Below are 57,671 nucleotides of genomic sequence, written 5' to 3'. Positions count from 1 at the left end.
TCCGCTTTGACGGATCACGATCCGGAGATATTGTCCACTTGAGGTTTCCCTTGAACATGGAATGGAAAAGCAAAATCACACAGGATCACGAGGAGAATGAACATGCCTTTTTTGTTGACGAAGGCGTAATTCTTCCTCTTGGGTTGAAGAATTGGCATCACGAACATCATGTTTTCAAGGATGGTGATGGAGCCCGCATAGAAGACCGCATCACTTTTAGCATGGGTAACACAGTGTTAACAATGCTTACATATCCCTTTTTATACCTCGCCTTTCTTCCAAGGGTATGGCAATACAAAAAGTATTTTAAGAATTTTTAGGTAATCAGTGCTTCAGAGGGTTTTTAATGGTCCCGCCTTTGCCCTCACTCGGGTTGTAGTATATCCGCTGTGTAGGATAGGCAAAGTCAATGTCCTCTTCCTTGGCAAACTCCTCCAGGATGTTCTCCCAGATCCGATGTTCAGTGATCCGTCTCGTTTTGGGCAATGTGAGATACCTGATGGTGAGCAGCACTCCGCTGTCCTCAGCCTTGATATAAACGAATGGGGTAAGATTGCTGTAAAAGATCATGAACTTCTTGGAAGCTTCCAGTAACCGCTGTTCAGCTGTTTCAGAAAGCTGGTCGGCATGACGGTTAATGATCTCCTCGAGTATTTTCCTGGCTTTTTTCCAATTACTCTCAAAGGTTACCAGTACGGTTATTTCATTCCAGATATGTGAGAAACCCTGGTTGTAATTCGCCTGGCTAATGTTAAATACCTGGCCGTTGGGAATATGAATGATCCGTCCGGTACTTTGATCAGCACCAACCCAATTACCAATCTCATTAATTGTAAACTGAAAAAACCGGATGTCAATTACATCTCCGGCGTGATTGCCCACCTGCACGCGATCTCCAACTTCAAATGGTTTGCGAATGATAATGAAAAGCCAGCCGGCAAGGTTTACAATCGGTGATTGGAGTGCAATCGCAAGACCGGCACTCACAAGACCCAGGAATGTAGCCAATGATTCAATACCCTCCAGCCAGATCGTCATAATGATGATAAGCAGGAGGAAATAGATCGTATTTTTCACCCAGCTTTTCCACATATACCTTACCTTCACATCAGTGAAAGTCCGGTATATCAGCTTATTGGCAAGAAATCGAAAAAGAGATAGTATGAAGATTGCCAACAGGCTGTAAAAAATCTTTTCCTGCAGACTCCCTGGAATATTCCAGTGTTCTTCGATCCAATTGATGACGGGTGCTGTCATTAATAGCTTCTTTTAATTCCCAACGGTTAAAGTAATAAAAATATATCGTTCATTTCATGCAACCATACGAATTGCTATTTTTGAAATCTATGAAATTCAATGTGATCGTGTTGTTGGCGCTATTTGCGATCCTTACGGGGTGTGAGAAAGAAACGAAAATGGAAATATTACAAAAGAGTATCGATCAGCGCCTGGACGGAGTGGTTGGCAATTTTGCGGTTGCCTATCTTGATTTGAATTCAGGTGACACGCTTCTGATGAATTCACGCAGGATATTTCATGCAGCGAGTACCATGAAAACCCCGGTGCTTATTGAGGTTTACAAGCAGGCTTCTGAAGGCAAGTTTAATCTTACAGATTCGATTGAGATCAAAACCACTTTTATCAGCCTGGCGGATGGCAGTGAATACACGCTTCCTGCATCTTCCGACAGCGAAAAATCACTGTATGAGATGGTTGGTAAGAAAAAAACTATCGCATCCCTTACCTATGATATGGTAATTAAGAGCAGCAACCTGGCAACCAATCTGATCGTCGAACTTGTGGGTGCAGATAATGCAACAAATTCGATGCGCGAACTTGGAGCACATGATATTCAGGTGCTGCGGGGCGTTGAAGATCTCAAAGCCTACGAAGAAGGCATGAACAATATCACAACCGCGTATGATCTCATGCTGATCTTCTCTGAACTTGCCCGCGGGAACCTTGTGAGTGAAGGAGCATCAGCAGAGATGGTTGATATTCTGATGGACCAGCAATTCAATCATATCATTCCTGCCAAACTTCCTGCTAATGTAAAGGTAGCGCACAAGACAGGTGCCATTACAGGTGTTCAGCATGATTCGGGAATTGTGTTTCTGCCTGATGGAGGATCATACGTTTTAATACTACTCTCGAGTGATCATGGCGATCGTGAAGCTGCAGAAGAGGCCCTGGCAGATATTTCAAAAATTATTTACGATTTCAAGGTTTCCAGGTAATGTCCGGCGAACGGGAGGTCTACCGCATCGATAAAGCAGGAAACCTGAAAAGGCTCCTTCGAAAAAAGGAAGGGATCAACCCACCGGAACCTGATGAGGTCCAGGTAAAGGTGAAATCGATCGGGTTGAACTTTGCAGATATATTTGCCATTCTTGGGTTGTACAGCGCTACCCCAAAAGAAAGCTTTATCCCTGGACTGGAATATTCAGGAATTGTTGAAACAGTAGGAGCCCGTGTAACAGGGTTCAAACCCGGTGATAAGGTAATGGGAGTTACTCGTTTCGGCGGTTATGCCACAATGATCAATATAGATCAGGATTACCTGGTTCCCCTTCCGGATTCATGGAGTTATGAAGAAGGTGCTGCCTTTTTGGTTCAGGCCTTAACTGCATACTATGGTCTGTACTCGCTGGGGGATCTCAAACCCGGAAAAACCGTTCTCATTCATAGCGCCGCAGGAGGTGTGGGACTACTTGCGAACCGAATGGCGCAGAAGTCAGGGGCATATACAATCGGCACTGTGGGTTCAGCATCCAAGGTCGAATTATTGAAAAAGGAAGGATATCAGGGGTGGATCGTCAGAGATCAAAACTTTAGAGAAAACCTCATGAAGTCCCTAAGCGGCAGATCACTTGATATAGTCATGGAGTGTATAGGAGGAGATATTCTGAAGGCCGGTTATGAGGCACTGGCTCCGCAAGGCAGGATGATCGTGTATGGATCTGCCCGCTACGGAGATACATCCAATACGCCGAACTGGATACGTTTGGCCCGTTTATACCTGGCAAGACCTAAAATTGACCCGCAAAAAATGATTGAATCAAATAAGGGTATTCTGGGATTCAACCTGATCTGGCTTTATGATCAGAAAGCCCTGATGCATCAGATTATCCCTGAACTTCATGCCATGGAACTGGAGGCACCCTATGTGGGGCATACTTTTGAATTCGATCAGCTTCCCGAAGCGCTGAAGTTGTTTCAGTCCGGAAAAACCATGGGTAAGGTAGTCATAAGAACACCTGCCTGATATTCAATCATTTTTTCTCTTCCAGACCAGGTCTGCTGTATCGCCACTATCGGCAATGATGCCAGCCTGAAGAAGGGTGTAAAGAACGCTTTTGAGCATTTTATTACTTACCCATGAATTGGTGTACCATTCTGTCGCATGGAACCAATGACGCGCATCCATGGGTTGTATGCCATATTCACGGGATATCAGATCCGGCGCATCGCTGCGTGACATAAAATCATCACATTCCTGATGAATGATGCGCAGGATGGAATCCAGGATTTCCGGATGCGAATCAATGATGCGATTGGTCGCCATGATCATGAAGCAGGGCCAGGGAGTGACAAATTCATCAATCCGATTTAGTTGCTTTCTCTCTACATAGGGTTTCGTTGTATATTTCTCCCAATAGAAAATGTCACTTTCATCATTCTGAAGGGATGAAATAGCACCATCGATGTCATTCACTATAATAAAGTGATCCTGTTTGATTTTCTTACCCTCGATCAGTCCGTGAACGATCGGCATCAGGTGTGACCCTGATCCAAACCGACTGATGGCGAAGCGTTTTCCGAAGAGATCTGATCGTGGTATGGCTTGTTTTTCGGGTGCGGTATGTATTCCCCAGATAAGCGGTGATTGAACATAACCCGAAATAATCCGGGAAGGATTCCCCTTTACAATATCAGCGATCGCACCTTCTGTGAGGACCATACAGATATCACATTCGTCGTTACGCAGTGACTGCGTCATTTGCCCGGTTCCGCCCGGATAGGAGATCCATTGAACATCAATTCCCATATTTCGGAATTTACCCGAATTAATGGCGTGATGCCATGGATAATTGAAGTGTTCCGGAACACCCCCGATACGAACTCTTGTAAGTGTCATTCCGCTTGATTTAAGACCAAATTACAAAATGCTGGAAAATAACCGGATAATTTAAGGATGAGAAAAAATTTGACGCAACCATTTGGGTGAAAGACGCGGTATAGATAAAAAAGCACTCGATGAATAACCCATCGATTTCCCGGATCCCGGCTTGCACAGGCCGGGATTCTTCTTTTTAGGGACCACAAACAGCCTCCATTCCATTTAAAGCCTTATTCCCTTACAATTATTTGAATTTCAATAGTAATAACGCTGCATCTCCGTACCTTTGTAGCTCATTTAACACCTATTTATTGAATAAATTTAAAAAATTAGGACTCTCGAAAAACGTTCTGGACGTCCTTGAAGATCTTGGGTTTGACACCCCAACCCCCGTACAAGAACAAGCAATTCCAATTTTATTACAGAATGATCCTACGAATTTTATTGGACTCGCACAAACGGGTACCGGTAAAACAGCTGCATTTGGTTTGCCCCTGATAGATCTGATCGACAACGAAAATAAAGCAACACAGGCCCTGATCATGGCTCCCACAAGGGAACTGGGGCAGCAAACAGCAAAACAACTTTCCGATTTCTCTGCCAATAACAGACTATTGAATATCGAAGTGGTTTATGGCGGCGCCGCCATCACCAACCAGATAAAGGCTTTGCGTAAACCCACACAAATTCTGGTTGCCACACCAGGACGTCTCCTGGACCTCATAAAGCGCCGGGCCGTTAATCTCGAGCACGTTCGGTACGTAGTGCTCGATGAAGCCGATGAAATGCTTAATATGGGTTTCAAGGAAGATATCGACGAGATCCTTTCACATACGCGGGAAGAACGTGTCACATGGCTTTTCTCTGCCACTATGCCACGGGAAATACGTCGTATTGTGAAAAAATATATGGTGAACCCCAAAGAGGTTTCCATTAATGCTGAGGAAAAGAGCAACAAAGATATCGCCCACAAATATGTGGTAACAAAAACTTCGAACAAGATACCGGCATTACGCCGCTTTCTTGATATGCAGCCTGACATGCGCGGTATAATGTTCTGCAGAACCAAGCGTGAAACACAACAGATCGCTGATGACCTGGGCAATATGGGATATGGGGTGGAAGCACTTCACGGAGACCTTTCCCAGGCCCAGCGGGATGCGGTTATGAAACGCTTTAAGACCCGGTCAATGCAATTACTTATAGCCACCGACGTTGCGGCGAGGGGTATCGATGTGAATGATCTCACACATGTGATCCATCATACATTGCCGGATCAGCTGGAGAGCTACACACACCGAAGCGGTCGTACCGGCCGTGCTGGGAAGAAAGGGATTTCACTGGCATTCATCAATGCCCGTGAAGGACGCAAGATCAAGGAACTTGAAAAAACGATTAACATAACCTTCGAGAAGATAGAGGTTCCGGCACTGGACGAAATGAAAATCAGCCGCATCAATCACTGGGCTGATCTGATCATCAATACAAAAGTAGATGACCAGGCAGAAATTATTCTGGCTAAATTACACGGACAATTTGCACATTTAAGCAAAGAGGATATATTAAAGAGACTGATTACCACACAGCTTGATCATCTGATCACGCAGGAGGGGGAGACTTCAGACCTGAACGAGCAATTCGGGGAGAAAAAGGAAACCCGGTCATCAAATGGATTCCATCGATATTTTATCAATGTGGGCTCTATAGATGGCATCACAAAGGGTGACCTTCTTCATTTTCTTTCGGATATTTCAGATATACCCCGAAAGCACTTTGGGGAATTATCGTTGCAAAAGAACTGCGCGTTTTTTGATATTGAAGAATCAAAGTCACAGGGCTTGAGCGAAAAATTCGAAGGGATTGAAGTGGAAGGCCGAAACATACGGGTTAACCGTGATGAACAGGGTGGACGAAAGCCTGAGGGCGGTAGGAGCCGCGGCAAGAAAGAAGGTAACAGCAACCGGAGAGTAAAGAAGGGCAGCCGCCGTTTAGCCCGGGGAAGACGCTAACGGGCACATCCCGCAGAGACGGGATGTTCTTCAATTTTTAATTTAAACTAAAACTATTTTGGGTAGAAAAAATTTCAATTCATTCCTTAAGAAGCAAAAAGCTGAACAGAAGCGAAAAAAGAAAGCTGAAAAGATGCAAAAGAAGGAGGACCGCAAGGACCAGGCGCCGGCGGATCTCGATGATATGATCGCATACGTAGACGAATTTGGAAATATTACTTCAGAGCCGCCGGAAGATGCTGATGAAGTGAGTAAAGAAGATTTCAGGGAAGAAGATCAGGACGATAAGGACTGATCTTCCGGTTGGTAAGCTATAGAAGTCTTACCAACTTAATTTTTTAAAATAGCTCCGTTATTGAATAACTTCCTGAAGTTTCAGGCATAGCCATATTCCTTGATGCCATTAAACCGGAGTGCAGGCACCAGGCTAATCTGTATTTTTCAAAACCTGCAAGAACCGCATAGCCCCATTCCAGGTAAGAATAGGTTATGTCTGTATAATCCGCATAAAACTTAACCTGAAGTGAGGGGGTCTCTCATCCCTCAAATTAGCCATAAATTTCATAAAACATTGATTATTAGCCTTTAATGATTACTATTTAAATTATTTGTTTGGCTGAAAAAATTAATCGATTTTAGGATTCCTTTAAGCTCTGAACTTATGACAAGGAAGTCCGTATCCAGTGCATATCTCTTCCCCTTTATTCTTGTTACTTCCATGTTTTTTGCGTGGGGTGTGGCGAATAACATGACGGATACATTGTTGTCTGCCTTCAAGCGGATCATGAGTATGACCGATTTTCAGACCTCCTGGATTCAGCTGGCGTTTTATGGTTCCTATTTCTGCCTGGCACTTCCGGCAGCAATTCTTATTCGGCGCTTCAGCTTCAAAACCGGAATTCTCGTAGGCCTCGGACTTTTTATCCTGGGCTCGCTGTTATTCTATCCGGCTAGTCAGACCATGGTTTACGGACATTTTCTGGCAGCGCTGTTTGTGCTGGCGGGCGGACTATCATTTCTTGAGACCACTGCCAATCCCTATATCCTGGCAATGGGGGATGAGGCTACAAGTATACAGCGCCTTAATCTTGCCCAGTCGTTCAACCCCATTGGTTCAATCACCGGAGTATTACTGAGTAAATTTTTTATACTCGATCAATTAAATGTAGCCGATTCCGGGACCCGTTCCACATTGAGTGCAGATGAACTCGCAAGCATTCAACAAGCTGAATTAGGAGCGGTTATGGGACCGTATGTTGGCGTAGCAGGGGTTCTGTTCCTGCTCTGGTTGCTCATCTATTTTACCAATATGCCGAAGGCGTCAGAATCAGACGGAAATGTAAATGTAAGCGCTACACTGGCACGTCTTTTCCGGAAGCGGAATTACCGAAATGGCGTAATGGCTCAGTTTTTCTACATGGGTGCACAGATCGGCATATGGTCTTTTACCATACGCTATGCCATGCAGGAATTGAATATTGATGAGTCCGACGCATCCTCATACTACCTTTCTGCACTCGTGTTATTCACCGTTTCCAGATTTGTGTTCACAGGTTTACTGAAACGTTATTCAGCCGGATCACTGCTGGCCACGGCTGCTTTCGGAGGAGCTGTCTTTTTGTTGGTATCGATTATTGGAGGCGGATTAACGGGGGTTATCGCACTGGTAGCGATTTCGGCGAGTTTGTCACTCATGTTTCCTACGATATTCGGACTGGCATTGCTTGGTGTTGGCAATGATCAGAAAATGGCAGGGTCGGGTTTGATCATGGCTATGCTCGGAGGGGCGCTATTGCCCGCGGTTCAGGGTTTCCTTTCCGATGAATTATCCTCTATCCAGATCTCATTCATGGTGCCTCTCATCTGTCTGCTTGCAGTGGGTATATACGGCCTTTCCAACAGATCAGTTAACAGGCCGGCCTGATACACTATTTTAACAGCATGGGGGTCTTTAGTTGTGCAGATTTTTAGCCTGTGGATTGTTCATTGTGTATATTCACGAAAATTGATCTGAAGCTAATATGGAAAATCTCATAACCGTTGAAGACGCACTAAATCTTGTACTTCAGCATACCAGGGACTTTGGCACTGAATCTGTCGAACTGGAAAATGCCCTCGGCCGTATCCTCAGAGACGAAATCGTGGCTGACCGTGATTTTCCTCCTTATAACCGCGTAACGATGGATGGTATAGCCATTTCACATGCGGCCTTTAAAAAAGGGCAGCGCACTTTTCTGATTGAAGGAGTAGCAGCAGCGGGTGATAAGCAGCATGAATTGCGGGACTCAAGCGCGTGCCTGGAGGTAATGACCGGGGCGGTGATGCCCAGAAATGCAGATGCAGTTATTCGCTATGAAGATGTATTCATCGACGGGCGTCAGGCAACCATCGAGGTGCCGGCAGTTACGAAACATCAGAATATACATATGAAAGGGGAGGACCGTACAGCCGGATCCTGCATCATTACCCCCGGAGTAAAGATATCTTCTCCCGAAATTGGTGTCTGTGCCACAGTTGGGAAGTCAACGGTACGCGTGAGCCGGTTTCCTAAAACGATCATCATATCTACGGGAGATGAACTGGTAGATATCCATGAAGTGCCGGAACCTCATCAAATTCGAAGAAGCAATGTATACCGACTGAAAACGGTGCTTTCCTATTTCGGGGTACCCGTTGAAACCGCTCACCTGAAAGATGATGAAAGTGAAATTTCTGAAGCACTTGATCAATATCTCAAGTCATATGACCTGATTCTGATCAGTGGGGGAGTCTCAAGAGGCAAATTTGATTTTCTCCCCGCAGCACTGGAAGTGGCTGGTGTAAAAAAACTTTTCCATAAGATTAAACAGCGCCCGGGAAAACCGTTCTGGTTTGGTGTACATGACCGCGCCACCGTATTTGCCTTTCCCGGCAATCCGGTTTCTTCTTTTATGTGTATGCAGCAGTATTTTAAGCCCTGGCTTCAAAAGTGTCTGCATCAGCAGATTCCGCCGCAGCCCAGGGCGATGCTTACTGAAGATGTCCATTTCAAACCTGATCTTACCTATTTTCTGGAAGTGAAAATTTCCTATTCAGAAAATGCCGAACTGTTGGCTACGCCGGTAAAAGGTAACGGCTCGGGAGACCTGGCCAACCTCGTGGATGCAGAGGCATTTATCGTATTGCCTTCAGGAAAAGACCTGTTCCAGCAGGGTGAAGTGTATCCCCTGATCTTTTACCGGGAGTAATTACAGGTATTTGTTTTTCTCTGAGATGATCTGCCCCATAACCGAGAGCGCAATCTCACGTGCAGATTTTGCATGAATGGGCAATCCGATCGGCGCATGTATTTTTTCTATTAATTCGTCGCTCATCCCTTTATCCTTTAAGCGGCGAATACGCTTTTCATGTGTTTTCCGGCTTCCGAGTGCACCAATATAGGCGGTTTCGGAAGGCAGGAGAACCTGCAATGCGTCATCATCGATTTTAGGGTCATGCGATAGAATTGCGGCAAACGTATATGCGTCCAGGGTAAAATCTTTGAGCACTTCCGATGGATAGGCTTTGATAAGATGCCCGGGTGCATCATTGAATGTTGTGTGATCGGCAAAGAAACCACGCGGGTCAATAACTACCGTATCAAAATCATACATATTGCCCAGTGTGATCAGATCAACGGTGATATGGGCAGCTCCAATGATAAGAAGCTGGCTCTTTCGCGGAAACAACTGTATAAAGTAGTGCGTATCCCCATGGGTAAAGGTCTTGTGGATACGTTTTGAATAAGCATCACGGGCTTCATTGAGAATTTCATCAGTAAGGAATTCACCTAGAACCTGACCGTCTTCAAGGATCAGGGTATTGGATGATTCACCTTCGTCGAGGGATGTGACCAGGATGGCCGACTTATTGGCTTCGACACTTTTAATAAGCTCAGGCCAAATACCATCAGAAAAATCAACGGTCTGCAAATACACCTGTATACTTCCTCCACAGGATAAACCTACCGACCAAGCATCTTCGTCTGAAACTCCATACTTCAGCGGAACATCGGTTTTGGTAGGAATCACTTCCAGGGCTTTCTTTACCACGGCACCTTCGACACAACCCCCGCTCACCGAGCCGGAGATGTTACCCTCCGGATCTATAAACATCAGTGAACCAGCGGGTCTGGGTGAAGACCCCCATGTTTGAACTACCCGGGCCATCGCTACAATTTTATGAGCGGCGCTCCATTCTTTAATTTTTTCAATATATTCCCTCATATAATTCAAAACTATCTATAATTTATTTTGTTATAGTATCGTTTTTAAAAATATTCCATGGATAGCAAGTGTACAACATGCAAAACCAAAACAAACAGAAAGGCAAATTTCCTTTCAGGCTCTTCTGTTTTGAGTACGCTTCTTGTTATCATAATTCCTAAATGTCCCATCTGCATCATGGCATATGCCAGTGCGGTCACCATGTGCGGCGGCTCGGATATGTATTTTACTGAGAACAACTGGGTGTCCTACATTCCCATCGTACTCGGGATTGCCATCGTGGCAATGCTTTTCATGAACTTTAAAGGACGGCAGACCTGGGCTGCATTTATTGTAGCCTTTACCGGTTTTGTACTGATTACACTTACCCATCAGTTAATTATTCCCTCAGAGTATTATACTGCCGGAAGTATACTCTTTATTCTGGCGATCTGGATAAATGGCAGCTTTTCATCTTTTACGGCAACGGTTAAAGGATTTTTTCAAAAGACATTTGCATCGTGGCAACAGTAAAATTCACTTCCGCATTGAATCGCTTTTTTCCCGATCTGAAGGAACTTCAGGTAGAGGCCGGCAATGTAAGCGATGTGATTACCAAAGCAGAAGAGATCTATCCCGGCATCAGAGCCTACTTGCTGGAAGAAGACGGAAGCCTCCGCAAGCATGTGAATATCTTTATTGATGAAGATCTTATTCATGACCGTAATAAGCTCTCCGATCCGGTCAGACCAGCCAATGAAGTATTAATATTTCAAGCGCTGTCGGGCGGATGAGTTATGCGCTCATAGGAACTGCAAAGGGCCTGGTAGTCCTGGATCTGGACGGCCCGAAACTCGAAGCAATTTACTTCAAGGGATTTTCCATCACCATGCTGCATATTGATTCACGTGATCAGCGATGGTGGGTGGGCATTTCACACAAACATTGGGGGCAAAAGCTTCATTATTCTGAAGATTTTGGAAATACGTGGCATGAAACACCTACACCGGTTTTTGAGGATGCCACGATGCCCGATGGCAGCCGCGCCAGGGTTCGTCAGTTATGGTGTATGGCAAATGCAAATACCGACAAGCCAGGAAATATCTGGGTGGGAACAGATCCCGGTGCTTTATTTGAGAGCGACGATAATGGAAAGTCTTTCCAGCTTGTGACAGGCTTGTGGAATCATCCCAGCCGAAATAATCCCGGGCAGTGGTTCGGTGCCGGCAGTGATCACCCCTTTATTCATTCCATTGTAGTTGACCCGTTGAACAGCGACCATGTGTATATCGCCATCAGCTGTGCGGGTGTTTTCGAAACTACGGATGGCGGAAAGTCATGGGAAGCACGCAATTCCGGTCTGGTGGCAGCATACCTTCCAAATCCGCATGTGGAGATTGGCCATGATCCGCATCTTCTGCTGCAGCATCCTGTAGACCGGAATGTGCTCTGGCAACAGAATCATTGCGGCATTTATGTGAGCAGGGATTCCGGTGCAAGCTGGAATGATGTTTCAGGCAAAGACGGAATGCCCTATTACGGATTCGCCATTGCGATAGACGATGAAGATCCGGCCCGGGCCTGGGTGATTCCTGTGGAAAGCGATGAGCAACGTGTCGCTCCTGAATTGCAGTTAAAAGTGTACCAGACTTCTGACTATGGCAGCAGCTGGCAGGAGATGAATGACGGTCTTCCTGAACCGCCGGTATTTGATATTGTACTTCGGCATGCCTTCGCTAAAAATGGCCGGAATATGCTCTTCGGAACAACCAATGGCAATTTATATTTCAGCGATTCAGGAAGTCCCGAATGGAAGCTGATTATGGCAAATCTTACAAAGGTAAATACTGTAAAAATTGGAATAAAATGAGTAAATTCTGTCAGAATGAAAATAAACCACAGAAACAGGAATTATTTTTAAAAAAATCAAAACAATACACGGATTTATCAGTTTAAACTTATATTAATGTGTAGAATGAACACGATAACGCATTATAAAATTCTAACCACAATTAAATTATGATCCCAGCATCCTTTGATTATTCAGCGCCTTCAACACTGGATGAAGCACTGAAGCTTCTCAACGAGTTAGGTGATGAAGCAAAAATCCTGGCGGGTGGGCACAGCCTGATCCCCATGATGAAGTTACGGTTCGCGGAACCGGAACATTTAGTAGACCTGAATAATATTCCAGGTCTATCGTATGTACGCATTGAAGATGATTATCTGAAAATTGGTGCGATGACGCGTGAAGTTGAATTGGAGGAGTCACACCATGTGATAGATCATTTTCAAATCTTTAAAGACGCAACCAAGCTGATTGCCGATCCCCAGGTCCGTAACTTCGGAACCATAGGAGGTAATCTAGCCCATGGTGATGCGGCAAATGACCATCCCGCACTTATGATCGCATTAAATGCAGAAGTTGAAATCACCGGGTTAGAAGGGAAAAGAACAGTGGGGATCGATGATTTTTTCTATGGCTTCTATGCGACAGCAGTTCAGGACGGAGAGATTTTGACAGAGATTCGCATTCCGTTGCCTGAAGGCAAATATGGAAATGCCTATCATAAGACGGAACGAAAGGTTGGTGATTACGCGACAGGAGGTGTGGCAGTACAGATCGTTCTTGATGACAATGGTGTTTGCACAAGTGCTGGCATCGGACTTACCAATGTAAACCCGACACCACTGCGTGCAAAGCGTTCCGAAGAAGCACTGGTAGGAACCACCGTTGATGCGGATGCCATTGAAAAAGCCGCACAATATGCTTCTGAAGACTGTAATCCATCTACCGACCTTCGGGGTGATGAAGATTACAAGAGACGGATCATCAAAGTCTTAACGAAACGAATGATAACCAAAGCGCTGGAAAGGGCGCAGAGCTAAACCAAGTTACCATGAAGAAAGAAATCACTTTAAAAATCAATGGAGCTGAATATACCTCCGAAATTGAGCCCAGAACACTGCTTGTTCATTTTATCCGGGAAAATGCCAGCCTTACCGGTACGCATATCGGATGTGACACCTCAAGCTGCGGCGCCTGTACAATCCTGATAGACGGCAAATCCGCCAAGTCCTGTACGATACTGGCAATCCAGGCAGTAGGTAAGGAGATCATGACAGTTGAAGGAATGGCAACAGCCGACGGTCCGCATCCCTTGCAGGAAGGATTCAAGGAAAATCACGGTCTGCACTGCGGATTCTGTACGCCGGGAATGATGCTGCGCGCCAAAGAGCTGCTCGAAAAAAATCCTAACCCGACGGAAGAAGAAATCCGATGGGGTATTTCCGGAAATCTATGCAGATGCACCGGTTATAATAATATTGTGAAGGCCATTATATATGCGGGAGCCAAGATGAGAGGAGAGGAATTGCCTTCTACAGAACCTGAATTTATTGATTAACGAACTCAAACCAACGCATAGATGATACAATGTAAAACATCGAAGGAAATCAGTGGCATGGGCCACTCGATGAAGCGAAAGGAAGACGACCGGTTCGTGCACGGAAAAGGACATTATGTTGATGATGTCAAACTACCCGGCACACTGTACATGGATATTGTACGCAGTCCGTACGCTTACGCAAAGATCAAAAATATCGACACCACGGAGGCCATGAAGGTACCGGGCGTTCTTGCCGTAGTTACGGGCAGGGACCTGGAAAAATATAACCTGCACTGGATGCCAACCCTGATGTCGGATACACAAATGGTACTTCCTACGGATACCGTTATGTACCAGGCACAGGAAGTGGCAGCGGTTATCGCTACTACCAAATACGGCGCTCGTGACGGACGTGAAGCAGTTCGCGTGGAATATGAGCCCATGAAAGCCGTTGTAGATCCATATAAGGCACTTGAGCCTGATGCCCCTGTATTGCGGACAGATAAAGAAGGAAAAAAAGACAATCATATCTGGCATTGGGAAGTAGGGCAGAAAGAAGAAACAGAAAAGATCTTCAATGAGGCAGAGGTTGTAGTAAAAGAGCAGATGCACATTCCCCGAATTCATGTTTCGTCGATCGAGACGTGCGGATGTGTTGCAGACTATGACAAGATCAACAATCACCTGACCATGTACATGACCACCCAGGCACCGCACGCAATCCGTACGGTAATTGCACTGGTGGCAGGACATGTTGGTTTAACTGAGGAAAAGATCCGCGTGATATCACCTGATATCGGAGGTGGATTTGGAGGTAAGGTTCCTGTGTATCCTGGTTACGTGATTGCTATTGCTGCTTCATTCCTGATTGGAAAACCGGTTAAATGGATTGAAGACCGCAGTGAAAACCTGCAGGCAGATTCATTTGCCCGTGATTACCATATTACAGCAGAGATGGCCGGAACCAAGGACGGTAAGATCCTCGCGACCCGCATGAAAGTACTGGCAGATCATGGATACACAGATGCCTCGGCAAATCCTTCGAAATTCCCTACCGGAATGTTCTCGATCGGAACCGGGTCATATGATTATCCGCATGCATTTATGGAAGCTGATGCAGTCTACACCAACAAACCCCCGGGGGGAGTTGCTTACCGTTGTTCATTCCGTGTAACGGAAGCGGTGCACGCCATCGAACGTATTACCGACAGGTATGCGCTTGAAATTGGTAAGGACCCCGCGGCTGTACGTTTCCAGAATTTCATTCAGAAAGATCAGTTCCCATACCATTCGCCAACCGGCTGGGAATATGATAGCGGAGATTACGTGCAGGGACTTGAGAAAGCCATGAAAGCGGTCGACTATGACGGTCTTCGAAAAGAGCAGGCTGAGAAGCGTAAGAAAGGTGAGCTAATGGGAATCGGACTGTCAACCTTTACTGAAATTGTAGGTGCCGGTCCATCGAAGGATTTCGATATCCTGGGTATCAAGATGTTCGATAGCGCAGAGATCAGGGTACACCCAACTGGTAAAGCGATCGCACGCTTCGGAACAAAGTCACAGGGACAGGGTCATGAAACCACCTACGCCCAGATCATTGCCGAGGAACTGGGAATTCCTGCAAGCAATATCCAGGTTGAAGAAGGTGATACAGATACTGCACCGTACGGACTTGGAACCTATGCGAGCCGCAGTACGCCAACGGCAGGAGCTGCCGCAGCGATTGCTGCCCGAAAGCTTCGCGACAAAGCGCGAAAGATCGCAGCATATCTGTTGGAGGTAAGCGAGGATGACCTTGAATGGGAAACCGGAAAATTCTATGTGAAAGGCATGAAGGATGTGCCTGAGAAATCCAAGACCATTCAGGAGATTGTTTTCGCAGCATATACGAATCACCCTCAGGGGATGGAAGCAGGATTTGAAGCAACTCACTACTATGATCCTCCGAATCTTACTTTCCCGTCTGGTGCATATATCTGCGTTGTGGATATTGACCCTGAAACCTTCGAGATCAAGGTGAGACGCTTTGTGGCGATCGATGACGCCGGAAACATCATTAATCCGATGGTAGCCCAGGGACAGGTTCATGGCGGACTCACCCAGGGACTCGCTCCGGCGATGTACGAAGAGCTCATTTATGACGAGGATGGAAACATTCTGAATGGTACCTTCATGGATTACCTGGTTCCTACTGCTGTGGAATCTCCCAGCTGGGAAACAGGCCATACGGTAACTCCGTCTCCTCATCATCCGATAGGAGCTAAGGGTATTGGTGAATCACCAACTGTAGGTGCACCTCCGGCGATTGCAAATGCGATTGTGGATGCACTTAAGCCATATGGAATTACTCATCTTGATATTCCGATTACCCCTTACAAGATCTTTAAGGCCTTGAAGGAAAAAGGAGTGCTTGATAAGAAAATTTCAGAATAGTAAACAAGTATGAGGTGCCGGTATTCAACCGGCACCTTTCAAACAAAATAATTATGGAAGCTACAATCACAAAGAATTTCAAACTCGAAGAACCTATTGAAAAAGTATGGGCAGGTTTGAGCAACCCAATGGCTATTTCAGGATGTGTTCCGGGGGCCTCAATCACTGAACAAATAGATGATAACAACTACAAGGGAGAAGTTAGTCTCAAGTTCGGTCCGGTGAAATCAAAGTATGACGGACAAATCACCATCGAGAAAATGGATAACGCCAATCATACTATGGTTCTGAAAGGCAAAGGCCTGGATTCCAAAGGAAAAGGCAGTGCTGATATGACAATGAATGGAGGTGCCAAGGAAGTTGAAGGTGGTACTGAAGTGGATTTTGAAATGATTGTTAACATTCAGGGAACGCTTGCCCAGTTTGGTTCCAGACTTATCAATGACGTTTCTGCGCAGCTGATGAACCAGTTTGTAGATAACTTCAAACATATGCTGGCAGGCGAAGAATTCAATAACGAGCTTAAAGCAGGTTCCATGATGGGATCTGTAATTAAAGGGTTTTTCAAGAAAGGCGATAGCTGAGCAAGATGATAGCAGACATTCAGGCATTCATTGATCGGTTTAACCAGCTTGGATACATTGTAGAAGAAGAACTGGCAACGGTTCTTCTTTTGATGTTGAAGCTGGAGAAACCATTATTACTGGAAGGACCTCCGGGAGTTGGGAAGACCGAGGCGGCCCATATCATCGCCTCATACCTGGAAACAGACCTTATACGTTTACAGTGTTATGAGGGACTCGATGTGAATACTGCCATTTACGAATGGAACTACCAGAAGCAGTTGCTTTCCATAAAGATCAATGAAAATTCCGCTTTGTCGGCTACCGAAAAGGAAGCTCATATATTCGGCGAGGATTTCCTGTTAAAAAGACCTCTTCTGCAGGCCATAACACGAACTGATAAGGCACCCGTGCTTTTGATTGATGAGATTGACCGGGCAGATGAGGAGTTCGAAGCATTCCTGCTTGAATTGTTATCTGATTTTCAGATTTCTATCCCGGAAATGGGAACCATCAAAGCAACCCACAAGCCCATTGTCCTGTTAACCTCCAACAGGACGCGGGAACTCAGCGATGCCCTGAAGAGGCGTTGTTTGTATCACTGGATTGAATATCCGGAGTTTGAGAAGGAGATCAATATTTTGCGCAAAAAATATCCGTCCATTAGCAGTGATATCGCTGAAATGCTCGTGAAATACGTTCACGCACTTCGCGAATTGAAATTGCAAAAAACACCCGGAATTGCAGAAACACTCGACTGGGCTCACAGCTTAATTGCGCTGCATTCAGATACATTCACCGCTGAATATATTGAAAAGACTATCGGTTGCGTATTAAAGTCTGAATCAGATATTCAATTACTCAAATCAAGAGGAATAGAAAATTTACTGGAAGATGTAAACACCTGAGTGATGGCTGTAAATCACTATTCTAATTTTGACACGATCGATCAGGCCGTTGTCGGTTTCTGCAAGCTTTGCAGGGAAAGTGGTTTACATGTAGGCCTTAACCATGGTCATGAAGCATTGGAGGCTGCTCACAACGGGTTCATCGCAGATACTGATACGCTTTATTACAGTCTCAAGGCATTATTTTGCTCAAAGCAGGAAGATTACCCCATATTCGACAGGTGCTTTAAAATCTTCTGGCGAAAGGGCAAGCATGAATACGCCCACAAGGTCACAAATAAAAGTCAGTCCAATGTTGTAAAAAAAACCAACGCCTCCCTTGTCATGGCAGGATTCAATCCGAATGGCTCGGATAAGAAAAAAGAGGATGAGGAAGATGCCAAAAGTGTTAGTGGCGCCAGTAAAATAGACACCATTAAGCAGACTGATTTTCGTCTCATTTCATCTGTAGACGCACCCATTCTGGACGAAATCATATCACAGCTCATGCGCCAGCTGAACCATCGGCTTAAACGAAAGATGGAAGCGCGCAAAAAGGGAAAAATAGACATGCGCCGGACCATCCGTGAAAACATGTCGAACGGCGATGTTTTATTGCGCCTTGCAAGAAGAAACAGAAAGGAAGAAAAGTTCCGCATCATCCTTTTGATGGATGTAAGTGGAAGTATGGATAAATATTCGTTTTTTCTGCTCCGTTTCATCTGGTCTTTAAAATCCAGGCTAAAGCATATCGAGGCATTTGTTTTCAGCACACGCTTAGTGCGGATTACTGATTATCTGCATGAGCATGAATTGGAAGAAACGCTGTGGGAGATGAGTCAGCACGCGAATAACTGGTCTGGCGGCACAAAAATCGGGGCGTGCCTTGAAGCATTCAACGAACGATATAGTAAGCGTATATTGAATGGAAAAAGCGTTACAATTGTTTTAAGTGACGGGCTGGATGACGGGAATCCGGAACTATTGAAAGGTGAACTACGGAAAATTAAAATGCGTACAACAAAACTGGTCTGGCTGAATCCCCTTAAAGGGCACGAGGGATATGAACCCCTGGCAGGCGGAATGAATGCCGCGCTGTCGGAGCTGGATGTGTTTTCATCTGCCCACAATCTGGAAAGTCTACAGGAACTCGAAAATATACTGTCAAATGTTTAAGCAAACGTTATTAAAGGAAATTGAGCTGGCCCAAAAGCAGCAGAAAGCTGCAGCCATTGCTCAGGTTGTGCGAAGAGAGGCACCTACTTCAGGAAAGCCTGGAGATAAGGCGCTCATTACGGCAGACGGTCAGGTACATGGCTGGATTGGCGGCGGATGTACTAAAGGTATTGTAATCAAGGAAGCCGTAGAAGCCATTCGTGAACAAACTCCGAGACTGGTGCGAATTCAAAATGGCATGCAAACACCGGAACAAAGCGGTGTAAAAAATTATGGAATGACCTGCATGAGCGGCGGGGCTGTTGAAGTTTATATTGAACCCATTATGACCGTAACTGAAATCATCATTTTTGGAAGATCACATATTGCCAAGGCGCTGTCGGAGATAGGCAGTGCTGCTGGATTTAGCGTATCTGTTGTTTCTGATGTGGCAGAAAAGGAAATGTTTCCAATGGCACAGAACATTATGTCGCTTGAAGATTTTCTTTCAGCGAATATGCCAGCCATCCAGGCCTATGCGGTGGTTTGCACCCAGGGTGAGGATGACGCGCGGCATTTGGAAACTGCCATCCATGCTAATCCAAAATACCTGGCATTCGTTTCAAGCCGTAAAAAGGCCAATTCAATTTTTATGGGACTGAAGCGGTCCGGCATATCACATGATCAGCTCGTGAAAATTCAAACACCTGCAGGCCTGGACATTAATGCCAAAACCCCCGAGGAAGTGGCGATTTCCATTTTAGCTCAAATTATTCAGCATAAGTATGCCGGGGCAGGCGAAAGTACTTCCAATCTGGATGAAATGGAATTAACCGAAGACCTTTACATTAATCCTGTCTGTAAAATTCCGGTTCAGAAAAGTACGGCTAAATATGTGCTCGAATATGAAGGGGAGAAGGTTTATTTCTGCTGTGACGGCTGCAAAGAATCCTTTGAAAAAAATCCGGCTGCCTATATGGTATAAATAAGGCGTAACCGGATTTCTTTATTGTTGTCTGCCTGTTCTCCTGTGATCAACGTCATTGAACGAATTCAGGCGGTTTCCGAAAGGGGATTTACATTTCCCGAGTTATTGAATTAGTTATCACGGTTTATTCCTCATGAACCATTTCACCTTTCATGAGCTTCTGTACCATTTCCTTGAAGTTCTCTTTTTTATTTGCGTGAGGAATAGGTTCATCGATCATTGGCTTGTCAAGAAATTCACATAAGGGTCCATACCCTTCGGTTATTTCATAAATCAACAACTTATCTGCAGGAACATTTTTTTTCACATCTTCAATGTGCCGGTTAAATACCTCTTCGGCATACTGCTTATCATCAAAACGACCATTGAATTCTTTTTGAAAAAACATGCGCTTGAAAAATCCGATAGAATTTTTCACTCCTCTCAAACGGGCACTGAATGGTAATTTGCTTAGCATACCCAGTTTTTCGCCAATGGTTTGAGGTCCGGCGTTACGAACAGTGGCATTTACACTCTGATACCATTTTTCAAATGGACGAACGGTAAGAATTACCTTGGCATCCGGATATTTCGCCATAAATTCCTTGTAAAACGGGTAACCGGGAAAATCAACGGTTGAGTCATACCCATTAAATAATCCATCATAATCCGTTGTTCGTTTGCTTTCAAGGTCAAGCCAGTAATGCAGATTTTCCGGCGCTACCAGCAGTTCTTTCATGTGGTAGCACTTCTCATATCCGAGCTTTTCCAGGGCAATTTTCAGCGAAGAGGTTCCGGTGCGGGGAAAGCCGGCACCAATAATTTTGATTGACATAGTTAGGGTTTGGTTGGTTAGGGTTGATATAATAATATTTGGCATAAACGCCATATATACCCTGATAATAATATTTTTTATTCTAAAATCTATATTTTTTAGTATATTATTTTGAACCAGGACTATATCGAATCATTAATCAATTAATATCTTTTAATTATTCATGTACCGATTAATCCTCTGAACTAACCTAACTACCAACCAACTTCATGAAAAAATTTCTAACCAGTGTTACCTGTGCATTCCTGGCAATTCTCCTGATGCAATGTAACAATGCCACCACCGAACCGGTGAGTTCCGGTGAAGAGAGCGACACGACCAAATATGATCAAAACATGTTTGGTCATTTTATTCCACGCGGACTGATCACTAAAAAGGAAAACCTCACGGACGGCTATGCAATGTTCGCAGTAGCGAATTCTCCGTCCGTTTACCTGGTGAACAGGGACGGACAGGTTGTCCACGAGTGGAAGGGCAATTATTTTGTATTGAGTCCGTATTTATTGCCAGATGGCTCCATCATGACCAATGCCAGTGATCCCGATTTCCCGGTATTCGCCGGAGGCGGAGAGATGGGACGTATACAAAAGATCTCCTGGGATGGTGAAATGCTGTGGGATTTTGAATATGCTACTGAAGAATATCTTCATCATCATGATATAGCAGTCATGCCCAATGGGAATGTCTTAGCCATTGCATGGACCGCCAAAACCGCCGAAGAAGCAATAGCAGCCGGAAGGAAACCGGAGTTTACCCCTGAAGCAGGATTATGGCCGGATAAGATCATTGAGATCAAGCCTACCGACCGGACACACGGGGAAATTGTATGGGAATGGCATGTGTGGGATCATATGATCCAGGATTATGATCCTTCGAAGAAAAACTATGGTAATCCTGCCGAACACCCGGAACTTCTGGACATCAATGCAAGCGGCGAAGAACCCAATGTGATTACGGCGGATAGTCTGAAAGTACTTCGTAAAATGGAAAGGGTGCGAAGAAATACCACTGTTGAAAATGATGGCTCAGACGTATATCATTTCAATGCGATTAATTATAACGCGGAACTTGACCAGATCATTTTCAGTTCTCCAAATCTTTCGGAAGTATTTATCATTGACCACAGTACGACCACTGAGGAAGCCGCAGGACATACGGGCGGTAAAATGGGGAAAGGCGGCGATTTCCTTTATCGCTGGGGTAATCCGGAGAATTATCAGCGGGGTGACTCAACCGACAGACGCCTTTATCATCAGCATGATGTAAGGTGGGTTGAAAAAGGATATCCCGGTGATGGCAACATCACTGTGTACAATAATGATATTCCTTCAAACCGAAAAGACAGTCTTCACTATTCGGCTATTTATGAAATCACACCGCCTGTTGATAATCAGGGTAATTATGTGCTCGGAGAAAATGGAAGGTTCGGTCCGGCACAGCCTTCCTGGGTATATGTCGCTCCGGACACAGTTTCATTCTTCGGCGGATTTATCTCCGGAGCTCACAGAATGCCCAATGGCAACACATTCATCAATGAAGGTCCGCGTGCCCGATTCATGGAAGTCACAGCGCAGGGTGACCTGCTGTGGGAATATCTGAGCCCGTATCGTGGGAAAATAACAAAGAGCAACGGCGACCCTGTTAACCCCATGCCGATGACGCACAGTACATTCAGATCGACATTTATATCGGCCGATGATCCGGGCCTGCAAGGCAGGGAGCTCAAGCCGCTGGATCCGCAGCCGGAGACATTTGTTATGCCAAAGCCTCCGAAAGAAGAGAAGGAAAAAGAGGGCTGATCACTGTACCGCGGGCTTTCGGGAGGATGATATCTGCATCAAAAGGAAAAAGACAGATATGACCAGCAGAGCGATGGCAGCAAAATAAAAGGTATTTGAAATGGAATAACTCCTGGAAACAGGTAACAGCAGGATGGGGGAGAGAAATTGGCCAAGGAACCAGAACGTGGTTAATCTGCCGATCTCTCTCCCTCTTATTTCTACCGGTGCAATCCGCATCACCCAGATATTTGTATTGGGGATCATCATTCCCATTCCAAGACCCGCCAGCATCATGGCCAGTGTGACCATCAGATAGGACTCGGCCATTGCGACGATGACAAAAGCCGCAGCCATGAGCAGGTATCCTGCGGCAAATATGGAGTAGAAACTAAATTTATCTTTCATCCGTGAATACGAAAATGAGGAAACGGCAGAAAACAGCGTACTTAATGCAATGGCGGCACCCACCATTGAATTGCTATCTATGCCAATCTCAACCATCTGAAAAGGTACCTGGACCGGTATCATGAAGAACAGAATCCACATTACCATCACATTGACAAACAGCAGCCAGATGATACCCGGTGATTTCTTGCGAACTTCGCCCGGCACAGGTCTCGGAGCACGTTCAGGTTCATAAAGGTATTTCAGGGCCAGTGGCAGAACGACCAGCGAGAACAAATAGAGAAGAAAAGGATACCGCCAGTTAATATCTGCCAAAACTCCTCCAAGACCGATAAAAAGGATACCTCCCAATGACATGAACGCTACCTGAATACCCACAAATTTCTGCCGGGCAGGTCCTTCGAAATAATCAGCCACCAGTGTATTCACCACTGTCATGGATACACCTACAGCCACACCAAGCAAAGCACGGGTCGCCAGTAAAACATACAGATCATCCAGGAAGAATCCTGAAACCCCGGCCACGGCATACAATACCATGGAAACATAAAGAAGTTTCAGCCTTCCGTACCGATCGATTAATTGTCCGGCAATGGGTGAAATCGTAGCAATGAACAATGCCGGAAGGGTAAGTACCATCTTTACGAGGAATTCCGCATTCGGGATATCCTTAAAGGCTTCCGACATCTGTGGAAGGGCTGGCGAAATGGTAACCATCGACATAATGGTAAGGCTGCTAACGAGTAAAACTGTAAGCTTCAGGGCTTTGGGTTGTTCGGTCATGGGAAATATATCATCGGAGAATTCCCTAGTTAGTAAATATTTCTCAGAGCTCCTAAAGCAGTCTGAAGCAATCATCAGCCAAATATTCTGGCAGTCAATAGTCTATTGCTGACTAAAATCGCTGCCATCTTTGACTTGCATCAGCTATCCAACTTTGAATTCTGATTATCTTTTTATCCAAACACCAATCCTATGTCGGGCAACTTAAGTCATCTGCTTTCAAGAAAACCGCTGTCAAATGGATTATTGAATGCGCAGCACAGGGCATCTGCCGATTCAGGAGAAGTTAGCCCGGAACAGGCCGGAACGATAGCCGCTGATTTCAATGTCGGACCGGCAAATGTTCTTGGCTCATCTTCATTTTATGATTTCCTCAAGCCTGCGAACAAGGGCAAAAAAGTATATGTATGCAGCGGAAGCGCCTGTATGCTTGCCGGAACACAACCAGCGCTGCGACAGAACATCGAACAACTTGTCGGAGCAGCTGAGATCGGTGAAATGTGTTGCCTGGGCAGATGCCATGAAAACAGCGCCATGCATTACAACGGCATAAACTATTCAGGTTGTACCACCGAAGATGTTCGGGGAATATTAAAAGATGAGTTAACCGACGGATATGATACGTATCATGTCGAATCTGATCTCGGGGATTCCGTACTCATGCCCTGGATGAGTAATATGGAAGACTTTAAACCATTGATAAATAGCATATTAAATGATCATGAAGAAAATTTACTTCATGAAATAAAGTTGAGTGAATTACGTGGAAGAGGGGGCGGCGGATTTCCCATGTCGGTAAAGATTAACGCGTTGTTGCAGTCTGATTCCAAGGTGAAGTATATCGTTTGCAATGCTGATGAAGGGGATCCCGGATCCTACTCCGACCGGTATCTCATGGAACACCGTCCGCACCAGGTGCTCTTTGGTATGTTCTTGACGGGATATATTACAGGTGCACAAAGCGGAATAATTTATGTTCGTGCTGAATATCCAGAAAGCCTCCGAATCATGCAGGATGCTGCAGCACAATGGAATCAGTTGAAACCTGACCATACCAACTTCACTTTCACATTTGAGATCGTTAAAGGTGCAGGCTCCTATGTAGTCGGTGAAGAAACAGCGTTGTTATCATCTATCGAGGGTCAGCGTCCGGAAGTACGCGTACGTCCGCCATATCCGGTAGAAAAAGGACTATTTGGAAAACCCACACTTGTAAATAATGTAGAGACCTTCGCGAATCTGCCCTACATTGCAGAACATGGCGGTGAGGCTTTCAGCCGGCTGGGAACGGCTAAATCGAAAGGCACCAAACTGGTTTCGCTGGACAGTCACTTCAACCGGCCCGGTGTCTATGAAGTATTGATGGGTACAAGTTTGTCGCATGTTGTCTATACCCTCGGACAGGGATTTCGGTCGCCTGTTAAGGCCTTACATATCGGCGGACCGTTGGGAGGAGTGGTGCCCGTGAACATGATTGATTCGCTTACACTGGATTTTGAGTCTTTCCGGGAGGCGGGTTTCGAACTGGGTCACGCGAGTATTCTGGCAATTCCTGAATCTTTTCCGATGATCGACTATATGATTCATCTGTTTGAGTTTGTTGCCCATGAATCCTGCGGAAAATGCTTTCCCTGCCGTTTGGGATCAAAACGAGGTTTTGAACTCCTTAAAGCTTCCCTCATTGGATCCCGCATCAATTCAACTGAATTCCGCGATTTACTGGAAGCACTTCAGTATGGCTCATTATGTGGATTGGGTAGCGGTTTGACCACTCCCATCAGGAATATCCTGCGGCATTTCCATTCCGAAATTGAAGCATATTTCAAAAATGATTAAATCGGAAAAAAATATCGCCTTCATAGATGACAAGCAGTTCCCATTCGAGAATGGAGAAATGCTCATCACTTTCCTTGAAAGACACCTGGGGGAAAATTCCATCCCAACACTGTGTTATGATCCAAATCTGAATCCGATTGGTGCCTGCCGGCTCTGCACTGTAGAGATCAGCAGGGGACCCGATGAGGAGAGAAAAGTGGTTGCCTCCTGTCATACGCCCGTTCAAGACGGATTACATGTTTATCCCCATACCGATCGAATGCATCGTATGCGAAAAAACATCCTGGGACTTGTGGCCGGCGATTATCCGATGGATACAGTAACTGACGACCAGGAAACGGAGTTTTCAAGGCTGGTGAAGTCAATGAATGTCAGTGAATCAGGTTATAAAGGTGCTACCCGGGAGGCATTCAAAGCAGACCGGAGTCATCCCTACATGGTTTCCGACCTCAATAAATGTATCAATTGTCACCGGTGTGTGGCAGCCTGCGACGAGATCCAGGGAGAATTTGTATTGAGCATGTTCGGCAGGGGTTATGACAGCCATATCATCAAAGGGACCTGCGAATCATTCAATGATTCTGATTGTGTGTCCTGCGGTGCTTGTGTTCAGACGTGTCCGACCGGTGCCATTACGGATATATTCCAATCCAATATTCGCACGCCTGATGAGAAAATCACCAGAACAGTTTGCACCTATTGTGGTGTAGGTTGCAACCTGGAAGTGATCACCCAGGGCGGAAAGATTACAAAAGTACGGGCGCCTGCCGATGCAGAAGTGAACAAAGGCCACTTGTGCCTCAAAGGACGGTATGCCTTCGGATTTCACAATCATCCGGATCGTCTCCGTTCCCCGATGGTTCGTGAAAACGGTGAATTCAAAGAGGTGAGCTGGGATGAGGCCTATGATTTCATCGCGCAGCGACTGGAAAAGATCAAGTCGGAATACGGGCCTGATCATATTGCCGGAATCTCATCCTCACGCTGCACAAATGAAGAGAACTACCTGATGCAGAAGTTTATACGTGCTGTTATTGGAACTAATAATATAGATGGATGTGCACGTATTTGTCATGCACCTACAGCCGCGGGTATGCAACGCACCTTTGGGACGGGAGCAGCGACAAACTCGATTAAGGACCTTGATGATACAGATTGCATATTGGTGATTGGTGCGAACCCAACAGAAGCACACCCGGTAACCGGCGCCAGGATCAAGCAGGCAGCGATGAAGGGTAAAACGCTGATCGTTATTGATCCGAGGAAAACAACCCTGGCAAAATACGCCGATATTCATCTCCAGCTAAGGCCCGGAACCAATGTGGCATTGCTTAATATGATGCTCTATTACATCATTTCGGAAGGGTATATTGATCATGATTTCGTTGATTCACGGACGGAAGGATTCGAAGAATTCAGGGAAGAAATATTGAATCTGGATATCGACGAGGCGGAAGAGATCACGGGTGTAGACCGGGAAATGGCAAAACTGGCAGCTATCACATATGCAAAAGCTAAAAATGCCATGTCGTTCCACGGACTGGGTGTTACAGAGCATCACCAGGGTACATATGGTGTCACACTGGTGGCGGACCTGGCCATGATTACCGGAAATATCGGCCGTTCTGGGGTAGGGGTTAATCCTTTACGCGGTCAGAATAATGTACAAGGCTCCGCTGATATGGGTGTTCAGCCTAATCAGGGTGCCGGCTATTTGGATGTCACAGTGCCTGAAAACCGCAAAAAGTATGAGCAGCACTATGGCGTATCGCTGCCACATGAAGTAGGATACACAATTCCTGAAATGATCGAGGCGGCTCAGGAAGGCGAGCTCAAGGCCCTTTGGATCATGGGAGAAGATGTGGTGCAGACCGAACCGAATACTGAAAAAGTACGAAAGGCGCTGCAGAACCTGGATCTTCTGGTAATGCAGGAAATATTCATGTCGGAAACTGCGAAGCTGGCAACCGTCATATTGCCGGGATCATCTTTTTTTGAAAAAAGCGGGACATTCACCAACGGCGAGCGAAGGATTCAACGGGTAAATGCGGTTATCGAACCCCTGCATGATAGTAAGCCTGACGGACAAATTGTTGCCGAAATGATGAACCAAATGGGCTATAAACAGCCGGCATACAGGGCTTCGGAAGTCCTTAAAGAGATATCGGGGATCGTACCGTTCTTCAAGGGTGTAAAATGGGAAGAGCTTGGAGAAAATGGCAAACAATGGCCGGTAATGGAGAATGGGGAGGATACTGAAATTTTACATACAGAGACGTTTGGAAGAGGCAAGGGATTGTTTGTGCATACCGATTATACTGAAAGTCCGGAAATCGAACAATTCGGTGTGGCATACCCGCTAATACTGACCACGAACCGCGAACTGGAGCATTACAATTGCGGCACGATGACACGGCGCACGCCGAACCGCGAGATCGTTACTGAAGATGTCTTGTTGATGAATCCCGGGGATGCTACCCGAAAGGGCATCCATGATGGTGATACGGTACAGCTTAAATCAGCCCGCGGTACCATTAAAATTCGCGTTCGGATTTCAGATGAAGTGAAACCCGGTGTGGTGAGTTCAACATTTCATTTTCCCGAGATCATGCTGAATACTGTCACAGGGGATGTGTATGATGAAGTTGCGAACTGTCCGGAATATAAGGTAGTTGCTGTGGATGTGATCGCGGTGTAGCCGATGGTTGAAGTCAATAACCCGCTGATATAAATTTTCACCGGAGGCAAAGATTTTTTCATACCTTAACATCAAGGGTAACCTTTAACCATGACAACTATGAAAACCTCCTTAACGATTCGATTGTCCTTCATGATGTTTCTTGAATTCTTCATCTGGGGCGCCTGGTTCGTTACGATGGGTACATATCTGAGTCAGACCATCGCTGCTTCGGATGTACAGAATGCACAGGCGTATGGTACGCAGTCGTTGGGTGCCATTCTGGCTCCATTCATTATCGGCCTGATAGCGGACCGGTATTTTGCTGCACAGCGTATTCTGGGCGCGCTTCACCTGCTGGGGGCCGCATTGTTATTCTGGATTACTTTCCAGGAAGACTTCAGCAGTTTCTATCCACTGATCCTGATCTATATGATCCTGTATATGCCAACACTGGCACTGGTGAATTCTGTAGCCTTTCGTCAGCTGGCAGACCCAGAAAAGGAATTCGCGCGAATCAGGGTTTGGGGTACGATCGGATGGATCCTGGCGGGATTTGTGATCGGATGGTTCACCTGGGAAAGCCAGGGGCTGCTGGTCAATACCTTCCGTCTTGCCGCGGTGGCTTCGGCCATACTCGGCATTTTCAGCTTTTTTCTTCCGGAAACACCCCCCGGCAGCAAGGGCAAGGATGTGAGCATTGCTGATATCATAGGAACAGATGCATTGAAACTACTGAAAGACCGTAATTACCTCATTTTCTTCATCGCCTCCATTTTGATCTGTATTCCACTCGCATTCTACTACCAGGAAGCCAATAAATTCATGAATGAGATCGGTGTGGAGCAGGCTGCGGGTAAAATGGCGTTCGGACAGGTTTCAGAGATCGTATTCATGCTGCTAATTCCGTTCTTCTTCCGAAAATTCGGCGTGAAGGTCATGCTGCTGATCGGCATGGGCGCCTGGACCCTGCGGTATATTCTTTTCGGTTATGGAAACGCTGAAGACCTGATGGCATTCATTTACCTCGGTATTATCCTGCACGGGATCTGCTACGATTTCTTTTTTGTTACCGGGCAGATCTATACCGAGCAGCGTGCGGGTGAGAACATCAAGTCCTCTGCTCAGGGGCTGATTACACTTGCCACATACGGCGTGGGTATGTATATTGGATTCATCGTGGCAGGCCAGATCACCGAGAAGTTCAATCTTGAAGTGGGCCACGACTGGCAACAGATCTGGATGTATCCGGCGGGAATCGCTGCTGCCGTTTTATTATTGTTTGCTGTATCATTTAGAGAAAAAAGAGTCAAATCATGAATATTGCTATGCTAGGGACCGGTTTCATCGGTCGGTTTTACACAGATGCACTACTGGGCAACAGGAGCCGCGATAAGGTGGTGAGCGTCTATTCAAGAACTTCAGAAAAAGGAAAGAAATTCGCAGATGACTATGGAGTGGATTTCTATACAACCAGTATGGAAGAAGCCGTCAACCGGGCGGATGTGGAAGTGGTTTGTATTTCGCTTCCGAATCACCTGCATGAAGAAGCCGTGATGCTTTGCGTGAAGCACAAGAAAGCTGTTATCTGTACGAAGCCGCTGGGAAGGAATTCCGAAGAAGCCTACCGCATGATGCAGGCCGTAGAAAAGGCCGGAATCTTTAATGGCTACCTGGAGGACCTCGTTTATACCCCAAAGTTTATCAAATCCTGGGAAGCGGTTAGAAATGGCGCCATTGGAAGGGTGCTCTGGGCAAAATCCAGGGAGACCCATCCCGGTCCGCACAGCGACTGGTTCTGGGACAAAGAGATGGCAGGCGGCGGCGCCATACTTGATCTTGGATGCCATTGCATAGAAATTGCGCGTACCTTCATTGGAAAGGATATACTGCCGGTAGAGGTAATGTGCTGGGCTGATACCCAGGTGAAGCCGATTGATGCGGAGGATCATGCGATCGGACTGGTGAAATATGAGAACGGGGCAATCGGACAGTTTGAGGTGAGCTGGACCTTCCGCGGCGGGTTGGATCTGCGGGATGAAGTGATGGGTGAGGAAGGAACTATCTGGAGTAATGGCTTTATGCGCACCGGGCTTGAGATCTTCACATCGGGCAAGAGTGGTGCCTATGTGGCTGAAAAAGCAGAAAGCGACAGCGGATGGTTATTCCCGGTAGGGGATGAACTGAATGAACTTGGATACTATCACATGTTCAAGGATATGTTTGATGCGATGGAAAATGAAGATCAGCCAAGGGAAACATTTTATGATGGCTACATTGTGAATGCCGTGATGGATGCTGCCTATAAATCGGTAAAATCCAAAAAATGGGAACCGGTGGAGCTGAAGGAATGGCGGGGACTAACAGGTCTCAGCAAGGACAGTCACCTTACGGATTATGATGATGACTATTATTTGATCAAGGAAGAGAAGACTCACTATGGAGACCGAAAGGTCATTATCAAACATAAGGAAACCGGGAAGATTGAGGAACGTGTCGTCTGAAGTGAGAAAAATTTTTCAGGATGCGAACAAAGTAGGATTCGGTCGTGTTCCCACTTATAACAGATAACTTACCGGATGCTCGTAGATATTGTCCTGGCCATTGTCGCGTTTTACCTGATGATCCCCCTGGTCGCCGGGTACTTTGCGTATTCCTATGGCCGTTCGTTCTGGCTTTGGTTTGCGATCAGTACATTTCTGCCGGTCATCACACATTTCATCCTGATCGCCCTGGTCTATTATGATGAGGAAACTACTGCCAAAACTGAATTAAACCGTCGTGAGCGTGCCGAATCGGAGCGTATCGTGCGTGAGCTGATAGAAGGGATGCCAGAAATCGGACCGGTAAAGCCGCCGGCTGGCACGGGTTCATTCAACCTCCGAAAGCGAAGCCTGTAAAAGGGAGAAGATCACATCCAATTGAACAATAAAAGATGCCGAACCCACCCCACTTAATGGGGGTAAAATAGGGGCTGTTACGGACAAATCGTAATGAAATAAAAAGTTCTTTTGAATTCACGTGGAAAGCATTAACATGGGTTAAAATGCAGGTTGATGAAAAGACGTGAAATATTAAAATCTGGCGCTGCGGGCATTATTGCCTCGAGCTCTATTGGTGCTGATGTATGGCGCAAATCAGCGGAGAAAATGAAAATTCTGGTCACAGGAGCTCATCCTGATGACCCGGAGACCGGATGTGGCGGAACCATTGCCCGGTACTCCCAGGCAGGCCATGATGTGACCGTTCTATATCTCACCAGGGGAGAGGCAGGTATTCCGGGAACCGGTCATGAAGAAGCGGCTGCCATCCGGACCCACGAAGCAGAAGCAGCGTGTAAAATACTCGGTGCGAAGCCACTGTTTGCCGGTCAGGTTGACGGAGATACCATGGTGACCAATGAATGGAATAAGAAGATCGGCAGCATCATTGCATCTGAAAAACCGGATATCATTTTTACCCAATGGCCGGTTGATACACACCGGGATCACCGGGCTTGTGCGCTAATGGTATATGATGCATGGTTGTACGGAGGAAGGAAACAGGCATTTTATTATTATGAGGTGATGACGGGTTCACAAACCATGAATTTCAATCCAACGGATTATGTAGATATCTCCGGGACCATTAAGCGGAAATGGGATGCCTGCTTTGTTCATGAAAGTCAGAAAATAAGGGAAACCTACGATCAGGATCACGGGAAAATGGAAATCTTCCGGGGAATGGAAGGCGGTTATCAATATGCTGAAGCCTTTGTCAGACTTCAGCAAAGCAAGCAAGGCATTTTGCCTGCCTGAGTCTTGTCGGAATTTTACAATCCATTATTTATTGCAGCTATATTACAATTTTTGTCAGGCTAATAAGGGTCCCTGCATTTTCCTGAAACCATACGGTGCGGTGACAGTAATTATTCTCAGGAGCTACCATTCTCAATGTTCATTTAGCTTTTAATTAGGGCTTATTTTCCGTAAATTATATGAGTCTGAACATTACCCTTAGTTATAAGTTAATCTGATACATGGATAATATTTATAAATAAAGATTATCGCAATTTTGAACTCAAACAATCTAAATCAATAAAGTAAAATGGAACATAACCACACATCAGCAAGTGACACTAGCTTCAATGTGAACGATTCAAGCAAATGCCCGTTCATGGGCGGACCGCTGAAGTACACAGCAGGGACTGGTACTTCGAACCGTGACTGGTGGCCAAATCAGTTAAATCTGCATATCCTCCGTCAGCACTCAAACCTGTCGGACCCGATGGGAGAGGATTTTGATTACGAAGCGGAATTTAAAACGCTCGATCTGGCAGCCGTAAAGAAAGATCTTTACGAAGTGATGACCAATTCTCAGGATTGGTGGCCTGCAGATTACGGGCATTACGGACCGTTCTTTATCCGGATGGCATGGCACAGTGCAGGAACCTATCGTATTGCCGACGGTCGTGGTGGCGGAGGTGCAGGAACACAGCGTTTTGCGCCCCTCAACAGCTGGCCTGACAATGCAAACCTGGATAAGGCGCGACTGTTGCTTTGGCCAATCAAGCAAAAATATGGAAGGAAACTATCATGGGCAGACCTGATGATCCTCGCCGGTAACTGTGCGTTGGAATCAATGGGATTTGAGACGTTTGGTTTCGGTGGCGGAAGAGCCGATGTATGGGAGCCTGAAGAGGATATCTATTGGGGAGCAGAAGGTGAATGGCTTGGAGACAAGCGTTACACAGGAGATCGTGAGCTGGAGAATCCGCTTGGAGCAGTGCAGATGGGTCTGATCTATGTGAACCCTGAAGGACCTAACGGTAAGCCTGATCCGATGGCTGCTGCAAAAGACATCCGTGAAACATTCGGCCGTATGGCGATGAATGACGAAGAGACTGTGGCGTTGATCGCGGGCGGACATACATTTGGAAAAACACACGGCGCTGCTGATCCTTCTAAGTATGTGGAAGCAGAGCCAGAAGGAGCAGGTATTGAAATGCAGGGACTGGGCTGGAAGAATAACTTCGGAACAGGAAACGCGGGTGACACCATCACCAGTGGATTGGAAGGTGCCTGGACTACCACACCTACCAAGTGGAGCAACAACTATTTCGAGAACCTGTTCGGTTTCGAATGGGAACTGACCAAAAGCCCGGCTGGTGCTTTCCAGTGGAAGCCAAAAGACGGTGCTGGTGAAGGAACAGTGCCTGATGCGCATGATCCAAATAAGAGCCATGCGCCATTCATGCTTACTACAGACCTTGCGCTTCGCGTAGATCCTGAATACGAAAAGATCTCACGTCGTTTCTATGAGAACCCTGATGAGTTCGCTGATGCATTTGCACGTGCGTGGTTCAAGCTGACACACCGTGACATGGGACCGAAGTCGCGCTACCTCGGACCGGAAGTACCTGCGGAGGATTTGATCTGGCAGGATCCGATTCCTGAAGTAACGCACGAATTGATCAATGATCAGGATATTGCCGGATTGAAAGACAAGATCCTCGCATCGGGATTAAGCGTTTCAGAACTTGTTTCTACCGCATGGGCTTCAGCATCTACATTCCGTGGATCAGATAAGCGTGGCGGTGCCAATGGTGCACGTATCCGATTCGCACCTCAGAAAAACTGGGAAGTGAATAATCCTGCTCAACTGTCTAAAGTACTTGATGTGCTGGAAGGCATTCAGGGAGCATTCAATGACGCGCAGTCAGGAAATAAAATGGTTTCCCTGGCAGACCTGATCGTTCTTGCCGGTTGTGCGGGAATTGAAAAAGCGGCTAAGAATGCCGGACATAACATTTCCGTTCCGTTCACTCCGGGACGTGCGGATGCGCTGGAAGAGCAGACAGATGCAGAAGCATTTGCAGTTCTTGAACCAACCGCTGATGGATTCAGAAACTACAAAGCCAATGACGCCAGAATCTCGGCTTCTACAGAAGAGATGTTGGTCGACAAGTCGCAGTTGATGACGTTGACTCCACCGGAAATGACAGTATTGGTAGGTGGTATGCGAGTACTGAACACCAACTATGATAAGTCGAAGCACGGTGTATTTACCGATCATCCGGAAGCACTGACCAATGATTTCTTTGTGAATTTACTGGATATGGGCACCAAATGGGAAGCCACATCCGATTCACAGGAAGTTTTTGAAGGACGTGATCGCAAGACAGGAAATGTGAAATGGACCGGAACACGCGTGGATCTGATTTTTGGATCGAATTCTGAACTGCGTGCACTGGCAGAGGTTTATGGCTGTGGAGATTCCCAGGAGAAATTCCTGAAGGATTTCGTTGCAGCATGGACGAAAGTAATGAACCTCGATCGTTTCGATCTGAAATAATTCAATTCAGGTTTTGAATAGTTAGTAGGGGCGGTCTGATTTCAGGCCGCCTTTCTTTTTTGGTATCAGAAAACATAAAATAGATTTTGGGCTGTCCGCCCGAATCAGGTTCTTCCCCACAATAAGGGGTTTGGGGTGGATTGTATTTTTTTGAAGATCCGATAATCATATTCTCACCTATAAACTGATGTAAAATTGTGGCTCAAAAGGAAGGATATCCTGAATAGATTATTTGTCAAAGTTTACCTTTTTTCTAATTATTGTATTACTAATAAATAATACAATATGAAGATTCGAAATATCCTGATTATTATCCTTGTGCTTTCCAATACACTGATGTTCGTTTACGCCGTAATGCAGGGAATCAAAGCAAAAGAACAGCGAATTCTTGCGGAGCAAAATGCCGTGATGGCGGAACAAAATGCCCAAAGAGCCTCGGAAAATGCTATACAGGCGGAATTAAGCCAGATCGAATTAAAAAAGAAGGACAGTATTATAGCTGTCATTTATCCTGTCGCATTGAAGGCAGATCCCACATTGCAGGTATTCCAGTAGTTATCGGCGCTGTTCCAATACCATGTTGTTGCGGTTGTCCGTGCACACCTTTATTTTCCCCATTATAGGGGCTAAATGTCATTAAGCTAAGAGAGGTTGATGCTCTATTTTAAAATTCTGCAACGCTTAATGACAGAGTGAGAATGAGAATGAGTGCGGGAACTACTTCCATCGTCATCCCTGCGGTACTCCCGCATGTCCCTAAGACATTGTGGGAGTCGGGCGGGGATCTGTTCTGTGCAGTTTCCTTCCCCTCGAGGAGAAACACCCCTTTAGCCACCTTCCAATGTCATTAAGCTAAGAGAGATTGATGCTCTATTTTAAAATTCCGCAACGCTTAATGACAGAGTGAGAATGAATGGCGGGAGCAACATTGATTTCCATCAAATTATCTAAAATACAATCAGTTACCTTTGCTTTGAAGAATCAGAACTTCATCGTCCATTACCGTTCCTACGAAGATGAATTCGCCATACTTACAGGCAACGGATGACGCGGACAGCTTCTCGCCTGAATCCAGGTAAAGCCTTTCAAGCTTATAGTCATCCTTATCGGAATAGGTGATTTTTAAGACTTCGGAAGGAGCATATTCCGATTTTCCTGTAGCGTAGGAAGTAAACTTCAGCAGGTTTGGATGTCCGGCCGTATAAAGGACACCGGATTCATCCAGCTCAATATTATCTGCACCCGTACCGCACTTTATGTTACCCATAAAATCGATTGATCCAGCTGACGTTTCATGATAAACCTTAATCGTAAAACTTCTGGGTGAAGCGACATACAGGAGAGCTCTGTCCTGATCATAATTGATCCCATTGGCATAGGCAATGTTTTCTGCCGCTTCTGTAAAGGAATCGCCATCATAATACAGGACATTGGAGAAGGCAATTCCGCCATAGTCTTCCAGGAGCCGCATGAAGCCCTTTGTATAGCCATGATCGTTGGTGATGTAGAATTTATCGGGGGCTGTGAGTACGAGATCATTCGGACTTACCAGGGCAGGATCTGTTATGGTCTCCTCATGCGACAGTACTGATCCGTCGAAGGTGAAGACTTCTACCGAATGGTATTCCGAAGTATGATTAATGGCGACGATCTGGTAGGTTTCGCCAGTCTGTATCATGGATATTCCGTGCGGGTTAAATTCACCTTGAAAAGAAGAGGAGAGGAGCACAGGCTTCCATTCAGACTGCTTCAGGTCGACCAGGTATAACCCGTTCACAAAGCCATCGGTGGGATCATAGAATTTGCGGTCAGTCGCGGAGATGATCAGGAAGCTGTCGGACCTGCTGATGGCCATATCCTCGGATCCCGGAAGGAACATCGTTTCCTGGACCGCAAGATCGGAGTAATTCTCGATGGTTCTGAAAAATCCGGTGGTAAGAAAGATATACAGAACCGGCACCAGCAGGAGCAGGAGACCGATTATGACTATTTTGAATATACGCATAGAATTATAATACAGTGTCTCCGGGTTTGAATGCTCATGAACGTTTATTCAACTCCATTTCAATATCATGAATCAGTTTTTCAATGGATATTATCGCCCCCTTGTAATATTGAATTCCTCGTTTTCTCTGTCTCAGGAGCATACTTAATATATTCAAAAATTCATCATTTTTTTTCAGTGCTTCAAAGTCGTTGGGCCTGGAAAGAAACAGAGATTCCTCATGCAGGCGTCTCATATGTTTTGAAAAAAACGGCAGGACCACAGTTTGTGACAATGTCCATTCCGTATCATCATAGTCATAGGTCAGCACTTTGGAACTTACCTCATACATATTGACTATATCGTTTTTGAGTGTCTCATTTTTAATAATATCAAGACCCTTGGATTGAAGTGAATTATACGCAGTAGCGGTAATGTACGGACTATTCCAAAACGTAAATCTTCCAAATGCAGTGTCGAGTTCATCAGCGTAGGGCAAGTCATTTTTTACAAAGTATTCAATTTTTTCATAATGCCGTACATCACGCGCATTATTGATTGTGTCAGTTTTGAGGTTAATGAGCGTGGTTTCCAGGTTCGATTTAATATCGAACAATAATTTCAGCTCTTCATTCTGCAATTTGCGGTTCTCATTCCAGTTGTTGATCTGGAGAGCAATTAAAATACCAACTACCACAAGAAAAATTTCTCCTGCAGCATATACTATATATTTTCCGGTGGGGGTAGTCGGTTTTCTTATTAGACCTGCATTTAAAATCTGCTGTCGTACTCGTCGAAATAGTTTGGGCATTCAGTTTAATCTTATATTAATGAAGAAATATGTGAATTTATAATTTAAACGATCCCCCGATTTTCAGCGTAGGGTATTTTAGTATTCAGGCACTTCAACCTTGAATAACTCAAGCGGTTTATTCTTACCACGGAGAGGAATACTTCCAATTTGCTCAAATCGCACCGAATCCAGATGTTTCACCTTTTCATAAATATAGTTGGAAATCAGCAGGTGAGCATCAAACTGCTTGCAACTTTCCTGGATCCGCGAGGTTGTATTCAGCACATCTCCTGAATAGGCAATTTCCCGCTTAATAATTCCCATTTCTCCCGCAATGACTATCCCGCCATGAATTCCTGCTTTAAATTCCGGCTGTACCTGGTAACGTTTTTTGAAATTTTCATCCCCGGATATGGAATCGGATATATCAAAAAAACACAGTATAGCTCTCTGAAAGCTTTTAGGGTGATTCATATTCCAGCTAACCACTATTTCGTCACCCACATACTGGTAAATTTCTCCATTGTGTTTGAGTATGGATGGGGTTATGGCAGTGAAGGCGTCCTTGAGGAACTGGAAATACTGTTCATTACCCAGTTTTTCAGCAATCGTGGTTGATGATTTCAGATCAAGGAACATGAAGATCCGTTCTTCCGGCCTGGGATGGAAGTATTTGCCCATGAGAAATTTACTCAGTACCCCGGGCCCGTATTTGTCATTGACCTGAAGAAAAAATAATGTGCCAAGACCGATCACAAGCCAATTCACATACTGGATCAGGATGGGCCAGGCATGACGGGTAACGGTCAGATCCGGGGCGGGAGGAAAGATGCTGAATTGAATGGAGATCGCATTAATGATCAGGTAAACACATAAATAGATCAATGAAAAGGTAATAAAAATACTCACTAGTGCACGGCCATAGCTGATAGACCGGAGCCATCGGTTCCAGACAAAGACGAGAATACTTCCACCGATAAGTCCGGCAACCATTCCGACAACAATATTTATCAACAGGTAGGGGACGGCCATCTCGCTGCTGAAATTCAAATCCAGGAAAATAATAACCGAATACTGAATCAGGAATTCAAATGCAGAAATGATCATCCAGAAAAGGGTGATCAGGAGTACCTGTTGGAGCTGAAATTTCAGCCTGTTATTTGGAGACTTCACAGCGTTAATGTATAGCAATTGGCATGCAGACAATTTAATAAAATTACGTGTGAGTGGCTATAGAGTGATTGGGAAACAACCATGAATTGTAGCACACTCAATACCCGGCTAATGCTAAAAAATCTTTGCTTAGGGGTTACTGATAAATGTGCAACGGTATATATGCCTGTAAAAAATCAATTATTTATTTAGTTATGAAACGATTACGTTTAATTTTTATGTGTTTGTCACTTTTGGCTTTTGTTTCGTCTTGTAACGATGACGAACCGACTGCAAATGTTTCAATAAATGAAGTTCAAAGTGATCTCGGAGGTGATGTAACAGGTGATGGCGGAAGTATTATAAGAAGCTATTCCTGGAATAATCCACAGGCGCGTGCTGAGTATAATATGGATATAACAGCTGCAAAGGGTGGTTCTTTCAGACTCGTTATGGAAGATGCTGATGGGAATGTGGTTTCAGACTATACTCTTACAAGGGGTGTAGGGGATGATTCAAAATATGGAGTTTCAACCGAAGGAACACCAGGTGACTGGACAATAACCATCACATTAACTGATTTTGTCGGTGACGGGAGTTTCTCAATAAACCCTGGTGCATAAGAAAAGTTTCCTATTAAACATTTAATAAAGCCAATCCGTCGGATTGGCTTTATTGTTTAAAAGCAAATATTTGATTTCTTCAATCCTAACTAAACCTAAGAATGATTGCAGGTGTGGAGAATTTCCCTGGAATTGACATAAACTGCAGATTGCCCCGGGAGGCCTGACCGTCTGTAGTGTTCAGGAAGGCTCCGAAATAATTTGATCTTTATTCAGGCTGGATAATACGGACTTTTGTTGCAGGAATTTTTATCTTGAAATTCCGTACTATCATGTTTTACTTATGAACATTATTCATCGGGCTTTTTCCACCCCGGAAAGAACAGCAATTATTGCAAATGGGAAGTCCTATACCTACAAGGAGTTGCTGAGTTCTTCCCACGCCGCAGCCCGTCAACTGTTAGACGAAAAAACAGATCTCCATGAGGCAAGAGTGGCTTTTATGATCAAGCCAGGCTTTGATTACGTGAAGATTCAATGGGGTATATGGCGTGCCGGTGGCATTGCCGTTCCATTGTATCATGGCAGTCCGCCTGATGCCATACAATATATCCTGGAGGACACAAAGGCTGAATACCTCGTGGTAGAAAAGGAATACCTGGCAGAATTTGAAAAGTATACCGGTTCCAGCAGTATCCGGTTAATTGCCAATGATGAATTTCCGGCTGACGATGGGATCCTGCCGGAAATTGATTCGAACCGACGGGCGATGATCCTTTATACGAGTGGCACAACCGGATCGCCAAAGGGAGTGGTAAGCACGCATGCAACTATCGAGGCCCAGATCACAAGCCTTGCAGACGCATGGGAATGGAGTAGGGAAGACCATATCCTGAATATCCTGCCCATGCATCATGTTCATGGTATCATCAATGTGCTGAGCTGTGCATTATGGGCCGGGGCCACTTGCGAATTCCTTCCAAAATTTGATGCGAAATCCGTTTTTGACGTGCTCAACAGGGGGGATGTGACACTTTTTATGGCCGTCCCAACCATCTATCATAAACTCATCGCCTATTGGGAAACATTGCCGGCCGGAGAGAGGTCCGACCTGTACCAGCATCTCAGCAAACTGAGACTGATGGTTTCCGGTTCTGCCGCGCTGCCTGTTTCGGTGATGGAAAAATGGAAAGAGATAAGCGGACATACACTGCTGGAACGATACGGTATGACCGAGATTGGAATGGCCATCAGTAATCCGTATCATGGCGAAAGAAGACCGGGGCATATCGGTCAACCATTGCCGGGTGTATCGGTTAAACTGGTGGATGGCGACTTTGAAGAAGTGCCGGAGGGTGACCCCGGAGAAATCCTGGTGAAAGGGGCGAATGTGTTTGTGGAATATTGGGAGCGGCCGAAGGAAACAGCAGATGCATTTACTATGGATGGTTGGTTTAAGACAGGTGATATAGCAATCTATGATACAGGTAGTTATAAAATAATTGGCCGAAGCTCCGTGGATATAATTAAGTCAGGTGGTTATAAAATTTCAGCATTGGAAATAGAAGAGATTTTACGCCTTCGAGAGGAAATTAAGGACTGTGGTGTGGTGGGTGTTGCTGATGACGAGTGGGGTGAGCTGGTATGTGCAGCCGTAGTCCTGGCAGGTGAGGGAAGCGAACTTCCCGCGGATGAAATTGATCAGTGGATCCGGACCAAATTACCTCCGTATAAAATCCCCCGGAAGTACATCTTCCTGGAAGATCTCCCCAGAAATGCTATGGGTAAAGTGACCAAAAAGGAACTGAAAGAACTATTTACGAATCGTATGAACGAATGAGAATCTATGGTGTGGCCATATTAGCAGCGTGTTACCTCATCGGACAGCTTGTCGGACTATATTTAGGCTATTGGCTGGGAATCGGCGGCAACGTGGGAGGTGTGGGTTTTGGAATGTTGCTGTTGATATTCATGAATGGCAGGATGAAGGACTCCATGCCGAAAGTGAAAGACACAAAAGACGGAATTTACTTTTGGAGCGCCATGTACATTCCGGTGGTGATTGCCATGGCAGCGACCCTGAATGTCAGGGCAGCGGTGTCAGGAGGGTGGGTCGCGGTACTTGCGGGAATTATTGCAACCTCGGCATGCTATTTCTTTGTCCCGTTTATTTCCAGGATGGCCAGCGCTAAAACCAACCAATGATGGAGATCCTGGAACAATTTCTTGCTAAAAATGGACTCGTCCTGGCTTTCTTATTTATGGGCGTAGCCCTGTTTTTAGCCAACTGGTTTTCAAAGAAAGTGGTATTCAACAAAATCCCGGGGGTGGCTATTGCCATTTTCGCCGCGTTGGTCCTGGCATATTTTGGTGGGAATAAGGGGGTTGCCAGCTATCCGGCATTTACGGGCCTTGCAATACTGGGAGGGTCTATGTTCAGGGACTTTACCATCGTCTCAACTGCCATGGGCGTACACTTTTCAGAGCTCCGTGCAACCGGTCTCGCAGGTGTATTATCATTGTTGATAGGGGTGACCATCACCTTTTTTATTGGCGGATCGATTGGCTATGCCATGGGTTATACCGATGCCGTGAGCTTTACAACCATCGGCGCCGGTGCATGCACGTATATTGTCGGGCCGATCACCGGGGCTGCCATTGGCGCTTCTTCAGAACTGATCGCGATCAGCATTGCCGCAGGAGTGATGAAAACGGTTTTTGTGACCATTATTACCCCCATAGTAGCCAAGCGCATGAGTTTGGATAATCCCACGACAGCTATGATTTTCGGAGGAATGATCGGAACCACGAGTGGTGTGGCAGCCGGACTTGCTGCGACAGATCCGAAGCTCGTCCCATATGGAGCCATGACTTCGACATTCTATACAGGAGTGGGGGTTTTGCTTTGTCCGAGCGTATTTTACCTGCTGGTACTGGCCGTACTGGGGTAATTCCGGAGAATTAACAGGAAATGGCCATAATAAATTGCTGGAGGCATTAATCTGAATTCAATTCAGACCCGATATTAACCCATTTAACCTGCCATTTTCCATCCTGGTCCGTTGTAAAAAAGAGAAGCTGATTATCCGGGGTGACGTAGGGATTTCCCTGGCCCGAAGCATTGATTCGATCATTTAATCTTTTCGTTCTTGTCCAGTTCCCTTGTCCGTCGTTGAAACTCACATATAATTCAAGCTGTTCCCCGATGGTTGCAAAAACCAGGAATTTCTCATCGGGTGATACGTAGGGGGTACATTTATCGGCATTCAGCGATATTGACAGTTTTTCGGCGTTCCGGAACTTGCCGTCAACCTGTTTCGAATGATATAAGTCCATATCACTGTAATCCAGATTACTGGAATGAAAATACAGGGTTCCGGAATTCGTAATTACAGGATGGGATACCAATTTATCCCTCATATTTGGAATATCCACAAAAACAGGGTCAGTCCATGAACCGTCCACCTTATCTGACTTCCAAATGTGCCATGTCGGTTGAACATCCACAATATACACAGGTCGGGTTGAACTGAAATAGAGGGTGTTGCCATCCGGGGAAAAGCTGATGCCATGTTCATCAAATTCGCTGTTGAAAAATGCGGTTATTGGCTCGGTCCATTGTTCATTTTCTTTCCGAATTACGTACACGTCAAAATTTTCAAAGCTTGGGTCGGAAATCGTGTAGTAGTATTCCTTCATGTCCGGACTCAATATGCCTTTATGAATGATTTGACCATCGGGTACTAAATCCGGCATAAATGCCACAGGTACAGTGCCCGGCAATTCCAGGTTTAAAAGATTCATAGAGTGATGTCCTTTTTCAGGATTACAGCTAAACAGGAATAGCAATAAAAGAAAGGTGAAACTGCATCTATTCATTTATACGAATACTGGCAACGGATTAGAAGAGGTAATGGAGTGACAAGTTTACTTGATTATTACAGTTTCAACAAACTCCGAATATAATTGGGTTAAGGATATGAGCAGACCTAATGTTTTGTCATTTTGGATAGAGAAAAGCATCAATCTTATCAAACCAGGGTGAGATTACAATTGCAATCATCAGGGCAAATGATATCATCGTCACTAGTATACCTGCTATAGTTGCCCGATGAATCTTTCGAATTGTAAAAATGTCGTACGCCAGCGGAATAATAATCCACGTTAGAATCATAGCGAGAACCACTACAGGTGTTGACCAATCAAAAATAGATCCAACCCTGGACCAGGCAGGAGAGACGAGGTTTACCAGAGCTACCAGCATCAGTCGTTTATGTGCCTGGGTTTTTCCTTTATTTACGAGCACGATACTCGCAAAATACAAGCCGGCAAAGACCAGAACGTCCCTGGACTCACCGATTAATCTCCCGGGGTCTCCCCACAGGTATGTTATGTAAATTCCAACAATGGTGGCAACTATGACCAGGACATGAGCAATCTTCACATTTTGCTTATGCCGGTTTAATTTGTTCTTCAGAATTAGCCTTGACTGCCAGGTAAATAGAATTAGCCAACCCAGTGTCGATATTATATGTATAATTACATAGGGCTTATAGTATCGCTCCAGTCTTACAGGCTGTACCAATGCGACGATTCCAAAAGCCAGGATAACAAATAAAATGGATGCCACTCCAGTATAATACAAGAATTTTGAATTGTGTCCTTTCATCATTGAATTCTGATATCAATTGATAATATCCGATACTTTCTGACCAGAGGTGAAGAATTTAATTTACTTGAAAAATCTACTTCGAGCAAACTTCACTTTTAAGTTGTAATCAAGAGCGATGAGCATAAGTAGGGAGGTATTCAATATTTCTATTTAACATAATATAAATTATATAACAACACCACGTGGTCACCGCAATACGAACACCGTGAGTATTTAACATAAAACCAGTTATCATCACTTCAGTGTGATAACGGATCGGTTTTATGTTAAGGTGATTGCATTTTATATCCGGCGTGACTCAGCATTTTAAAACCCGCAATCATCACAAATTAAAATTTGTACTATCTTAGGTTTTGATGATTCCTCTGAGCACTGGCTACTCTCAAATCATCCTGGGTAAAGCTATGAACTACAGAATTCAGGTAACCTTGGTTCCTGTTCAGATACAATAGCCTTCATCTCTACTAACCATCGATACAATGATAAAATTCTTCAAAAAAATCAGACAGCAATTAGTATCAGAAAATAAATTCAGCAAATATCTGATTTATGCATTAGGTGAAGTGCTATTGGTTATGATAGGAATTTTTCTGGCTTTCCAATTGAATACTACAGTTGAGCACCGGAAAAATAACCTGGAAGAAAAAAGGATTCTATACAATTTATTAGAATATGATTTAAAAAGTGACATAGAACAACTGAATGAATTGATTGATTCAGTGGAAACTACCACACAAATTATGACCGCTTTAAGTGGTGATAAAATTGAATTTATCACGGAAATGGAATCCTTTATAAAGGACTACCATTTTCAAGCCAATGATGGCACCTTCAATGAGGCATTATCCACAGGTACAATGAAATTGATAAAATCAGATACCTTGCGCGGTCTTATTTTTAAATACTACAAGGAAATTGAGAACAATAAATTTATCATTGAACAAAGTGCATTCGTCAATAATCATCAAATTACAAGACCGGAGATGTATGCGAAGGTGATAGCAACCTCTGAAAGCTTTGAACGCTATAATATCTCATTACCATTGCCTGAATTGGACCTGGAAACTCTAATTAAAGACCAGGAATTTATGGGTTCCATGTTTAGTCGTATGGCTTCCTTACAATCCCAAATAGGTTCCTGGAAACAATTGAAACACAAGGCTGAAATTTTAAGAAAAGAAGTTAAGAAAAAGCTGGATTCCCATTGATCTAATGTGAATCTGAACTTTAAGTGGCAACGGACTCCGGGATTACCACTCCCCTCCTGCCAAATCTAATTCAGGAAATTCTTGCCTAAATCATTCCTTCTTCTTCATATATTCAGAATTCAAGTATGATTTTAAATTGTGAGATAGCGGCCGCAATCATCACAATTTAAAATCTGTATATTAGTTTATGCGTGGATGGATTTCAATCAACTGGCTATCTGCAATATATAATTTGGGGAGTATAAGATTATTTTACAAGACAGTTACTAAAGCAAACACATGCAACACATCCCTTTTTGGCAAACATGGATAGTGGCAGGCTTACTGATGGCGATGCCCGCAACAGTCACAGCACAGGAAGCTGAGCTCACCCTTGATGACCTGTTTGCAACGCCTAAACTAACGGGAACAACCCCGTCGCGGCCTGTGTGGGCACCGGACAGCGAGCACTTCGCCTTTTCCTGGAGTGAACCAGGAAATCCCGGGCGCGGCCTCTGGGTATCCACAAGCGATGGGAAGCAAGTGCGCCACATTTCCAATACGGCAGCCGCGCCGGTGCGCGAAATTGTCTGGACCGACCCGAACACCATTGTCAGCCTGCGAGCTAACAACCTGTTATGGCAGACATCGCTCAGCCAGGGAGAAGACCTCCAGTTTATGCCCGTAGAGGCAGGTGCACATAACCTGACGATATCGCCTAGCGGCAACCAGGCAGCGTATATACGGAACGGTGACCTGTGGCTTGCTGACTTCCCTTCCAAACAGAATCGTCAGCTCACCGAAATCGGCATCGCCAGTCTCTCAAGCGTAAAGAAAGGGCGCTACAGCCGTCCGGAACGTGAAATCGGTCCGGGCATCTGGAGTGGGCCAACATACAAGTGGTCCCCGGATGGCAGGACCATCGCGTTTCACGCCGTTGACCGACGCGAGATGCGAAAGGTGCCGTTCCCGGATTACCTCGGTGCCGAAACCAATCCCAACGAGGTACGCCGGGGTTACCCGGGTGATCCAAACGAGATTCGCAGGGTTGGCCTGCTCGATGTAGAAAGCGGTAACATTATATACCTCGATTTGCCAGACCCGCACGCCAACCAGGTCATCGACTTCAACTGGTCACCTGGCGGTGCTCTGCTGGTTGATATCGCATCCGACACGGCGGTTGAACGTAAGCTGTTCGTCGTTGCACCCGGAGAAAGCCAACCGCGCGAGATTTGGCAAGGTGTTCGAGAGAGCCGCATGTACACATCATTTGGATCTGCCTGGCATCCGGATGGAAAGAATGTTGTTTTCTTAAGTGATATGGGTGATCGCTACGGCCTTTATACCATCGATGCCTCACCGTCCAGGGATCGTCCGCAGCTCCTGACAGATCCGTCCTACGATGTACTGTCCGCCCCAAGTATTGCTGGTGATGCTCTGTTTTACGAAGGCAACGGCGTTAATCCGTACGAACAACACGTGTATCGCCTGAATATGTCCGGTGGCGATCCCGAACAGGTGACACGCCTTTCGGGCCGGAACGATGGCTACCCCTCACCGGATGGCCGGCACCTGGTGTTCATGCACAGCAACGACACATCCCCTCCCGAACTTTACGTGGTAAGCAGCGAGGGTGGTGACCCTACACGAGTAACCCACTCGCCGTTGCCAGCCTTCACGGAGCGAACCTGGGCGACTGCGGAATACGTTAGTTTCCCCAGCCTTGTCGACGACTACACACTGCACGCCCGGATTCTGAAACCTGCCAACATGCAGCCCGGCAAGAAGTACCCGGTGCTGTTTGGACCCGTGTATTCGAATACAGCAAGGAACCGCTGGGCCGGTAACTACAGCCTCGTACAGCATCTGTTGGCTAAGAAGGGATATATTATCGTGCAGGTGGATTCACGTGGCAGCAACGGTTATGGCCGTGCATTCCGTGAAGAGTTCCTGCTGGGCTTTGCCGACCAGGACATTGAAGATTATGCAAGCGCCGTTGCCTACATGGAGTCACTGGATTATGTAGATCCCGATCGCATCGGTATCTGGGGCAGCAGTTATGGCGGCACACTCTCTGTTTATTCACTTTTGATGAAGCCGGGCTTATTCCAGGTGGGTGTTGCTGCAGCGGCGGCTGTTGACCCGATGTTCTTTGGCACGGACGACGTCGCGATTGTTCGTCGCCCACAGACACACCCGGAGGTCTTCGAAAGAAAAGCGCTCAAATACGCAGCGAATCTGGAGGATAAACTCCTGTTCATCCACGGCATCCAGGACCAGGTGGTACCTTTCAAGACAACGGCCGTGTTAGCTGAAGAACTGATTAACCAGGGAAAGGATTTCGACTTTGCATTTGCACCGGGTGCGACGCATGGATGGAGCGGTGAGCAGAACTACAATCGCTACCTGTTTGGCAAGATAATCGAATACTTTGACCGCCACCTGGCCGTGCCGTCTGAGTAGATGTTTGCAGGTGTCTTGTTAAAAGGCGTAGAGGAACGCCGGGCAGATCTTTGGATCACCGCAAAAACATATACTTAGCACGAACGTTTCCTTGTAAAGTTCACCATTTTTCTCATTGCGTATTTTTTCGTTTATTGACAGTATTCAATCCTAAAAACGGTCCTGGGGCAAAGCCAGGTCTGATCTGTTCTTGATGAATGCTACCACGAATCAAATCACTGTTTGCATATTACTTCTAATAGCAAACCTCATTTTTTCTTCATGTGCTGAAAGTACAAAGGAGAAGAAAAACAATGAGGACACCACGGACATATACATTTCTCCTGTAAGTTTTGACGGGTCAGAGTATACAACTAATCAAGAGAAAATTTTACATGGTAAGCGCCTGGCAAATTTGTTTGCCTGCAATAATTGCCATTTGTCTGATTATACTGGCGTGAATTTCGGTGACTTTATCCCAATACTCGATGGTCTATGGGCTAGCAACATATCACTTACATTACCTAAACTGCGTGATGATCAACTCGAAGAATTATTGCGAGATGGCACTCATCCTTCACGTGATTTATTCCTGATGCCTTCAAAAACATCTCAATTTTTGAGTGAAAAAGACATGGATGCATTGATTGCTTATTTAAGAACAATTCCCGAGAAAGGAAACCCTACACCTATCCCACCTGAAGGGTATAAAGATTCCGTTTCGGCCAGGTTGCCAGCAAATTATTGGAGAACCGATAATGAAGGAAAGCCTTATTATCATACTTCAGAAGATGAAGTACTGTACTACAGGAGTCATACATTGCCTGATCTTGGGCAGGATTTGTTAAAAGGAAGATTGATTGCACAGACCATGTGTTCATCTTGCCATGGGGCGGCATTAGATGGCGTTGGAGAAGACTCTGGAGATATTAAAAACGCCATTAGCTATGATTTAAGTAGTTACAAGCTACTTCTTAAACAAGGTATAACAATTCAGGGAGATACCATTCAATCACCATTCGGTACCGGACATGCATCTGTTTACCTAACCAATAACGAGATTGAAAACGTCATTGCTTACACAAAACAATTGATTGAAGAAAAATAGTCCCATTAATGAAGACCCTTCAATAAATTCGATTGATTAAAAACGCTCGCGACCAATGGCGATACCTGCTTTGTGAAATGTGATTCAGGATGGACCGAATAATACCCTAATTGCCGTACTAATCATTCCCAACAAAATTGGCCCTTCCAAAAAATCGCCTGTTCACGAAGTTATTGAGATTAGAACCAAATCGGTAATTGAACCCAAACCTGGAATCAATAGTATATGCTGAAGGCAGGGTTACCCTGCCACTCAGAATATCCTGTTCGGTGAAATCTCCTGCTGCCAGGTAAATCTGGTCCTTTACGTAGTTACCTTCTACCCTCATAAAGAAAGAAAAATTCCCGGTGACACGGACATCTGCTCTAACATTCAAACCTGTGGTCCAGGAGCTAAAATCATCCAGATAATTTCTCAAACGATATCCTATTTCAAGGTTGCCCCAACGTTTATTTAGTCCGAGACTGGCTCTCAGACTATGCAGAACCCTGGTTTCTTCAGTGACACCGTTAATCGTTTCTTCCACATATCTGTTATTCCTTACTTCAATCCCATAATTCACTCTCAGAAACCTGGAATTCTGCTCTGATTCCGGAAAAAAATTATACTCTACAGCGGGTCTGAATCTGGTCTGAAACTTATAATTAAAACGGGTATTCTGGAGACCTTCCAAATCATATCCGTAAGACCATTGGGGTGAAATAGACTTCACCAGCTGGTGACCAAATCCAAATTCTGATACATCAAAATTATTCTCAACATCATCAATGATCTGGTTTCCATTTTCATCAAGAACCGGATCGCCATTTTCATCAACTCTTGGCTCTCTTTGAATCGTTTTTCTCAGCCTTTCATCTACTCTCACCGATAGGTTAACTTTCCATTCATCCGTAATACGGTTAATATTGATTTCTCCACCTAAATTAATGTCCCTGCTCAATTCCTCTAATTCAAAGTTCGCATCGGTTCCCACATTAAAAACCCAATAATTCCAGGGATCAACGGTTTCCTCTCGTATGTCTTCCGTAAAGCGAGAGTCAGTCTTCATATTGATATCGATGTCCTCCCCTGCTGTGGTTTTTGCAACGTACGGAGCTAAACCCAATTTGATAAACCGGGTAAGTTTTGCCCGCACTTCGAAGTCGGTATCCGTCTGTTTGTTATTTACATACACGGTATCGTTTCTTCCCGCATGGATGTTTTGCTGACCTATAAACAAAAGTTGATATTGTCTTCCGCCACCACCAGATTCGTTATTGTTAATCAGCACAAAAACATCAGCTGATTCATTATCCCGGTAGAAGTCAACCGCTGTAATTTCCGTTCTGATAAAATCCATATCACAACCTCCATCCCACCGGTCACAACCGTCGATAAACACCCGCAGTTTTTTGCGAACATTGTTATTATCAATTGCCTGACTAATTGCAGGATTAGCCAGGGAAAAGAAGATCGGAATTAATACAAGCAGTATTTTTCTCATTTGATTAGGGGCAACTCGTGTTAATCGCATACTTAGTATCGAAGTTCTATGCAGTTTATCAACCTTAATAATGTGTTTGACCAGATATTGTTTGAAACCAGTATACATTTTACATGAAAATCAAAGACAATGATTGTTTTAAATCGGGACAATCAATATGGTAGCGCACAGTTTAAAACCCAAAACTATCACAATTTAAAATTTGTACTATCTTAGATTTTAACGATTTGTCTGAGCACCGATATATTTACCGTCGGATTTTGATCCCGTCATTTCACTCGTACATATCTCGACACCAAAATATAAAAGCCATTAAAATTGGATTATTTTACTGTACTGGGGTTTAGCCTTTTTGGTATTGGAAGCTTTTTATCATTATTCTTTATTCTGAGAAAGGGTTTTAATGATGGCGGGTATTTATTTCTCTATTTTTTGTTGTTTTTACTTTCCTATGAGTTGTTTTATAAAACACTTATCCATAGCAAGTTGATCTACAGTTTCCCTGCCTTATACATAAGTGGCAGGTTCTTTAATCTTCTGGTTTATCCTGTCTTTTTGTTCTTCGTACTTTCTATTACCAGATCCAACTTTCGACTAAGAGTCAAACATTGGATATTAATAGGTACAATAATCGCTTTCATCTTTATCAATTATTTTCATTCACTAAGCTTAAGTACTGACCAGAAACTCGTAAATCTGGATTTATTTTACCAGGATACCAGACCAGGATCTTTTAACTATTGGAAGAATTGGCAAACCTTATTCAAGGGAACAATTATTCCACTAGTGTTTGTCAGCTTGATCTCCTTTGAGTTTTTTCGTTTCACACGAGCTAACCACAGTACGTCTAAAAAGATACTATTGTACATCCTGCTTACCGTGATCTCGTTTTTTTTCTTATTTAATCTGTCATCAAACCTTCTTTACAAAAAGCTCGAAATTACATCCGGTTGGTCCATGATTGAGTGGCCCGTGGATATCTCTTTTCTTTCGGTGGTAATTGCTCTGCTTTCTCTAATTGCCCTTCTTGTTAATAGTGGTGTTGCGTTTTTGCCTCCAGCAAAATATGCTTCCAGTTCTTTAAATAAGAACAGTTATGATGAAATGATTACAGAAATTTCCAGAGTCATCCGGGAGAAGCAATTATACAAGCAATTTGACTTTAATTTGAAACTCCTTTCTAATGAACTAAACTCCAACCCGGGCTATATCTCGCAAACCATTAATCATGGCTTAGGTATACGATTTAATGATTACATCAATCAATTCAGAGTTGAGGAAGCAAAGCGCCAACTCCGATCCCCTGAAAATAAGCACTTAACTATTGAAGCCATTTCAGAACTATGCGGATTTAAGTCAAAATCAACTTTTTTCAGAGCTTTCAAAAAAGAAACAGGCCTCACCCCAAAACAATTTATTCAAGTCAGTAAAAAAAGTTCTGATGGATAAATTGAAACTTCATTATCTGCTGAAACAACTCTAAAAAGAAGAGAAAACAACATTTTTGTAATCGAACAATGATATTACAAAGATGAAATCAGGATGTGTATTATGGCTCCTTTTAATGAGCTTTTTCCCTGGAGTTTATACCGGCTGTATTGCTCAGGAAAAGAGTAATGACCAGCATGTCTTCTACTATTCAACCGTTGAATTTGTAGAAACACCATTATCCCCCATAAAAGGAAGTGTCCCTTTGAATAAAGAAGAGGCGATGAATCGAAACCATTACCGCTTTTTATATAACGAAAAGCACCAATTGGTATCTGTTTCATTCTTTAACGGGAATACACCCAGAAACCCCAATCATACGGCCAGTTTGTTTACGCTTGCGCATTTTATGAAATTCGATTATGGAGAGAAATCGGAGACTATTTCTTTCTTTAATACACAAGGCGAACCAGTTGAAGTACTTGGCAACTGTACTCTTTTTATGTATACCTATAATGATTTGGGTTTCAGAAACAGACTTTATTTTCTTAATAAAGATCATCAGCGATTAACAAATAGCTGGGGAATCTATGAGTATCAATGGGAATACCTTGATGATGGAAGCGTTATCGAAGATCGATACGACGAGAAAGGTAATCGCGTTACGATTCGCCCGGGTTTTGAATTTCACCGCCTGAGATTATACTTCAACCCATCCGGGCACATTGCATTAATGCAAAATATAGATGAGAATGGAAATCTGGTGGAAAATAGCTCCGGGGCCTCACAAGACAGAATAACCACCAATTCCCAGGGTAATTTTCTGGAATGGAACGTCCTCAACAACAGGAATGAACTGGAAAAAGGGAACGGTCCAAATGTGGCGATAGGTAAACAGGAATTTAATGAATACGGGTACGAAGTAGCTCTTGAACATCAGGACGAAAAAAGTCAATCTATTGCCAGCCATTATGGCATAATCAAGAGCAAAACAAAATTTGATCAGTTCGGGAATATCCAGGAGCGTACTTTTTATGACGCGGAAGGAAATCCGGATATACACAGTAATGCAGGTTATCACAAACTATCTCTGACATGGGATGAGCAAGGCAACAAAAGGAAAAGCCTGAGGTATTTTGATGTAGCAGGCAACCCCTGCCTGCATGAAACGAGAGGTTATCACGGTGTTCGATATGAGTATGATGATCAGGGAAGAATTTCAAAAATAAGCTATCTCTCAACGTCAGATAAGTTGATCAACCGTAAAGATAATGGTCATGCTTATTCAGTTTATAAATATCGGGATGATGGTGAAGTACAGGTTGTTCATTACGACACATCTGATTCGGAAATAAAGCTATGAAAATTGGTTGTTGATTATTTATATATCAACCCTTCGAACCAACCGGATACCCGCATATCTTCATTCAAATAGATTAGTGTGAGCCAAATTGAGTCGTAGATCCCATGGATGAATACAAGCAACAGTAAGTTGGTTCTGTTTTTATAAAACAAAAAAGCAAAAAACAGTGATCCTATAGTTATTCCAATAATGCCGGATAACCCCTGGTAACCATGGGACAGGCCAAAATAGACCGCAATAATTACACCTGATATCCCCCATGCTTTATTTGAACCCCCCATTAATTTGGCTAAACGCTTCATATAATATCCGTGAAACAGAAGCTCCTCTCCCATCGCTGCGAACACCCACATGATAATCATCATAAGTAAGTAGTTGCCAAAATCTCCCCGTAAGTCATCCAGTGAACTTAAATCGTTGTCACCCAGGTGATGCTGAAGGACACCATCAATGACTCCCGTCACAAAAAAATAGACGATGGATATCCAAACACTGGTAATAATCGTCTGAAGAGTTATTTTTTGCCCTATTCCGAAATAGGACCAATCCCACTTCTTTTGCCAGGCAATGAATAAGACCACTCCCAACCCAAAAAAGTACCCAAAATTTCTATCTGAAAGCGATAGCAAAATGGCAATAAGTATGACTATTAAAACCGAGTAGGGTTTGGATAAAAAGGTAAATAATTTAGCTTTCATGTCACCGGATAATTTTATTCTTCCTGATTTGCAGGCGAATGTATCAAGCAATCCGTTGTTCATAAAAAAGTTGGGATGAACGACCCTTTGCACCTAAAAAAGGGCATCATAACCGTTATGAAGTTCGTTCTTCACACGAATCAGACTGTTTGTCACCTACTGAAAGCTGTTTATCAAGTTTCTTTACTTGGAATAAAATGAAGGTTACCTTTGAACCATGAGCATGCCATCAAAAATCCTGCAAAGGGCGCTTTATTCCATAGTGCTTGTTTCATTGATAATTCCAGGAGGTATCATCATTATTTACCTGATCTATACTGGTGAAGATTCAGTGACATTTACCTTCGATACGTCAGTGGGTACAATACTCATTCTGTATTATATCATTCTGTTTTTCACATTGATATCGCTGGTTATTTATTGGTTCATCGGGCAAATGAAAGATCTACTGGCCATGCGGCATGAAAAGAAAAAGGCGGAGATAATGTTGCTTCAATCTGAAGTAAATCCTCATTTCTTCTTTAACATGTTGAATAATCTCTATGCAATGGTGGATAAGGACCCTCTCCTGGCTAAAGAGGTAATATTAAAGCTATCGGATATCATGCGGTATAGTATTTATGAGGGTAAAAATGAGCTGGTCACGCTGAAGGAGGAAATTGATTTTATAAATAATTACATTAACCTGCATAAGGTGCGGTATCACAGGGAAATTGATGTGCAGTTCACTGTAGAAGTGGAAGATGACCAGGCGAAAGTCACTCCCCTTTTATTCATTATTTTGGTTGAGAATGCTTTCAAGCATGGAATAGAAACCATTACCCATAATGCATTTATACATTTAAGGTTGACATCAGACACTCATAAAATAACGTTTGAGGTTGAGAACAATTTTGAAAAGAATCAAGAAAACATGACCGGAATAGGATTGACGAATCTGAGACGAAGACTTGAATTACTCTATGCAGAAAGGAGTAAATTTGATACTGAGATTAAAGATGATATCTACTATTCTAAACTCGAAATATCGGTTAAATGAAATACATTATAGTGGATGATGAACACTACGCTCACGACGTCATTAAAGGATATTGTGAGCAAATGGAGCATTTACAATTCGTAAAAAGCTGTTATGATGCCATTGAAGCTTTAAATATCTTAAAAAGTGAACAAGTTGATTTGATTTTTCTCGACTTGAATATGCCCAAAATATCCGGGTTTGATTTTTTAAAGACGTTGTCCAAACCACCAAAGGTTATAGTTACAACTGCCTATAAAGAGTTTGCCGTCGAGGGTTATGAGCTGGATATTGTTGACTACTTACTCAAGCCCGTTTCTTTTGAACGCTTTATTAAAGCCATAAACAAAATAGATAGTGTTGATGCGAACAAAGCAATGAGCCGTTCGGTACTGTCAAATGATAGAGAAGATGAGAACCGGATATTTCTTCGATCCAATAAAAGCTACATCCAGGTTGATTTGAAGACTATTTTGTTTGTTGAATCAACAGGCAACTATTGCAAGGTGGTTACCCTGGATAGTGAAATAGTAATTCGGGATAAAATCTCGAACGTCATCAAGACACTTCCGTCCGACAATTTTTTCCAGGTTCATAAATCCTTTATTGTATCAAAAAGTCAGATTAATTCTATTGAGGGCAACAGAATAATGATCAGGAATTATGAAGTGCCCATCGGTAAATCTTTCAAATTAAATGTAAATCGGATATTAAGTGGAAGCTGATCCAAAAATCATGATAAGAATGAGATGTTGATTCCATGGAGTGGATCTTTAAAACCTTCAACAGGTAATTCATGTTACATTTAAAATCAATTTACGCGCATGAACCAAAAAGAACTCTCTCAGTTGACCGACACAGAACTGCTGGAAGTAGCGAAGAAGAACAAACCATCACCCATAATTGATGCCTTCTTTATTGGGTTTTTAATCGGAATCATTATTTATAGCGTAGCTGCGAGCACCTGGGGTCTTGTGACCCTAATCCCGTTGTTTGTGATTTACAGACTTCTGAAAAAACCCGGGCAATACGAGGCGCTGCAGAAAGAGTTAAAGGAACGTAACCTGCGACAACTTTAATAAACTTCAGGCTATATCAATCCTGGCATTACAAGAAAGTCCTTCAAACTTAACATGACTACCGATTTTATGTGAGACAAAGAAATTGGTGGTCTGAGCTTTTGAATCGCGACTGACACACATTTCGGGATATTTGGATTTTTTTTGGTAGATAGAACTAGCTGGGCTTAATTAGAATATGAATCTAGAACTAATCAAATCTGATAGAATTGATGAACTGACAAACTTTCTCATGCTTGTATCTGTTCGACTTATCTCCTATGATAAAAAATTAGTTCCTCTTCCAAATTCTGATGAGAAATTTGGTTTGATTCCTCGTTGTAATAGAATGATTATCGAGGTGATAAACAAAAGTAATTCCACCTTAAATGATCTGCTGTTAACTGTTTACAGAAAAAACTCTAAGCTTGGAAAAGACAACTTTGATACTGTCCCTATCAAGACATACGAACTTCTTCCAAGGTCTACTGGCAAATATGAAATAATAGTTTTTGACCCATTTAATGAGAAATTTAATGGTGTGGAGATATGGGTCTCAACTAAGGAAGATTGGGAATTAAGAGCAAAAGCCGAAAAGTGGCTTGACCGTGCTGAAGATTTTTCAAAAAGGAAATATAGTCTATTGGATAGAATTAAAAATAAGATAAAATTAGACTAACAATTTCTAGGCTTCATTTAATAACAGTTTATCCTACCCTCAATCAATGATAAATATATTCAGGAAAATAAGGCACAACCTGTCCTCTGAAAACAAAATTGGCAAGTACCTACTGTATGCCTCCGGAGAAATAATTCTCGTGGTAATCGGGATATTAATTGCAATACAGCTGAACAGCTGGAAGACAGAAACTGATGAAAATGCTGAAGTATTAAACGATTTGAATGGCCTTTATGCCGAATTGAATCAGGACTCGGAACGTATGGATACCTTGTATGCATTCTATGCCGATAAAACCAATGCTATTCAACGATTACTTGAATATAATGACACGTCTGTCCAGCTATCAAATCATGCGTTAGGAGAACTATTCAATTCAACCCTTGAATACAAAAAATTTTCAAGCAAAAGGAGTACTTACCTTTCGATGATAAGCGGAGGTTATATTAACAAAATCAAAGACAAAGATCTTATCAATGAAATAATTAAATATTATGAAAGCCCCTACCTGACCTGGTCCACAGAGATATATGGAAATATTTCTGAATCAATTGATTATAGCCAGACTGAATTGTACCATTCAAATGACGGACTAATCAGGCTGAAGAGGGATAATTCTATCCCAAATTGGACGTTGACTAATGATCAGTATAAGTCGGAGTACGCGAAATTGATTCAATCAAAATGGGCAATTGATATTCTGACTAACTTTCTTAAACAGAGTAATTTTATCTTTAGTAATCTTGAAATGTACAAGAAATTGAATGATCATTTGAGAGAAGAGATTAAAGAATATACCATCAATGGGATTAATGACTAAACAAATGAGTGGCTAAAGTAATACAAAGATTTTTTAGCCGGATAAACAGATATGAGAACACCCATGATCACCCCGGAAGGGATGCAAAAGCTGAAAGATGAATTAAACCATCTCTGGAAAGTAGAGCGCGTTGAAACCACCAAAAAGGTTTCCCGGGCAGCCAGCCTGGGTGACCGTTCCGAAAATGCCGATTACCACTACAATAAAAAACGCCTCCGTGAAATTGACCGGCGAATTCTGTATCTGCGTAAATGCATCGATGACTTTAAGGTCGTGGAATACCATCCGCACCAGGAAGGCAAGGTCATGTTTGGCGCTTGGGTGGAAATTGAAAATGATAAGGGCCTTAAGAACCGCATGTTGTTTATTTAAAACAAGTACTTAACCATAAACTGCAATCGTCTGCCAGTACCTTGCGTATCATTTACATTCGTGCGCTGTACCATCATGAATTCTACTCCGGTGTTCAAGCTCTTTAATGGAGACCAAATCAAATTAGCGTGGCCCGATAATCCGGCTTTCATATCATACCCTTCTTTGTATTCTGAAGGATCAATAGAATACCAGTTTGAATTGATATTGGTAACAAGGGTGTTTGACAAACGAAACGCAAATCCACCTCCTAAATTCCATGCAGGCATCGTTTCTAATGTGCCTTCCGGCGTTACAATGGCAGAAGCTTGTGTGCCAATTGTAGCCACTATTTGGCTACCCCATCCGTGTCCATAGCTAGCCATCCAACGGAACCAATGCTTTTTTGCACCAAAGTATTCACGCCCGCTAAAGCTAAAGCCCCAACCTAGTGCTCTGGAATTGGGCATTGCACC

General features: G+C 44.2%; 54 protein-coding genes (1 of these 54 running past the window's edge). 41 read left to right on the top strand and 13 right to left on the bottom strand.

Features of this window, described 5'->3' with window-relative positions; genetic code table 11:
• Positions 1 to 320: the 3' portion of an SRPBCC family protein gene (locus LDX50_RS12530; RefSeq protein WP_225697635.1), read on the top strand. 106 nt of this gene lie to the left of the window's left edge; only the last 320 of its 426 coding nucleotides appear in the window; the start codon falls outside the window, past its left edge; it ends in the stop codon at positions 318 to 320.
• A gap of 4 nt (positions 321 to 324) precedes the next feature.
• On the opposite strand, the gene LDX50_RS12525 is transcribed toward LDX50_RS12530, so the two are convergent.
• Positions 325 to 1,257 (bottom strand): mechanosensitive ion channel family protein, encoded by a 933-nt coding sequence (locus LDX50_RS12525; protein ID WP_225697634.1) that lies wholly within the window; start codon positions 1,255 to 1,257, stop codon positions 325 to 327.
• A gap of 89 nt (positions 1,258 to 1,346) precedes the next feature.
• Here LDX50_RS12525 and LDX50_RS12520 point away from each other — a divergent pair, with 89 nt between their 5' ends.
• Both LDX50_RS12520 and LDX50_RS12515 read left to right on the top strand, forming a co-directional pair.
• Entirely contained in the window at positions 1,347 to 2,237 is an 891-nt protein-coding gene (locus tag LDX50_RS12520) for a serine hydrolase (protein ID WP_225697633.1), read from the top strand.
• Positions 2,237 to 3,265, top strand: a complete 1,029-nt coding sequence (locus tag LDX50_RS12515; protein ID WP_225697632.1) for a synaptic vesicle VAT-1 family membrane protein — start codon at positions 2,237 to 2,239, stop codon at positions 3,263 to 3,265. Before LDX50_RS12520 ends, LDX50_RS12515 begins: the two co-directional genes overlap by 1 nt.
• 3 nt (positions 3,266 to 3,268) lie before the next feature.
• On the opposite strand, the gene LDX50_RS12510 is transcribed toward LDX50_RS12515, so the two are convergent.
• Positions 3,269 to 4,138 carry a substrate-binding domain-containing protein gene (locus LDX50_RS12510; RefSeq protein ID WP_225697631.1) on the bottom strand — a complete coding sequence of 290 codons (870 nt, stop codon included), beginning with the start codon at positions 4,136 to 4,138 and terminating at the stop codon, positions 3,269 to 3,271.
• A gap of 293 nt (positions 4,139 to 4,431) precedes the next feature.
• On the opposite strand from LDX50_RS12510, the gene LDX50_RS12505 reads away from it, so the two are divergent.
• The 4 genes from LDX50_RS12505 (at position 4,432) to LDX50_RS12490 (ending at position 9,356) form a co-directional block, all read left to right on the top strand.
• A complete protein-coding gene (locus LDX50_RS12505; RefSeq protein ID WP_225697630.1) occupies positions 4,432 to 6,129 on the top strand; it encodes a DEAD/DEAH box helicase in 1,698 nt (565 codons plus the stop codon).
• A gap of 58 nt (positions 6,130 to 6,187) precedes the next feature.
• The gene (locus LDX50_RS12500) at positions 6,188 to 6,424 is read left to right on the top strand and encodes a cold-shock protein (RefSeq protein ID WP_225697629.1); all 237 of its coding nucleotides are present in this window, start codon (positions 6,188 to 6,190) and stop codon (positions 6,422 to 6,424) included.
• A 366-nt stretch (positions 6,425 to 6,790) separates the two neighbouring features.
• On the top strand, positions 6,791 to 8,053 hold the full coding sequence (gene fucP / locus LDX50_RS12495; protein ID WP_225697628.1) for an L-fucose:H+ symporter permease: 1,263 nt from the start codon (positions 6,791 to 6,793) through the stop codon (positions 8,051 to 8,053).
• 97 nt (positions 8,054 to 8,150) lie between these two features.
• Positions 8,151 to 9,356 carry a molybdopterin molybdotransferase MoeA gene (locus LDX50_RS12490; RefSeq protein WP_225697627.1) on the top strand — a complete coding sequence of 402 codons (1,206 nt, stop codon included), beginning with the start codon at positions 8,151 to 8,153 and terminating at the stop codon, positions 9,354 to 9,356.
• Here LDX50_RS12490 and LDX50_RS12485 read toward each other — a convergent pair whose 3' ends face one another.
• On the bottom strand, positions 9,357 to 10,373 hold the full coding sequence (locus LDX50_RS12485; RefSeq protein WP_225697626.1) for an XdhC family protein: 1,017 nt from the start codon (positions 10,371 to 10,373) through the stop codon (positions 9,357 to 9,359).
• 177 nt (positions 10,374 to 10,550) lie between these two features.
• Here LDX50_RS12485 and LDX50_RS12480 point away from each other — a divergent pair, with 177 nt between their 5' ends.
• The 10 genes from LDX50_RS12480 (at position 10,551) to LDX50_RS12435 (ending at position 19,764) form a co-directional block, all read left to right on the top strand.
• Positions 10,551 to 10,886: a hypothetical protein gene (locus tag LDX50_RS12480; protein WP_225697625.1), complete on the top strand. Its 336-nt coding sequence runs from the start codon at positions 10,551 to 10,553 to the stop codon at positions 10,884 to 10,886.
• On the top strand, positions 10,874 to 11,146 hold the full coding sequence (locus LDX50_RS12475; RefSeq protein WP_225697624.1) for a MoaD/ThiS family protein: 273 nt from the start codon (positions 10,874 to 10,876) through the stop codon (positions 11,144 to 11,146). Before LDX50_RS12480 ends, LDX50_RS12475 begins: the two co-directional genes overlap by 13 nt.
• Positions 11,143 to 12,222: a WD40/YVTN/BNR-like repeat-containing protein gene (locus LDX50_RS12470; protein ID WP_225697623.1), complete on the top strand. Its 1,080-nt coding sequence runs from the start codon at positions 11,143 to 11,145 to the stop codon at positions 12,220 to 12,222. The genes LDX50_RS12475 and LDX50_RS12470 overlap by 4 nt, the downstream gene beginning before the upstream one ends.
• A gap of 149 nt (positions 12,223 to 12,371) precedes the next feature.
• Positions 12,372 to 13,241: an FAD binding domain-containing protein gene (locus LDX50_RS12465; RefSeq protein WP_225697622.1), complete on the top strand. Its 870-nt coding sequence runs from the start codon at positions 12,372 to 12,374 to the stop codon at positions 13,239 to 13,241.
• An 11-nt stretch (positions 13,242 to 13,252) separates the two neighbouring features.
• Complete coding sequence (locus LDX50_RS12460; protein WP_225697621.1) at positions 13,253 to 13,759, top strand: (2Fe-2S)-binding protein; 507 nt, start codon at positions 13,253 to 13,255, stop codon at positions 13,757 to 13,759.
• 21 nt (positions 13,760 to 13,780) lie between these two features.
• Positions 13,781 to 16,174, top strand: coding sequence for an aerobic carbon-monoxide dehydrogenase large subunit (locus LDX50_RS12455; protein ID WP_225697620.1), 2,394 nt, complete (start codon positions 13,781 to 13,783; stop codon positions 16,172 to 16,174).
• 53 nt (positions 16,175 to 16,227) lie between these two features.
• Positions 16,228 to 16,758: an SRPBCC family protein gene (locus LDX50_RS12450; RefSeq protein WP_225697619.1), complete on the top strand. Its 531-nt coding sequence runs from the start codon at positions 16,228 to 16,230 to the stop codon at positions 16,756 to 16,758.
• A gap of 5 nt (positions 16,759 to 16,763) precedes the next feature.
• Positions 16,764 to 17,645: an AAA family ATPase gene (locus LDX50_RS12445; protein ID WP_225697618.1), complete on the top strand. Its 882-nt coding sequence runs from the start codon at positions 16,764 to 16,766 to the stop codon at positions 17,643 to 17,645.
• Between the two features lie 3 nt (positions 17,646 to 17,648).
• On the top strand, positions 17,649 to 18,800 hold the full coding sequence (locus tag LDX50_RS12440; protein WP_225697617.1) for a vWA domain-containing protein: 1,152 nt from the start codon (positions 17,649 to 17,651) through the stop codon (positions 18,798 to 18,800).
• On the top strand, positions 18,793 to 19,764 hold the full coding sequence (locus tag LDX50_RS12435) for an XdhC family protein (protein ID WP_225697616.1): 972 nt from the start codon (positions 18,793 to 18,795) through the stop codon (positions 19,762 to 19,764). Before LDX50_RS12440 ends, LDX50_RS12435 begins: the two co-directional genes overlap by 8 nt.
• 127 nt (positions 19,765 to 19,891) lie before the next feature.
• Here LDX50_RS12435 and LDX50_RS12430 read toward each other — a convergent pair whose 3' ends face one another.
• Positions 19,892 to 20,581: a sulfotransferase family protein gene (locus LDX50_RS12430; RefSeq protein WP_225697615.1), complete on the bottom strand. Its 690-nt coding sequence runs from the start codon at positions 20,579 to 20,581 to the stop codon at positions 19,892 to 19,894.
• Positions 20,582 to 20,790: 209 nt separating this feature from the next.
• On the opposite strand from LDX50_RS12430, the gene LDX50_RS12425 reads away from it, so the two are divergent.
• Positions 20,791 to 22,380 (top strand): aryl-sulfate sulfotransferase, encoded by a 1,590-nt coding sequence (locus tag LDX50_RS12425; RefSeq protein WP_225697614.1) that lies wholly within the window; start codon positions 20,791 to 20,793, stop codon positions 22,378 to 22,380.
• Here LDX50_RS12425 and LDX50_RS12420 read toward each other — a convergent pair whose 3' ends face one another.
• Positions 22,381 to 23,550: an MFS transporter gene (locus LDX50_RS12420; protein WP_225697613.1), complete on the bottom strand. Its 1,170-nt coding sequence runs from the start codon at positions 23,548 to 23,550 to the stop codon at positions 22,381 to 22,383.
• A 192-nt stretch (positions 23,551 to 23,742) separates the two neighbouring features.
• Between LDX50_RS12420 and LDX50_RS12415 the strand changes: the two genes are divergently transcribed.
• The 8 genes from LDX50_RS12415 (at position 23,743) to LDX50_RS12380 (ending at position 34,951) form a co-directional block, all read left to right on the top strand.
• On the top strand, positions 23,743 to 25,386 hold the full coding sequence (locus LDX50_RS12415) for an NADH-ubiquinone oxidoreductase-F iron-sulfur binding region domain-containing protein (protein ID WP_225697612.1): 1,644 nt from the start codon (positions 23,743 to 23,745) through the stop codon (positions 25,384 to 25,386).
• Entirely contained in the window at positions 25,379 to 28,084 is a 2,706-nt protein-coding gene (fdhF, locus tag LDX50_RS12410) for a formate dehydrogenase subunit alpha (RefSeq protein WP_225697611.1), read from the top strand. Before LDX50_RS12415 ends, fdhF begins: the two co-directional genes overlap by 8 nt.
• A 99-nt stretch (positions 28,085 to 28,183) precedes the next feature.
• On the top strand, positions 28,184 to 29,383 hold the full coding sequence (locus LDX50_RS12405) for a nucleoside permease (RefSeq protein ID WP_225697610.1): 1,200 nt from the start codon (positions 28,184 to 28,186) through the stop codon (positions 29,381 to 29,383).
• A complete protein-coding gene (locus LDX50_RS12400) occupies positions 29,377 to 30,567 on the top strand; it encodes a Gfo/Idh/MocA family protein (RefSeq protein ID WP_225698743.1) in 1,191 nt (396 codons plus the stop codon). The genes LDX50_RS12405 and LDX50_RS12400 overlap by 7 nt, the downstream gene beginning before the upstream one ends.
• Before the next feature lie 75 nt (positions 30,568 to 30,642).
• A complete protein-coding gene (locus tag LDX50_RS12395; protein WP_225697609.1) occupies positions 30,643 to 30,963 on the top strand; it encodes a hypothetical protein in 321 nt (106 codons plus the stop codon).
• Positions 30,964 to 31,119: 156 nt separating this feature from the next.
• On the top strand, positions 31,120 to 31,860 hold the full coding sequence (locus LDX50_RS12390; protein ID WP_225697608.1) for a PIG-L deacetylase family protein: 741 nt from the start codon (positions 31,120 to 31,122) through the stop codon (positions 31,858 to 31,860).
• 289 nt (positions 31,861 to 32,149) lie between these two features.
• Positions 32,150 to 34,396: a catalase/peroxidase HPI gene (gene katG, locus LDX50_RS12385; RefSeq protein WP_255647346.1), complete on the top strand. Its 2,247-nt coding sequence runs from the start codon at positions 32,150 to 32,152 to the stop codon at positions 34,394 to 34,396.
• Positions 34,397 to 34,681: 285 nt separating this feature from the next.
• Positions 34,682 to 34,951: a hypothetical protein gene (locus tag LDX50_RS12380; protein ID WP_225697607.1), complete on the top strand. Its 270-nt coding sequence runs from the start codon at positions 34,682 to 34,684 to the stop codon at positions 34,949 to 34,951.
• A gap of 403 nt (positions 34,952 to 35,354) precedes the next feature.
• Here LDX50_RS12380 and LDX50_RS12375 read toward each other — a convergent pair whose 3' ends face one another.
• The 3 genes from LDX50_RS12375 to LDX50_RS31010 all read right to left on the bottom strand — a co-directional run bounded on the left by LDX50_RS12375 (position 35,355) and on the right by LDX50_RS31010 (position 38,346).
• Positions 35,355 to 36,401, bottom strand: coding sequence for a hypothetical protein (locus LDX50_RS12375; protein ID WP_225697606.1), 1,047 nt, complete (start codon positions 36,399 to 36,401; stop codon positions 35,355 to 35,357).
• Between the two features lie 34 nt (positions 36,402 to 36,435).
• A complete protein-coding gene (locus LDX50_RS12370) occupies positions 36,436 to 37,191 on the bottom strand; it encodes a DUF6090 family protein (protein WP_225697605.1) in 756 nt (251 codons plus the stop codon).
• 78 nt (positions 37,192 to 37,269) lie between these two features.
• Positions 37,270 to 38,346: an adenylate/guanylate cyclase domain-containing protein gene (locus LDX50_RS31010; protein ID WP_225697604.1), complete on the bottom strand. Its 1,077-nt coding sequence runs from the start codon at positions 38,344 to 38,346 to the stop codon at positions 37,270 to 37,272.
• 194 nt (positions 38,347 to 38,540) lie between these two features.
• On the opposite strand from LDX50_RS31010, the gene LDX50_RS12360 reads away from it, so the two are divergent.
• The 4 genes from LDX50_RS12360 (at position 38,541) to madM (ending at position 41,839) form a co-directional block, all read left to right on the top strand.
• Complete coding sequence (locus LDX50_RS12360; protein WP_225697603.1) at positions 38,541 to 38,948, top strand: hypothetical protein; 408 nt, start codon at positions 38,541 to 38,543, stop codon at positions 38,946 to 38,948.
• A 283-nt stretch (positions 38,949 to 39,231) separates the two neighbouring features.
• Positions 39,232 to 40,728, top strand: coding sequence for an acyl-CoA synthetase (locus LDX50_RS12355; protein WP_225697602.1), 1,497 nt, complete (start codon positions 39,232 to 39,234; stop codon positions 40,726 to 40,728).
• Positions 40,725 to 41,093 carry a malonate transporter subunit MadL gene (madL, locus tag LDX50_RS12350; RefSeq protein ID WP_225697601.1) on the top strand — a complete coding sequence of 123 codons (369 nt, stop codon included), beginning with the start codon at positions 40,725 to 40,727 and terminating at the stop codon, positions 41,091 to 41,093. The genes LDX50_RS12355 and madL overlap by 4 nt, the downstream gene beginning before the upstream one ends.
• On the top strand, positions 41,090 to 41,839 hold the full coding sequence (gene madM, locus LDX50_RS12345; RefSeq protein ID WP_338029998.1) for a malonate transporter subunit MadM: 750 nt from the start codon (positions 41,090 to 41,092) through the stop codon (positions 41,837 to 41,839). Before madL ends, madM begins: the two co-directional genes overlap by 4 nt.
• A 46-nt stretch (positions 41,840 to 41,885) precedes the next feature.
• Here madM and LDX50_RS12340 read toward each other — a convergent pair whose 3' ends face one another.
• Together LDX50_RS12340 and LDX50_RS12335 are read right to left on the bottom strand one after the other, a co-directional pair.
• Complete coding sequence (locus LDX50_RS12340; protein ID WP_225697600.1) at positions 41,886 to 42,692, bottom strand: TolB family protein; 807 nt, start codon at positions 42,690 to 42,692, stop codon at positions 41,886 to 41,888.
• A gap of 196 nt (positions 42,693 to 42,888) precedes the next feature.
• Positions 42,889 to 43,518 (bottom strand): hypothetical protein, encoded by a 630-nt coding sequence (locus tag LDX50_RS12335; RefSeq protein WP_225697599.1) that lies wholly within the window; start codon positions 43,516 to 43,518, stop codon positions 42,889 to 42,891.
• 521 nt (positions 43,519 to 44,039) lie between these two features.
• On the opposite strand from LDX50_RS12335, the gene LDX50_RS12330 reads away from it, so the two are divergent.
• The 3 genes from LDX50_RS12330 (at position 44,040) to LDX50_RS12320 (ending at position 48,297) form a co-directional block, all read left to right on the top strand.
• Positions 44,040 to 44,768, top strand: coding sequence for a DUF6090 family protein (locus LDX50_RS12330; RefSeq protein ID WP_225697598.1), 729 nt, complete (start codon positions 44,040 to 44,042; stop codon positions 44,766 to 44,768).
• A 312-nt stretch (positions 44,769 to 45,080) separates the two neighbouring features.
• Complete coding sequence (locus tag LDX50_RS12325; protein WP_225697597.1) at positions 45,081 to 47,210, top strand: prolyl oligopeptidase family serine peptidase; 2,130 nt, start codon at positions 45,081 to 45,083, stop codon at positions 47,208 to 47,210.
• A 193-nt stretch (positions 47,211 to 47,403) separates the two neighbouring features.
• Positions 47,404 to 48,297 (top strand): cytochrome c4, encoded by an 894-nt coding sequence (locus LDX50_RS12320; RefSeq protein ID WP_225697596.1) that lies wholly within the window; start codon positions 47,404 to 47,406, stop codon positions 48,295 to 48,297.
• Positions 48,298 to 48,415: 118 nt separating this feature from the next.
• On the opposite strand, the gene LDX50_RS12315 is transcribed toward LDX50_RS12320, so the two are convergent.
• Positions 48,416 to 49,780, bottom strand: coding sequence for a hypothetical protein (locus LDX50_RS12315; RefSeq protein WP_225697595.1), 1,365 nt, complete (start codon positions 49,778 to 49,780; stop codon positions 48,416 to 48,418).
• Positions 49,781 to 50,737: 957 nt separating this feature from the next.
• Here LDX50_RS12315 and LDX50_RS12310 point away from each other — a divergent pair.
• Positions 50,738 to 51,229, top strand: a complete 492-nt coding sequence (locus LDX50_RS12310) for a helix-turn-helix domain-containing protein (protein WP_225697594.1) — start codon at positions 50,738 to 50,740, stop codon at positions 51,227 to 51,229.
• 115 nt (positions 51,230 to 51,344) lie between these two features.
• Positions 51,345 to 52,571 carry a hypothetical protein gene (locus LDX50_RS12305; protein ID WP_225697593.1) on the top strand — a complete coding sequence of 409 codons (1,227 nt, stop codon included), beginning with the start codon at positions 51,345 to 51,347 and terminating at the stop codon, positions 52,569 to 52,571.
• A gap of 14 nt (positions 52,572 to 52,585) precedes the next feature.
• Here LDX50_RS12305 and LDX50_RS12300 read toward each other — a convergent pair whose 3' ends face one another.
• A complete protein-coding gene (locus LDX50_RS12300) occupies positions 52,586 to 53,269 on the bottom strand; it encodes a CPBP family intramembrane glutamic endopeptidase (RefSeq protein WP_225697592.1) in 684 nt (227 codons plus the stop codon).
• A gap of 223 nt (positions 53,270 to 53,492) precedes the next feature.
• On the opposite strand from LDX50_RS12300, the gene LDX50_RS12295 reads away from it, so the two are divergent.
• The 6 genes from LDX50_RS12295 to greB all read left to right on the top strand — a co-directional run bounded on the left by LDX50_RS12295 (position 53,493) and on the right by greB (position 57,216).
• Positions 53,493 to 54,308: a sensor histidine kinase gene (locus LDX50_RS12295; RefSeq protein WP_225697591.1), complete on the top strand. Its 816-nt coding sequence runs from the start codon at positions 53,493 to 53,495 to the stop codon at positions 54,306 to 54,308.
• A complete protein-coding gene (locus tag LDX50_RS12290) occupies positions 54,305 to 55,012 on the top strand; it encodes a LytR/AlgR family response regulator transcription factor (RefSeq protein ID WP_225697590.1) in 708 nt (235 codons plus the stop codon). Before LDX50_RS12295 ends, LDX50_RS12290 begins: the two co-directional genes overlap by 4 nt.
• 99 nt (positions 55,013 to 55,111) lie before the next feature.
• On the top strand, positions 55,112 to 55,366 hold the full coding sequence (locus LDX50_RS12285) for an FUSC family protein (RefSeq protein WP_225697589.1): 255 nt from the start codon (positions 55,112 to 55,114) through the stop codon (positions 55,364 to 55,366).
• Between the two features lie 178 nt (positions 55,367 to 55,544).
• Positions 55,545 to 56,024 (top strand): hypothetical protein, encoded by a 480-nt coding sequence (locus LDX50_RS12280; protein ID WP_225697588.1) that lies wholly within the window; start codon positions 55,545 to 55,547, stop codon positions 56,022 to 56,024.
• Between the two features lie 46 nt (positions 56,025 to 56,070).
• Positions 56,071 to 56,844, top strand: coding sequence for a DUF6090 family protein (locus tag LDX50_RS12275; protein ID WP_225697587.1), 774 nt, complete (start codon positions 56,071 to 56,073; stop codon positions 56,842 to 56,844).
• Between the two features lie 51 nt (positions 56,845 to 56,895).
• Positions 56,896 to 57,216, top strand: a complete 321-nt coding sequence (gene greB, locus LDX50_RS12270) for a transcription elongation factor GreB (RefSeq protein ID WP_225697586.1) — start codon at positions 56,896 to 56,898, stop codon at positions 57,214 to 57,216.
• Here the strand turns inward: greB and LDX50_RS12265 are convergent.
• Positions 57,213 to 57,671, bottom strand: a 459-nt coding sequence (locus LDX50_RS12265; protein ID WP_225697585.1) for a hypothetical protein, incomplete at its 5' end; no start/stop codon positions are given. The two genes, greB and LDX50_RS12265, sit on opposite strands and share 4 nt — an antisense overlap.

It is taken from the genome of Fulvivirga sedimenti (genome assembly GCF_020328055.1).
Note: the sequence above shows the minus strand (reverse complement) of the source record. Positions and strands in the feature narration are given on the sequence as shown.

Excerpts from the sequence above, each read along its gene's own strand:
- LDX50_RS12360 (WP_225697603.1), top strand. The coding sequence starts at position 38,541 with ATGAAACGATTACGTTTAATTTTTATGTGTTTGTCACTTTTGGCTTTT.
- LDX50_RS12275 (WP_225697587.1), top strand. The coding sequence starts at position 56,071 with ATGATAAATATATTCAGGAAAATAAGGCACAACCTGTCCTCTGAAAAC.
- LDX50_RS12460 (WP_225697621.1), top strand. The coding sequence starts at position 13,253 with ATGAAGAAAGAAATCACTTTAAAAATCAATGGAGCTGAATATACCTCC.
- LDX50_RS12280 (WP_225697588.1), top strand. The coding sequence starts at position 55,545 with ATGAATCTAGAACTAATCAAATCTGATAGAATTGATGAACTGACAAAC.
- fucP (WP_225697628.1), top strand. The coding sequence starts at position 6,791 with ATGACAAGGAAGTCCGTATCCAGTGCATATCTCTTCCCCTTTATTCTT.
- LDX50_RS12490 (WP_225697627.1), top strand. The coding sequence starts at position 8,151 with ATGGAAAATCTCATAACCGTTGAAGACGCACTAAATCTTGTACTTCAG.
- LDX50_RS12375 (WP_225697606.1), bottom strand. The coding sequence starts at position 36,401 with ATGCGTATATTCAAAATAGTCATAATCGGTCTCCTGCTCCTGCTGGTG.
- LDX50_RS12520 (WP_225697633.1), top strand. The coding sequence starts at position 1,347 with ATGAAATTCAATGTGATCGTGTTGTTGGCGCTATTTGCGATCCTTACG.
- LDX50_RS12285 (WP_225697589.1), top strand. The coding sequence starts at position 55,112 with ATGAACCAAAAAGAACTCTCTCAGTTGACCGACACAGAACTGCTGGAA.
- LDX50_RS12330 (WP_225697598.1), top strand. The coding sequence starts at position 44,040 with ATGATAAAATTCTTCAAAAAAATCAGACAGCAATTAGTATCAGAAAAT.
- LDX50_RS12380 (WP_225697607.1), top strand. The coding sequence starts at position 34,682 with ATGAAGATTCGAAATATCCTGATTATTATCCTTGTGCTTTCCAATACA.
- LDX50_RS12315 (WP_225697595.1), bottom strand. The coding sequence starts at position 49,780 with ATGAGAAAAATACTGCTTGTATTAATTCCGATCTTCTTTTCCCTGGCT.
- LDX50_RS12430 (WP_225697615.1), bottom strand. The coding sequence starts at position 20,581 with ATGTCAATCAAAATTATTGGTGCCGGCTTTCCCCGCACCGGAACCTCT.
- LDX50_RS12395 (WP_225697609.1), top strand. The coding sequence starts at position 30,643 with ATGCTCGTAGATATTGTCCTGGCCATTGTCGCGTTTTACCTGATGATC.
- LDX50_RS12420 (WP_225697613.1), bottom strand. The coding sequence starts at position 23,550 with ATGACCGAACAACCCAAAGCCCTGAAGCTTACAGTTTTACTCGTTAGC.
- LDX50_RS12435 (WP_225697616.1), top strand. The coding sequence starts at position 18,793 with ATGTTTAAGCAAACGTTATTAAAGGAAATTGAGCTGGCCCAAAAGCAG.
- LDX50_RS12445 (WP_225697618.1), top strand. The coding sequence starts at position 16,764 with ATGATAGCAGACATTCAGGCATTCATTGATCGGTTTAACCAGCTTGGA.
- LDX50_RS12405 (WP_225697610.1), top strand. The coding sequence starts at position 28,184 with ATGAAAACCTCCTTAACGATTCGATTGTCCTTCATGATGTTTCTTGAA.
- LDX50_RS12355 (WP_225697602.1), top strand. The coding sequence starts at position 39,232 with ATGAACATTATTCATCGGGCTTTTTCCACCCCGGAAAGAACAGCAATT.
- LDX50_RS12425 (WP_225697614.1), top strand. The coding sequence starts at position 20,791 with ATGAAAAAATTTCTAACCAGTGTTACCTGTGCATTCCTGGCAATTCTC.
- madL (WP_225697601.1), top strand. The coding sequence starts at position 40,725 with ATGAGAATCTATGGTGTGGCCATATTAGCAGCGTGTTACCTCATCGGA.
- fdhF (WP_225697611.1), top strand. The coding sequence starts at position 25,379 with ATGATTAAATCGGAAAAAAATATCGCCTTCATAGATGACAAGCAGTTC.
- LDX50_RS12515 (WP_225697632.1), top strand. The coding sequence starts at position 2,237 with ATGTCCGGCGAACGGGAGGTCTACCGCATCGATAAAGCAGGAAACCTG.
- LDX50_RS12310 (WP_225697594.1), top strand. The coding sequence starts at position 50,738 with ATGATTGAGTGGCCCGTGGATATCTCTTTTCTTTCGGTGGTAATTGCT.
- LDX50_RS12340 (WP_225697600.1), bottom strand. The coding sequence starts at position 42,692 with ATGAATCTTTTAAACCTGGAATTGCCGGGCACTGTACCTGTGGCATTT.
- madM (WP_338029998.1), top strand. The coding sequence starts at position 41,090 with ATGATGGAGATCCTGGAACAATTTCTTGCTAAAAATGGACTCGTCCTG.
- LDX50_RS12455 (WP_225697620.1), top strand. The coding sequence starts at position 13,781 with ATGATACAATGTAAAACATCGAAGGAAATCAGTGGCATGGGCCACTCG.
- katG (WP_255647346.1), top strand. The coding sequence starts at position 32,150 with ATGGAACATAACCACACATCAGCAAGTGACACTAGCTTCAATGTGAAC.
- LDX50_RS12320 (WP_225697596.1), top strand. The coding sequence starts at position 47,404 with ATGAATGCTACCACGAATCAAATCACTGTTTGCATATTACTTCTAATA.
- LDX50_RS12480 (WP_225697625.1), top strand. The coding sequence starts at position 10,551 with ATGGCATATGCCAGTGCGGTCACCATGTGCGGCGGCTCGGATATGTAT.
- LDX50_RS12470 (WP_225697623.1), top strand. The coding sequence starts at position 11,143 with ATGAGTTATGCGCTCATAGGAACTGCAAAGGGCCTGGTAGTCCTGGAT.
- LDX50_RS12510 (WP_225697631.1), bottom strand. The coding sequence starts at position 4,138 with ATGACACTTACAAGAGTTCGTATCGGGGGTGTTCCGGAACACTTCAAT.
- LDX50_RS12450 (WP_225697619.1), top strand. The coding sequence starts at position 16,228 with ATGGAAGCTACAATCACAAAGAATTTCAAACTCGAAGAACCTATTGAA.
- LDX50_RS12465 (WP_225697622.1), top strand. The coding sequence starts at position 12,372 with ATGATCCCAGCATCCTTTGATTATTCAGCGCCTTCAACACTGGATGAA.
- LDX50_RS12290 (WP_225697590.1), top strand. The coding sequence starts at position 54,305 with ATGAAATACATTATAGTGGATGATGAACACTACGCTCACGACGTCATT.
- LDX50_RS12300 (WP_225697592.1), bottom strand. The coding sequence starts at position 53,269 with ATGAAAGCTAAATTATTTACCTTTTTATCCAAACCCTACTCGGTTTTA.
- LDX50_RS12415 (WP_225697612.1), top strand. The coding sequence starts at position 23,743 with ATGTCGGGCAACTTAAGTCATCTGCTTTCAAGAAAACCGCTGTCAAAT.
- LDX50_RS12370 (WP_225697605.1), bottom strand. The coding sequence starts at position 37,191 with ATGCCCAAACTATTTCGACGAGTACGACAGCAGATTTTAAATGCAGGT.
- LDX50_RS12485 (WP_225697626.1), bottom strand. The coding sequence starts at position 10,373 with ATGAGGGAATATATTGAAAAAATTAAAGAATGGAGCGCCGCTCATAAA.
- LDX50_RS12440 (WP_225697617.1), top strand. The coding sequence starts at position 17,649 with ATGGCTGTAAATCACTATTCTAATTTTGACACGATCGATCAGGCCGTT.
- LDX50_RS12390 (WP_225697608.1), top strand. The coding sequence starts at position 31,120 with ATGAAAAGACGTGAAATATTAAAATCTGGCGCTGCGGGCATTATTGCC.
- LDX50_RS12295 (WP_225697591.1), top strand. The coding sequence starts at position 53,493 with ATGCCATCAAAAATCCTGCAAAGGGCGCTTTATTCCATAGTGCTTGTT.
- greB (WP_225697586.1), top strand. The coding sequence starts at position 56,896 with ATGAGAACACCCATGATCACCCCGGAAGGGATGCAAAAGCTGAAAGAT.
- LDX50_RS12305 (WP_225697593.1), top strand. The coding sequence starts at position 51,345 with ATGAGCTTTTTCCCTGGAGTTTATACCGGCTGTATTGCTCAGGAAAAG.
- LDX50_RS12525 (WP_225697634.1), bottom strand. The coding sequence starts at position 1,257 with ATGACAGCACCCGTCATCAATTGGATCGAAGAACACTGGAATATTCCA.